Origin of the sequence: Microbulbifer mangrovi (assembly GCF_002009015.1) — a bacterium.
Taxonomy (GTDB): domain Bacteria; phylum Pseudomonadota; class Gammaproteobacteria; order Pseudomonadales; family Cellvibrionaceae; genus Microbulbifer; species Microbulbifer mangrovi.
On record NZ_LZDE01000347.1, the window covers coordinates 57672 to 115342 of the forward strand.

The 57671-nt window shown below is 55.8% G+C and carries 37 protein-coding genes and 1 pseudogene (2 of these 38 cut by a window edge); 15 read left to right on the forward strand and 23 right to left on the reverse strand.

Annotated features, from left to right (window positions below):
* Positions 1-2020 carry the 5' portion of a TonB-dependent receptor gene (locus B4U49_RS18395; protein WP_078086075.1) on the reverse strand. It extends 1118 nt beyond the left edge of the window, so the window shows 2020 of its 3138 coding nt (coding positions 1-2020); its start codon is at positions 2018-2020; its stop codon lies off the left edge, out of view.
* A 477-nt stretch (positions 2021-2497) separates the two neighbouring features.
* Between B4U49_RS18395 and B4U49_RS18400 the strand changes: the two genes are divergently transcribed.
* Complete coding sequence (locus B4U49_RS18400) at positions 2498-3304, forward strand: S1/P1 nuclease (protein ID WP_078086076.1); 807 nt, start codon at positions 2498-2500, stop codon at positions 3302-3304.
* Between the two features lie 114 nt (positions 3305-3418).
* Here the strand turns inward: B4U49_RS18400 and B4U49_RS18405 are convergent, their stop codons facing one another.
* Complete coding sequence (locus B4U49_RS18405) at positions 3419-4999, reverse strand: glycosyl hydrolase family 18 protein (RefSeq protein WP_078086077.1); 1581 nt, start codon at positions 4997-4999, stop codon at positions 3419-3421.
* 89 nt (positions 5000-5088) lie between these two features.
* Positions 5089-7953, reverse strand: coding sequence for a glycosyl hydrolase family 18 protein (locus tag B4U49_RS18410; protein WP_078086078.1), 2865 nt, complete (start codon positions 7951-7953; stop codon positions 5089-5091).
* 753 nt (positions 7954-8706) lie between these two features.
* Here B4U49_RS18410 and B4U49_RS18415 point away from each other — a divergent pair.
* Positions 8707-8973, forward strand: a complete 267-nt coding sequence (locus tag B4U49_RS18415; RefSeq protein WP_078086079.1) for a YMGG-like glycine zipper-containing protein — start codon at positions 8707-8709, stop codon at positions 8971-8973.
* Positions 8974-9024: 51 nt separating this feature from the next.
* On the opposite strand, the gene B4U49_RS18420 is transcribed toward B4U49_RS18415, so the two are convergent.
* A complete protein-coding gene (locus B4U49_RS18420) occupies positions 9025-9339 on the reverse strand; it encodes a DUF3820 family protein (protein WP_476703370.1) in 315 nt (104 codons plus the stop codon).
* Positions 9340-9570: 231 nt separating this feature from the next.
* Here B4U49_RS18420 and B4U49_RS18425 point away from each other — a divergent pair, with 231 nt between their 5' ends.
* Positions 9571-11811, forward strand: a complete 2241-nt coding sequence (locus B4U49_RS18425) for a S46 family peptidase (RefSeq protein WP_420811475.1) — start codon at positions 9571-9573, stop codon at positions 11809-11811.
* Between the two features lie 255 nt (positions 11812-12066).
* Positions 12067-12264 (forward strand): hypothetical protein, encoded by a 198-nt coding sequence (locus B4U49_RS18430; RefSeq protein ID WP_078086080.1) that lies wholly within the window; start codon positions 12067-12069, stop codon positions 12262-12264.
* Positions 12265-12343: 79 nt separating this feature from the next.
* Here the strand turns inward: B4U49_RS18430 and B4U49_RS19425 are convergent, their stop codons facing one another.
* Positions 12344-12529 carry a hypothetical protein gene (locus tag B4U49_RS19425; RefSeq protein WP_078086081.1) on the reverse strand — a complete coding sequence of 62 codons (186 nt, stop codon included), beginning with the start codon at positions 12527-12529 and terminating at the stop codon, positions 12344-12346.
* Between the two features lie 72 nt (positions 12530-12601).
* Positions 12602-13030, reverse strand: a pseudogene (locus tag B4U49_RS18440) (cytochrome b); the annotation flags it as partial.
* Positions 13031-13087: 57 nt separating this feature from the next.
* Here B4U49_RS18440 and B4U49_RS18445 point away from each other — a divergent pair.
* Positions 13088-13351 carry a MarR family winged helix-turn-helix transcriptional regulator gene (locus B4U49_RS18445; RefSeq protein WP_143735740.1) on the forward strand — a complete coding sequence of 88 codons (264 nt, stop codon included), beginning with the start codon at positions 13088-13090 and terminating at the stop codon, positions 13349-13351.
* A gap of 296 nt (positions 13352-13647) precedes the next feature.
* On the opposite strand, the gene B4U49_RS18450 is transcribed toward B4U49_RS18445, so the two are convergent.
* The 5 genes from B4U49_RS18450 to B4U49_RS18470 all read right to left on the reverse strand — a co-directional run bounded on the left by B4U49_RS18450 (position 13648) and on the right by B4U49_RS18470 (position 23768).
* The gene (locus tag B4U49_RS18450; RefSeq protein WP_078086084.1) at positions 13648-15540 is read right to left on the reverse strand and encodes a CRTAC1 family protein; all 1893 of its coding nucleotides are present in this window, start codon (positions 15538-15540) and stop codon (positions 13648-13650) included.
* Positions 15541-15634: 94 nt separating this feature from the next.
* Complete coding sequence (locus tag B4U49_RS18455; RefSeq protein ID WP_078086085.1) at positions 15635-17077, reverse strand: sulfatase-like hydrolase/transferase; 1443 nt, start codon at positions 17075-17077, stop codon at positions 15635-15637.
* Between the two features lie 27 nt (positions 17078-17104).
* A complete protein-coding gene (locus B4U49_RS18460; RefSeq protein WP_078086086.1) occupies positions 17105-18634 on the reverse strand; it encodes a sulfatase-like hydrolase/transferase in 1530 nt (509 codons plus the stop codon).
* Between the two features lie 19 nt (positions 18635-18653).
* Complete coding sequence (locus tag B4U49_RS18465) at positions 18654-20123, reverse strand: family 16 glycosylhydrolase (RefSeq protein ID WP_239692709.1); 1470 nt, start codon at positions 20121-20123, stop codon at positions 18654-18656.
* Between the two features lie 291 nt (positions 20124-20414).
* Positions 20415-23768: a TonB-dependent receptor gene (locus tag B4U49_RS18470; protein WP_078086087.1), complete on the reverse strand. Its 3354-nt coding sequence runs from the start codon at positions 23766-23768 to the stop codon at positions 20415-20417.
* Positions 23769-24263: 495 nt separating this feature from the next.
* Between B4U49_RS18470 and B4U49_RS18475 the strand changes: the two genes are divergently transcribed.
* The 4 genes from B4U49_RS18475 to B4U49_RS18490 are packed head-to-tail and all read left to right on the forward strand — an operon-like array spanning position 24264 to position 28707.
* On the forward strand, positions 24264-25358 hold the full coding sequence (locus B4U49_RS18475) for an XdhC family protein (RefSeq protein WP_143735741.1): 1095 nt from the start codon (positions 24264-24266) through the stop codon (positions 25356-25358).
* The gene (locus B4U49_RS18480; protein WP_078086089.1) at positions 25348-25968 is read left to right on the forward strand and encodes a nucleotidyltransferase family protein; all 621 of its coding nucleotides are present in this window, start codon (positions 25348-25350) and stop codon (positions 25966-25968) included. The genes B4U49_RS18475 and B4U49_RS18480 overlap by 11 nt, the downstream gene beginning before the upstream one ends.
* Entirely contained in the window at positions 25959-26429 is a 471-nt protein-coding gene (locus tag B4U49_RS18485; RefSeq protein ID WP_078086090.1) for a (2Fe-2S)-binding protein, read from the forward strand. Before B4U49_RS18480 ends, B4U49_RS18485 begins: the two co-directional genes overlap by 10 nt.
* On the forward strand, positions 26422-28707 hold the full coding sequence (locus B4U49_RS18490) for a xanthine dehydrogenase family protein molybdopterin-binding subunit (RefSeq protein WP_078086091.1): 2286 nt from the start codon (positions 26422-26424) through the stop codon (positions 28705-28707). The genes B4U49_RS18485 and B4U49_RS18490 overlap by 8 nt, the downstream gene beginning before the upstream one ends.
* Positions 28708-28798: 91 nt before the next feature.
* On the opposite strand, the gene B4U49_RS18495 is transcribed toward B4U49_RS18490, so the two are convergent.
* Both B4U49_RS18495 and B4U49_RS18500 read right to left on the reverse strand, forming a co-directional pair.
* Entirely contained in the window at positions 28799-29542 is a 744-nt protein-coding gene (locus B4U49_RS18495) for a FadR/GntR family transcriptional regulator (protein ID WP_078086092.1), read from the reverse strand.
* 76 nt (positions 29543-29618) lie between these two features.
* A complete protein-coding gene (locus B4U49_RS18500) occupies positions 29619-30356 on the reverse strand; it encodes a FadR/GntR family transcriptional regulator (protein ID WP_078086093.1) in 738 nt (245 codons plus the stop codon).
* A 293-nt stretch (positions 30357-30649) separates the two neighbouring features.
* On the opposite strand from B4U49_RS18500, the gene B4U49_RS18505 reads away from it, so the two are divergent.
* From B4U49_RS18505 to B4U49_RS18530, 6 genes are all read left to right on the forward strand, one after another.
* Positions 30650-32350: a sulfatase gene (locus B4U49_RS18505; protein ID WP_204903083.1), complete on the forward strand. Its 1701-nt coding sequence runs from the start codon at positions 30650-30652 to the stop codon at positions 32348-32350.
* Positions 32351-32356: 6 nt separating this feature from the next.
* Positions 32357-34282: an FAD-dependent oxidoreductase gene (locus tag B4U49_RS18510; protein WP_078086095.1), complete on the forward strand. Its 1926-nt coding sequence runs from the start codon at positions 32357-32359 to the stop codon at positions 34280-34282.
* The gene (locus B4U49_RS18515) at positions 34279-35484 is read left to right on the forward strand and encodes a hypothetical protein (protein ID WP_078086096.1); all 1206 of its coding nucleotides are present in this window, start codon (positions 34279-34281) and stop codon (positions 35482-35484) included. The genes B4U49_RS18510 and B4U49_RS18515 overlap by 4 nt, the downstream gene beginning before the upstream one ends.
* 160 nt (positions 35485-35644) lie before the next feature.
* Complete coding sequence (locus B4U49_RS18520) at positions 35645-39130, forward strand: LamG-like jellyroll fold domain-containing protein (RefSeq protein ID WP_078086097.1); 3486 nt, start codon at positions 35645-35647, stop codon at positions 39128-39130.
* Between the two features lie 238 nt (positions 39131-39368).
* Positions 39369-43454 carry a hypothetical protein gene (locus B4U49_RS18525; protein ID WP_143735742.1) on the forward strand — a complete coding sequence of 1362 codons (4086 nt, stop codon included), beginning with the start codon at positions 39369-39371 and terminating at the stop codon, positions 43452-43454.
* 285 nt (positions 43455-43739) lie between these two features.
* A complete protein-coding gene (locus tag B4U49_RS18530) occupies positions 43740-44585 on the forward strand; it encodes an aldo/keto reductase (protein WP_078086099.1) in 846 nt (281 codons plus the stop codon).
* 62 nt (positions 44586-44647) lie between these two features.
* On the opposite strand, the gene B4U49_RS18535 is transcribed toward B4U49_RS18530, so the two are convergent.
* The 10 genes from B4U49_RS18535 to B4U49_RS18580 all read right to left on the reverse strand — a co-directional run.
* Positions 44648-46597, reverse strand: a complete 1950-nt coding sequence (locus B4U49_RS18535) for a CRTAC1 family protein (protein ID WP_158078656.1) — start codon at positions 46595-46597, stop codon at positions 44648-44650.
* A gap of 105 nt (positions 46598-46702) precedes the next feature.
* Positions 46703-49138 (reverse strand): glycoside hydrolase family 42, encoded by a 2436-nt coding sequence (locus tag B4U49_RS18540; protein WP_078086101.1) that lies wholly within the window; start codon positions 49136-49138, stop codon positions 46703-46705.
* Between the two features lie 65 nt (positions 49139-49203).
* Positions 49204-50175, reverse strand: a complete 972-nt coding sequence (locus tag B4U49_RS18545) for a DUF4862 family protein (protein WP_078086102.1) — start codon at positions 50173-50175, stop codon at positions 49204-49206.
* A 62-nt stretch (positions 50176-50237) separates the two neighbouring features.
* Positions 50238-50870 (reverse strand): 2-dehydro-3-deoxy-6-phosphogalactonate aldolase, encoded by a 633-nt coding sequence (locus B4U49_RS18550; protein WP_078086103.1) that lies wholly within the window; start codon positions 50868-50870, stop codon positions 50238-50240.
* Positions 50871-50894: 24 nt separating this feature from the next.
* The gene (locus B4U49_RS18555; RefSeq protein ID WP_078086104.1) at positions 50895-51914 is read right to left on the reverse strand and encodes a 2-dehydro-3-deoxygalactonokinase; all 1020 of its coding nucleotides are present in this window, start codon (positions 51912-51914) and stop codon (positions 50895-50897) included.
* A 110-nt stretch (positions 51915-52024) separates the two neighbouring features.
* The gene (locus B4U49_RS18560; RefSeq protein WP_078086105.1) at positions 52025-53188 is read right to left on the reverse strand and encodes a mandelate racemase/muconate lactonizing enzyme family protein; all 1164 of its coding nucleotides are present in this window, start codon (positions 53186-53188) and stop codon (positions 52025-52027) included.
* 51 nt (positions 53189-53239) lie between these two features.
* Positions 53240-54670, reverse strand: a complete 1431-nt coding sequence (locus tag B4U49_RS18565) for an NAD-dependent succinate-semialdehyde dehydrogenase (RefSeq protein ID WP_078086106.1) — start codon at positions 54668-54670, stop codon at positions 53240-53242.
* A 332-nt stretch (positions 54671-55002) separates the two neighbouring features.
* Positions 55003-55782 (reverse strand): SDR family NAD(P)-dependent oxidoreductase, encoded by a 780-nt coding sequence (locus tag B4U49_RS18570; protein WP_078086107.1) that lies wholly within the window; start codon positions 55780-55782, stop codon positions 55003-55005.
* Between the two features lie 36 nt (positions 55783-55818).
* Complete coding sequence (locus B4U49_RS18575) at positions 55819-57438, reverse strand: sugar porter family MFS transporter (RefSeq protein ID WP_275078298.1); 1620 nt, start codon at positions 57436-57438, stop codon at positions 55819-55821.
* A gap of 88 nt (positions 57439-57526) precedes the next feature.
* Positions 57527-57671: the 3' end of an SMP-30/gluconolactonase/LRE family protein gene (locus B4U49_RS18580; protein ID WP_078086109.1), read on the reverse strand. Its footprint extends 875 nt past the window's final position; 145 of the gene's 1020 nt are visible here — the last part of the coding sequence; its start codon lies off the right edge, out of view — the gene reads right to left on this strand; the stop codon is at positions 57527-57529.

Below are 57671 nucleotides of genomic sequence, written 5' to 3' on the forward strand. Positions count from 1 at the left end.
GGGGAACACTGGTGAAGTCCACAACGCTGGGATCAAGATCAGTGAGATAGGTTGCGTCCTTGGTGGTACCGTCATTGGTGTAGGCGTTGGATACCCATACCAGCGGCATGCCGCCACTGAAACGGCCCACGCCACCGCGCAGGGTCAGATCGTCACGCAGATCCCAGGTGAAACCAACCCGTGGCAGCCAGATATCTCGGCCATCCAGGTTCTCGGTATTGGCGTAGCCGTAGGTTTCCTCAAAATTACTGTTGGCGCTGGGCGCGTTATCGATACTCAGGGTCTCGTAGCGCAGGCCAGCTACCAGTTCGAAGTTGGCAAATGGCTCCAGGGTTACGTCGCCGTACAGGGAGTATTTGGTGCTGCTAACGTCATAGGCAATATCCTGAATGTTGTTAGTGTAAGCGTTGCCATACTCCAGGCTGGAAGCGATACGGTTTTCAAAATCCTCAATGCTGTCGAAGCCCCAGGTACCGGCAGAGTCGCGGCCATACAGGTTGTAGTTCCAGGTATCCTCGAGCTCGGCACCGAAGCGATACTGGGCATTGTCGGCAAGATAGGTGCCGTGTACACCGAAATTCCATACCTCATTGGCCAGTACGTTGGCATGACGGTTTTCATCCTGGCCCGCAACTATATTGCCGCTACCGGTACGGATATTCACCTCACCCCAGTTGGAGTTGGTCAGGGAAGCCTGCTCATATTCCTTGTAAGATAGATTGACCTCGGTACTGAATACGTCACTCCAGTCGGAGAACAGGTGCGAGGTGTAATAGGTGTTGTCCTGGGCCATGGTCCACAGGTTGGAAGACAGGTTCAGGGTATCGTCGTACTGGGTGTAATTACGCGCAGAGCGAGTTTCCTGATTGCTGTAGCTGAAGTCCGCGCGGTGATAGTCGTTGATGTTCCAGTCCAGTTTGACCAGGAACTTCTCGTCGCTGTCTGGCGCTGGTGCGGCGCCCAGAGAGTCACTCACACCATAAACGTCTTCCATGATACCCAGTACACGAGACAGGTCTTCAGGGGAGACATCGTGGTTTGCCAGTGTGTCCAGGTTGTAGTCGAATGCGACTTCCTCTTCCCAGCTTTCATAGGAGGAGAAGAAAAACAGCTTGTCCTGGATCAGCGGGCCACTGAAAGTAGCACCGTAGGTTTCTTCCTCGTTGTCGACATTGTACTCGGTTACCGAGCCATCATCGGACAGCTTGTCGTCCTTTGCAGTCCCGGCCCAGGGCACGGACTCAAAGAAAGCGCTGCCATGAAATTCATTGGTACCGGACTTGGTAACAGCGTTGATATTACCACCGGAGAAGTTGCCCTTGCGCGCGTCAAACGGGGCGTACTCAATGGAGATCTGCTCCACTGCGCCCAGCGAGATCGGCGGACGGGCATTGGGGTAGCCATTGGAGGCCAGACCAAAGGTATCGTTGATACCCACGCTGTCGATGGTCAGCGAGTTGTACTTAGGGTTCGAGCCAGCGACGCTGAGCTCAACACCATCCGGGCTGACCACGGCCAACGGGTTTGAACGCACCACATCTTTCAAGTCGCGATTGAAGGTTGCTGCGTTGGCGATCTGATCTTCCCCGAAAACACCACTGGATCCACGATTGGTGTAAACCTGAGCATCGGCAACCACCACCACTTCTTCTATCGCGCTTAGCTCGACACCTGACTCACCCAGACTGATGGGCAGGGTCAGGGCTGACCCCAGGCTCAGGTAGATATCATTCAGGACCTCTTCGCCCTCTTCCGACTCCACACGAATGGTGTAGGGGCCGCCCACACGCAGGCCATTCAGACTGAAACGACCGGACTCGCTGGAAAGAATTTCACGACGGCTGTTGGAAGGGGTGTGAATAGCGATGATTTTGGCATCGTCTACCGGCTGGCCACTGACACCGGTCACTACACCGCGAATGGCGGTACTGGTTTCTTGCGCTGAGGCGAGGGGCGCCGAGCCCATCGCCGCTATCACCGCGGCAGACAAGAGCCCATGCGGAAAAAGGCTGCGTTTCATGAAGTTCTCCTCATTGTCAGATGGCCTGAAACAACGACCGTCGTTGTAATTGATGCTTATCGTTATCCGTATCCGTCATAACAGGATGCTGACGGAGGTCGATGCGCAGTGATTCTCAGGGAGAAATATGACACCGACATTAAAATCTCTCGAATGTTGACCAAAAGGACAACATAGAGAAAAAAACAGCAACTATCGTGCCAAAACCTGTCCAAGTGGTTAGGTTGAAATCGCCAATCAGAAGGATTGGTTACTCGGCCACGGTCAGACGTGGAATCAACCTGGTATTTCTCTGAATCGTCGGCCTGATGCGCGCTGTTTTCGAGGTCGCACAGCACCAATTTCGGGCAGGGTGATCAGCGGGCAAGCGGCGGTGCATCAAAAGCGTTCACTGAAAACGAAACCTGTCCTACTGTTCAACTTTCGATAGAGATATGGGTAATATAGAGATTCCGAAAATGACAACAGGGGCGCAAAGTGAAGTCCGAGAAACGTATTCTGGCCGGGTTATTCCTCTACCTTTCCCTATTTCTGGTCACCAGCAATGCCCAGGCGTGGGGGAAAGACGGCCACCAGATTGTGGGCGAAATTGCCTGGACCTACCTGCAACCGGAAGTAAAAACTGAAGTAAAAAAGCTGCTGGAAATCGCAGGTGAGCCGGGGCTTGCGGAAGCCAGTACCTGGGCCGACCTCGTTCGCCGTGAGGAGCAATACAAGTGGACCGCACCTCTGCATTACATCAACTTGCCACACGAGTGGCACGAGTATGTAGAGGCCAGGGACTGTCCGCCCGCCGGCTGTATTGTGAAAGCTCTGGAGAAGTATGAAGAGACCTTAAGCAATACCACGGCCACTCAGGACGAGCGCGCACAGGCACTGCTGTTTGTGATCCACTTTGTGGGAGATCTGCACCAGCCGATGCACACGGGGCTGCGGGATGACCGTGGCGGCAATGACATAGAGGTGCGCTTCTTCGGTTTTCCAACCAACCTGCACGCACTCTGGGATGTCTACCTGCCCGCAGGTTTTACGGAAGACTGGAGAAACTACGCCCATCAGCAGCAGGGCAACATCAGTGACGCTCAACGCACAGCCTGGCAGAGCAGTGACAAAATTATTTGGACCGCTGAGTCACACCAACTGGCACATAACCATGCTTACACCGATAAAATGAATCTCGGAGAAGATTACTACCAGAGCAACCGTAAAGTAGTCGAACAGCGCCTGCAGCAGGGCGGCGTAAGGTTGGCTGGCCTGCTCAATCGGGCATTAGGCACCCATTAGCACCAAGCGCGATCAGCTGCCAAACTGCCAGCCAAAAAAATCCCCGCACCGGGACTGCCAGTGCGGGGATTTTTTGTTTCAAAAACAACTTACAGAGTGGTTTGTGATCACCGCTCAGGGCAAGTTGTGCACATGGCTACCCACGGGTCCGGAGAAAATACCACCGTCGTTCATATCCCAGTTGATAGACCAGGTCATTACGCCGTTGAATGTCGGGTAGGCCTGTGATGGCGTCAGCGTGTCACAATTCAGCTGCTGGGTAAGGCAATCCAGCGCGCGATTGATATCCGCGGTGGTAGCAAAGCCACTGCCCGCTGAACTGGGTCCTGACGGCAGTGCCAGTCCCACCTGATCCGGACGCAGTCCCTCAAAGAAGCCTGCATCGCCGTAGCCCAGGGGGAAGCCTTCAATCAGCATCAGCGCGGAAGACACCATCATATCCACGGAGCCTGCCGGGTAAGCCGGTCCGCGATAGGGGGTGGCAAGGCCGCCGTTGTTGTATAGCTGCACATGCAACAGATCCAGCTCGTCGCGCAACTGATCGATCATCGGCAGATAGGCGCCCCAGATACCGGTATAGGACACATAGCCACCCTGTACATAGGGGTGCTCCGGAGCCATGGAGAGGTACATGCCGGGATAACGCTGCTTCAGTTGTTTTACGGCATCCACCATATTCTGGATGACCGGTGCACCGTGCATCACGCCCGCGCCAGACTCCAGGTCGATATCGATACCGTCAAAACCGTACTCATCGATCATCGCCGCGGTACTGTTGACGAAGTTGGTCACGTTTTCTTCGGTGTTCAGGGTAACGGTCCCCTTTTCACCACCATAAGAGGCAATCACGATTTTGCCCGCGGCGCGCTTGGCTGCGATGTCATCAATGAATTGCTGCTTGTCGAGGCCCGGGTCCAGGTTGAACGCGATATTGCCGTTACCTGCATCGTCCACAAATGCCACAACGATCACGTCCCATACATCGGAGACTTCGCTGATCCGGTACAGGCCGGAACCGTTGTCGAAGTTGTGCCAGTAACCCACCAGCGCATGTTTCGGCAGCAGGCCACTGTTTCCACCGGAGGAAGAACCACCGGAAGAGCTGGATGAGCCGGAACTACCGGAGGAGGAACTGGAGCCACCACTGGACGAGCTGCTGGAGGAAGAACTGCCACAGTCCCCTACCTGGCTCCAGGCATCACCCCAATGTGCACCGACACCCGGCTCATAGGCCCAGGCGGCCTCGGAAGAACACCAGCCGGCGATATTGCACTGGAATTCCAGCCCTACATTCTGCACCAGCTGTCCGGTCGCGTAGCTGGTACCCGCAACATATTGCACAGAGGTACAGGATCCGCCACCGGATCCACCGCTTGAGCTCGAGGAGCTCGAAGAAGACGAGGAACTGGAAGAAGAGCTTGAAGAGGAACTGGAGGAACTGGAAGACGAGCCAGACGATGAACCGCCGTCACAGGCACCCTCGTATTTCCAGTGCGCCCAGGTCCCGGAGTGGGTTACCGGGTCATTATTCTGCGTCCAGTAATTTGCGGTATACGCATTGCCCAGGTGCTTGACCGAGTTACCGCCCACATAGATGGCGCTGGCTTCCCAGTCCGGACGCGCGGAGCAGTCTACCGCTGCGGCCTCGAAGGAGAATAGCCCAAGCGCAAGCAGGCCAAGTAATTGCCTTTTCATATCTATTTCCTGATTTTTTGGAAGTCTGTAGAAAAGAATTTCGAAAAGAACAGAGGGCGCCGTAGCGCCCCCTGTGTACTGCTTACTGCTTAGTTGCAGGTCGCTTCGCCGATCTCTTCCCAGTCGGAAGAAACACCCGGCTCGCTCTGAGTCCACCACTTGGCGCGGTAACGCAGGCCATTGTGGTTTACCTCGTCACCACCGTTGTAAGCAGTGCTGGCATTCCATGGCACTTCCACATCGCTGATGAGTTTCCAGTCCGCAGAGCTGAAGCCCGGCTGCTGTTGAGTCCAGTACTTGGCTTCCCAAACCAGCTGGTCAAAGCTCACCTGGTCGCCACCGAGGTAGGTACTACCGGATTGCCAGGCATCGAAATTACCGGCATTCGGATCGATCATCTCGCAGCCACCGCCGCCTTCAACGTTGGTTACGCTGACGGTAACGCTAGCGCTCGCGCTGTCGATGCCGTCGCTCACGGTCACGGTAAGGGTGAAGTCGGTATCGGCGCCCACCTGCGGTGCGGTGATGGTGATGCTCTCGCCGGAGCCGCTTTCCATTCCGCTCCAGGTGTAGCTCAGTGCATCACCGTCGGCGTCGCTACCATTTGCAGCCACGGTGAAGCTTTCACCTTCATCGACAGTGATCGGGCCCGGCAGGCTGACTTGCGGCGGATTGTTTTCTGCCAGCAGGAATACACTCACCTGATCGGTGTCGGACAGGGAACCGTCACTGACGGTCAGAGCAAATACCAGTTCCTCTTCGGCACTCACCTGTGCGGCGGAGAAGGTGGGGCTGGCTGCACTGCTGTCGCTCAGCGTTACTGCGGCGCCTGAGGTCTGGCTCCAGCTGTAGGTCAGCGCATCGCCATCCGGATCACTGGAAGCGCTACCACTCAGGGCAACGGTTGCGGGAGTGACCACCATCTGGTCGGCACCGGCATCGGCACTGGGCGCGCGATTCGGCTGCTCGGCCAATACCGTCACGGAAACCTGATCGGTATCACTGGCGTTGCTGTCGTCGGTCACAGTCAGTTCAAACACGAGGGTTTCATCGGCGGTAACGGAAGGCGCGGAAAAGCTTGCGGAAGCGCTGGTGGCGCTCTGCAGGCTCACGTTGGTTCCGGAAACCTGGCTCCAGCTATAAGTCAGCGGGTCATTGTCCAGGTCACTGGAATTGCTGCCGTCCAGAGTAACGCTTGCACCGCTGTCCACAGACAGATCACCACCGGCGCGGGCAGTCGGTGTGCGGTTACCCAGACCATCACCGTGACCGAGGCTCTCGTGCATGGCGTTCATGATGTCGCCATTGTCCGCATCGATTTCCCAGGAGAACAAACCGGCCAGGTTGTTGGCCTGTACATAGGCACCCTTGGCCATCACGGAACGATGGTTGTCGTAGGTGATCAGGTCGCCGGTACTCGGCTTGAAGATATACGGCGCTTCTGCGGCTTCGTCGTAATACTCTTCCCACTCACCGGTGGCGAGTCGACCCACGATATCGCGGTAATCCACCACACCATCTTCCCAGGTGCCGGACACCATGCCGGTAGCAGTACCGGTCATGTGATCATTGCCGGTCCAGCCGGATACACCGGTCCAGCCGCGGCCGTACATGGCAGCACCAACCACCAGCTTACCGGGATCTACACCCAGGCCCAGCAGGTTCTGGATACCATTGTCGGTGGTGTAGTCGGTGTCCGGTCTCCAGTTCGGGGCGTACAGCGCAGTCTGGTGGCCCAGCACTTCGTTGCTCCAACCGCCGTAGAAGTCGTAGGTCATCACGAAGAGGTAATCCATGTACTGCTGTACATCGGTGTAGTCCACGTCTTCGATCTTGTCGGAGCCCGCACCGATTGCAGAAGTAAGCTGGTACTCACGACCGGTTTCCTGCTCGAGGCCGTCGAGCATGGCACGCAGGTCGCGCATCAGCAGGCGATAGGTTTCGCCATCGATGGAGGCATCGCCCAGGTTCGGGTTGGCACCCTGGCCACCCGGATATTCCCAGTCGATATCCACACCATCAAAGAATTTCCAGGTGCGCATGAATTCTTCGACGGAGTCGACGAAGGTTTTACGCTTGGCCGCATCGCTGAAGAAATAGAACGGATCGGACAGGGTCCAGCCGCCGATGGAAGGCAGGATCTTCAGGTCCGGATAAGCCTGCTTCAGGGCCATCAGCTGGCCGAAGTTGCCCTTGTAGGGATCGGAGAAAGTCTGGTCGGCCTGGGCTTTCTGCAATGCCGCAAACGGATCGTGCAGGGAAACCTTGAAGTCTTCACGGCCGGAGCAGGAGCGCTGCAGGGCCTGGAAGGAGCCTTCGATTTCTTTCAGGCTGTCGTTGATGCCATCGCCACCACAGATGGGGATAAACCCGTAGATCAGGTGGGTCAGGTTGTAGGAAGGCATCATGTCCACGGAGAATTTACGGCCGTATACGCCCCACTCCACAAAGTAAGTGCCCACCACGGAATTGCTGGTGTTCTGGTATGGCTGGTTGTTTTCACCGGCGGTAACGGTGATCGGGTCCAGGTGACTGCCGTCGGTGTCGGCAACCACAATGTCTTTCGCTGCAGAAGTTGCGCATCCGTCGTCGTTACATAGCGCCACTTGCAGAGCGTACTGGCCGCCTTCGGCAACCTGCAGAGTCGCGGTACCGGATTGGGTATCGCCGCCACTGATGGTCTGTTCCAGTACGACTTCGCCATTGAGCAGGTACTGTGCGGTGGTGGCCGGGTCGCCGGACCACTTGGACCAGGCTACCGGAACTTCCGCGTAGTCGTTGATGGTCACCAGCTGCTCGTAGGCAGTGGCCGCTTCGTCTACTTCAATGATGGCAAAGCTGGTTTCCATCCAGTCGATGGTGGGAGCGCCGGGCGCCGCGATGGCAGCGGAGGAACTGGCAAGTCCCAACGCGAGGAGTGCGCGACGCCAGTGGCTTGGTGTGAGCCCTTTCATTGATTTTCACCTTGTCGTTATCTTTTATGGATCAGGATCTATCAAAGGGGGCAGCGGTGTGATGTATCCGTCAAACCTCGACGGGCAGCGCTGCCCCCGATTGAACGGCATTCAAAAACATCTCTATGCCGGTACATCTAATCTGTTACTGCGAACAGGTACCTCAAATTTCCCCAACCGTGGCCGGGCCAATGACACCGCTGTCATTTTTAACGAAAATATGACAGCGGTGTCATTACTTTTTCACGATACCCTGCTCTGCCCTGATTTGACCAGCCCCGGAGAGGCAGTCTTGAGAGGTGAGTCACATCGGGAATTCAGATTCTGGCGCCGAAATCCCGCTTCAGGCTGTAGATAAGACATTTAGAAAGCACGTTTTCGGTAGGCAAAAAGAAAAGCGGCCGATGAAAATCGACCGCTTCGCCCCTATTTACCCAATCAAGCTGACTGAAACTTCCCGCTCTTTCACTCGCTGAAATCAATCAATTTCAGATCAGTGGTCACCCGCTGTGGGCCTATTTACGGTCATGTTCAGTCTCCGTTACGGACCGCTTTTTGTTGGCACTCCACCTCGTCTCGCGATGGGGGAGTCTTCCCGGGACTGTTACCAGTTTAGGATCGCGCGGCTCCACCCCAAACTTTTTTCTCATTTTTCCCCACCCGCACATTTTGTCCCGCGATCCGGATGGGGAGGGACAGGGCGCGACCATACACTCCTCCAGCGATATCCGAGAAAATGTAGATGGAGTATTTATGCAGTTGCAGACTCTCAAACATGCTGGATTGGCCTCCGCCCTGGCGCTGTCACTGACCGCTGGCGGATGTGCCAATATGAGCGATACCGACCGCCGGGTAGGTACCGGTATTGGGATTGGTGCTGTTACCGGCGCCCTGGTGACCGGTAGACCCGGAGGCGCCGCTGTCGGCGCGGCACTCGGTGGGGCAGGTGGTTACCTGTATGACCGCGAGAAAAAACGGCGCTACTACTACGACCGCTACGGTCGCCGGGTCTATCGCTGAACACAGCGTATTGCACCGTTTAAGTAAAACCATATGAGCCCCCGCCGGGGCTCATTGTTTTTTCAGGGGTTTGACCAGTCCCTCCAACCCTTCGATCTTAATCTCCAGCGTAATCGCCATCAGGTGGCCCAATCGCCCTTTGGGAAACTCCTTTTTGGCAAACCAGAGCAGATACTCCTCCGGCAAGTCGATCAAAGGCCGTCCCGCATACTTACCGAAAGGCATCTCGGTACGGGCAATATCTATCAGGTCCTGCTTTTCCAACATCGTGTTTCCTGTACTACTTTTAACCATCCGCCAGTGATTTATCCCCTGAACCTTGAGGTACTGCAGCACCCGCATCGACATCTCATCGGCTTCCGGCACACATTCTACACTGTGAGTAACTTATCCCACCGAAAGTACCACTGGCCGCAGAAGTAATTCTGACGCCAGCGGTTCTGTGGCAGCATCTGGTTACATGGCCGCCTCTGCGGCCGTTCATTTTTTAACCGTCGCACATGATCCGACGCGCCCGCATAAGGAATTCGAGTGAACGATAAAAAGCTTCCCCACCGCCTGGGCCTGCCCCTCGGGCTCTCCCTCGCTATTGCCCTGCTGTCCGCCTGTAGTAAACCTGCGCAAGACGCAGCCACCGAGACCCCAGCGCCCAGTGCGAACGACAGTGCCGCCAGCGCTTCCGATACTGTATCCACCGAAGGAATGTGGATGCCCCGCCAGTTACCGGAAATTGGCAGTAAGCTTAAAGATCTCGGCCTGGAGCTGGATCCGAAAACCATGACCGACCTGACCCAGTTCCCGATGAACGCGGTGGTCAGTCTCGGCGGTTGCTCCGCATCCTTTGTCTCCCCCAAGGGACTGGTCGCCACCAACCACCACTGCGCCTACGGCTCCATCTCCTACAACTCCACCGAAGATAATGACCTGCTGGCCAACGGTTTTCTCGCCAAGACCCTGGAAGAAGAAGTGCCCGCAGCCCCGGGCTCACGCATTTACGTTACTGTGGATATGCAGGAAGTCACCGACAAGGTGAAAAGCAAGCTCAGTGATGACATGGATGGCGCCACCCGCTTCAAGGCGATTGAAGACGCAGAAAAAGCGCTGGTGGCAGACTGTGAATCCGACCCGGGTCACCGCTGCGAGGTCTACAGCTACTACGGCGGTGCCAGCTACTACCTGATCAAACAGCTGGCCATTCGCGATGTGCGCCTGGTGCACGCTCCCGCCTCCTCCATCGGCAAGTTCGGTGGCGATATCGACAACTGGATGTGGCCGCGCCATACCGGGGATTATTCCTTCCTGCGCGCCTATGTTGGCCCGGACGGGAAGCCCGCGGACTTTTCCAAAGACAACGTCCCCTACAAGCCCAAGCACCACCTGAAGGTTTCCACCAAGGGCCCACAGGAAGGCGATTTCGTGATGGTTGCCGGTTACCCGGGACGCACCAACCGCTATCGCACTGCCGTTGAGGTGAACAACAACTTCAACTGGTATTACCCCACCATGCAGAAAGTGCTGGCGGAGTGGTCCGAAGTCATTGGCAAAGCCACCGAAAACAACAAGGATGCCGCACTCAAGTATGCGAGCCTGGTTGCCGGCCTGAACAACTACTCGAAAAACTTCACCGGCATGATGGAGGGCTACAATCGCAGCGACCTGTTACAGCGCAAGCAGCGCCTGGAAAAAGACCTGCAGGCTTGGATTGAGGCCAATCCGGAATCCAAGAAAAAATACGCCTCAGTAATTGAAGACCTGCAAAAACTGATTGCCGAGCAACAGTCCACCCAGGAACGCGATATGCTGCTGGGTTACATGAGCCGCTCCTCAATGCTGAGCTCGGCACAGCGTCTGTACCGCCTGAGCCTGGAAAAGCAGAAGCCGAATATGGAACGCGAGCCCGGCTACCAGGACCGCGACATGACCCGCTTTACCGAGAGCATGAAGCGTATTGAGCGCAACTTTGCGCCCTCGGTAGACCAGGCCATCTGGACCTACTTTATCGAGCGTTACAACGCACTGCCGAAAAACCAGCACCTGGAGAGCTTCGACAAGTTCTTTGACGGAGAGCTGAGTGGCGACGCCCTGCAGCAGAAGCTGAGTGCGATGTACGAGAAAACCGGCCTTACCGAAACCGACACCCGACTCGAGTGGATGGATAAATCCCCGGAAGATTTCCGCAACAGCGAAGATCCGTTCATCCAACTGGCGGTCGCCACTTATGATGACCGCTACGCGCTGGAGCAACACGACAAAATGATGTCTGGCAAATTTGCCGAGCTCCGCCCGCAGTACATGGACCTGCTGATCGCCTACTACAACGAACAGGGTAAGCCGGTGTATCCGGATGCCAACAGCTCCCTGCGCCTGACCTACGGTCTGGTAAAAGGCTATACCCCACCCGCCGGTACCATCAAGGGCCCGGCAGATGGTAACGACGGTAAAGACAGCTTCGTTCCCTTCACTACCCTGCGCGGCATTGAAGCCAAGTACACCGGTGAAGATCCGTTCGATGCGCCACAGGCGGAACTGGATGCGATCAAAAACAAGGACTACGGTCGCTTCTACGATGAGAAACTGGACTCGGTTCCGGTCAATTTTCTGACTACGGTGGACATCACCGGCGGCAACTCCGGCTCCGCCACCATGAACAGCAAGGGTGAACTGATCGGACTGGTATTTGACGGTACCTATGACAGCATCAATGCTGACTGGGACTTCAACGACAACACCCGCGCCATCCATGTCGATGTGGAATACATGCTGTGGGTAATGGAAAAAGTTGACCACGCAGATAATCTGCTGGAAGAGATGGGCGTTGCGGAAAAGGCCAGTAACTAATTTCTGCAAATCCAACACCTTTCGCGAAAAGCCGGCTACTGCCGGCTTTTTTATGCCCGCCCGAAAACTTCGTAGATAACCAGCACTGGTAGCCGCTCATTTTGTGACTCGATTAACGTTTCATACTCCTCGGTAAGCTTCCCACCTTTCATCCCCTTGAAATCAAAATGTGCGCACACATGTCATACACAGCAGCACATACTGCATGCTATTGCACGCAGCACAGAATCCACCCGACCTGAAAGGAGCAACCTTATGGATTTCTTGAAAAAATTGAGCGTCATCGGATTTGCCGCACTACTGGTAACGGGTATCACTGCCTGTGAAAAGGAGTCCGGCGCGGAGGAAGTAGGCGAAACCATTGACGAGACGGTCACCGACATGGGGAATGCCGTGGAAGACGCCTGTGAAGATGTGAAAGAAAAAGCCGGCGTAGAGGACCAGGACTGCTAACCGACAAGCGGGCGGGGCTGGTTCGGACTCGTTTTGGTCGAGCCCGAACCGGCTGGCCTGATATGAAAATACGATAAAATTAAAGCAATTCCGTTTTTACTTTACCGCACCGCTGGCAGCGGCATTCGGTAACCAGCTTTCCTCTCTTTACATCAAACTTCCGTTCCGTGACCACTTTCCACTTGTGGAATCCGTCGCGACACAGGCTGCTGCCCTTGTGTTTTTCCCACGCAGTTTTTCGCTTGAATGGCAGTACGTCCCCCATAAGGGTCTCCAGTATATTTTCTCGCTGGTTCGGCTAAAGTCAGTGCTGCCCCTTGCGGTAAGACAGCATTGTCTACAGCACACCATCCCTTCTCACCCAGCCATGATAAAGCGCCCCGGCAATATGCAACAGCACCAGTGCCATAAGCCCGAGTGCAAAAACGCCGTGTACCTCCCGCAGAAGGCCATAGGCATCCAGGTTAATCGGCAAAACTGTGGGCAAGGCAAATTGTCCGAAAAATGTAAGGGGGCGACCGGCTGCATTTTGCATCAGATAATCGCTGGCAGGTAGCGCAATCATTGCCGCATACAGTAGTAGATGGCTGAGCCTTGCAATAAAGCGTTGCGCGCCTGGCAAGTCACCCGGGAGGGACGGCACTGCGCTACCAAGGCACACCACAACCCGGAAAACTACTGCGATAAAGGCAATGATCCCAAATGACTTGTGCATAGAGAGCAGTGTGGGTTGCCAGGGTTCAAGGCTGCGCACCATGAGCAAACCGGCAAATAGTGCCTCGCAAAGTAGACTAAACCACCCATCTTCATTGCATCGACCTCATTGCCTGAACTGGACACCCGTTCCATGGCGCTGATCGGCCGTTTACAGCTGGTGCACAAGCATATGAGCCAAGGGATGTCGCAGACCTTCCGCCGCTACGGCCTGACCGATGCGGGGTTCGATGTCCAGGCCACACTGCTGCGCAGCGGACCACCACATACACTGACCCCGACACAGTTACTGGAGCAAATGCTGGTGACGCCCGGATCCATGACCAGCCGCCTGAACTCCCTGGAGAAACAGGGGCTCATCCGGGGGAGGTGAGTGTTGAGGATAGACGGGGCAGGCAGGTCGCCCTGACAAAAAAGGACGCGCGGTTATCAAAAAGGTGATGGCACAGCATGTGGCCACTCAGGATAGCTTGTTAAGCGTATTCAACGAACGCGAGAAAACACAGTTTATAGAACTACTGCAAAGTTATCTTGCCCGCACGTAATACGATCATTGAAGCCACTTGAACGATGCGCAGCAATCTTGATTCCCGAAGAATCTCTCACTTCCGGCCCCAATTGATGCGACCTCACCCCGGTCGCATCCACACCCCCAATATCACCGGGATATCAATTTTCGACCAATAAGGGCTGTGGCCGATCACTCACGGAATCAATACTACGCACAACTTTTGCTCCATTAGTCCAGGTCGCTTCCAGTTGCACGGGCTCTCCACAATTCCCCAAACCAAAATGGACAAAGCGGTTAAAACTGCGCTCGTAGCCCGCACCACTGGTCCCGACCCGACGGATCTGATTTTGACCGCAAGCTGAAATTTTCACTATCCCGTCCAGCGCGGTGGTACCGGACACACTGTATTCAGCAAGATCCAGCGTCAGCTGTTTTCCAGTAGTTTGAGAGTGATTCTCGAACAGGTGCCATTTGCCACGCTCATTACCAAACAGCAGGTCCATCTTGCCGTCTTTGTTGAAATCCAGCGCCACACCGCCAAGACCCCATGCGGCCAGTTCACCGGAGACAATTTTGTGCCCCCGCGTACGCTGGAACTTGCCGTTGCCACCATTCAGATAGATCACCGATTCCGTTGGAGTAACCAGATTGCCACGCTGCACCAAAAACAAATCCTGGTAACCGTCGTTATCCAGATCCGCGACCACCGCGCCAGTGCTGTTCAACGGCACATCCAATCCTGCATCCTCAGAAATATCCACAAAGGTGCCGTTACGATTTTCCAGCAGCACTACACTCAAGGCAGCCCGGGTTAACTCTGCGCCCGGTGTCGGGTTCTGTGTGAGCCCCTGCACAACACCAGATGTCGGGGACCAGACATCGCCAGCGATCCGCCACTTCTGGTTGCCGATATAGCCTGCATACAGTCCCTGCTCCGCGCGGCCATCGGGCCAGCCCAGTGAATCACTGTTCACCAGCTTCAGAGTCTTGCCACTATGGGTTTCACCGGGGAACTGATACTGGTAAGACGATTCACCAATATAGATTTTACGATGGGGCCATGGGCTCTGGTAATTGACCAAGTCCAGTACATCGCCAAGTTTCAGGTCGAATTCAAAACCTTCACGGCGCACATAGAAACCCCAGTTACCCGACTCTTCGTCATAGAAGGTCTCACCACTTTCAAACTCGTTGGCGCGGCTCAGGACGATATCAAAGTCGCCGTCATTGTCGAAATCGATTTCTACAGCACTGGTGACGCCCTTGTACTTGCGAGGCAACTGACGGCTGGTGACATCCTCAAACTGGAAATTGCCTTTACCGTGGTGCAAAGATACCGGGCCATTGCCGTACAGCAACAGGTCCTGGTTACCGTCCCGGTCGAAGTCGGTGATCAGGGTTCGCTGACCGTCTCCCCTAACTTTGGCATCGAGTCGGCCTGCCAGCTCCAGGGTCCCATCCTGGGCGCTCCGATACAGGTAATTCTCACTCTCTCCTCGCTTTTCTTTGGAGGGAAACGCGAAGTTCAGTAGGTCTGCAGCGCCATCGTGGTCAATATCGGCAAACTGTACCGTGCGCCCACGCATGTTCACCAGTGGCTCGGGAAAATCAGCCAGGCGTTCAAAGTTCCGCTTATTATCCACGCGGTATATGATCGAGTTCCGCGCGTTTGTTCCAGAGCCACCTCCGCGGGCTACGATAACTTCCAGCGCGCCATCCCGGTCAAAGTCGGCCACGGACACACCGTGGGAATCTCCCATCAACAGGTCGAATGGTGCTCCGTATTCACCCTCGTTATTCCACAGTACACGCAGTCCAAAGCCATGATCGTTAAGTATCACATCTGGCCAGCCATCCTGATCCAGGTCGGCGACTACGGGCGCGCCCCACTTGCGCAGATTTTTCTGTTGGCTGAAAAACCCACTGGTGACGGACGAAAAACTCACCGGTCCTTCATGGAGAGTCTCTCCGGCTGCTCCGGTATCGCAACCGAACAACGCCAGACCAGTCATTGCTAACAGGGCTTTTGCTATTTTTTTCTGAGTAAACATTGGCTAACACCTAAAAAAACGGCCACCGAAATCAAATTTGGGTGACCGTGGGAGTTAAGACTTACATCTATCGGGATCTTCAAATTCTGACGGGTTAATCCGTCGCGAAGGTTTTATCAAACCGCGGCATGCCATGTTGACGCCACAGCGAGCCTTCTTCGTGGATGTGGAACCAGCGTGGCTGCTGGTTATCCCAGGACCACTTCTCCATTTCGCGCACCATGTCGCGCAGCATCACCGGGTGTTTATCGGCCAGATTTTCCTCTTCGCCCTTATCCTTTTCTATATTGAACAGTCGCCAGGGGACCCCCTCACCGACTTTTACTGCCTTCCACTCATTGCGACGCACGGCGGCATCGCTGTAACTGCCTCGATGGCGCAGTGCGAAGATCAGCTCATCTTTATGTGGTGCATCCCCGGACTGCAGGAAAGGGAAGATATTTTTGCCATCCAGTCTGCTTTCCTGCTCCAACTCGGCACCGGCCAAGCCGGCAAATGTGGGGAACAGATCCAGGGCTTTGACCGGGTGCTCAAACTTGCTGCCCGCTTTGAGCTGCTTCGGCCAGTGCATGACCATCGGTGTACGGAAGCCGCCCTCATACACACTGCCCTTGCCTTCTTTCAGCGGATAGTTATTGGCACCAAACTGTAACTTGCCGCCGTTATCGCTGAAGAACACGATCAATGTGTTGTCCAGCTGACCAGTTTCTTCAAGTGTATCGACCAATTTGCCAACACCGCGGTCCATCGCGTATACCATGCCGGCATAGGTCTTGCGTTTCTTGTCTTTGATATCGGGGAACTCATCCATGTCCTCCTGCTTGGCTTGCAGGGGTACATGGGGGGCGTTATATGCTAGGTAAAGGAAGAAGGGCTTGCCAGTGTCCACTGCCTTACGTACGAAGTTAGCGCCCTCGCGAGAAAGCGCATCGGTGATGTACTCGTTCTCATCGACTTCTTTACCATTGTGCTCAAGCGGCATGATGTAATGGTCGAAGTTGGTGACCCCGTTCGCTACCTGTCTCTCATAGACTTTTTTGTACTGCTCCGGGAAGTAATTGTGCCCACCACCAAGGAAACCGTAGAACTCGTCAAAGCCACGGCGATTGGGGTGGAACTCGGGCGCTTCGCCCAGGTGCCATTTACCCACTGCACCGGTGAAATAGCCGCTCTCCTGCAGCATTTTGCTGACAAACTTTTCTTCCGTAGGAACACCCAAGAAAGAGCCGCGTACCGGTAGATTGAACTGGGAGCCAATTTTATGCGGATAGCGGCCGGTCATCAGGGCAGCACGGCTCGGCCCACAGAATGGATGCGCAGTATAGGCTTCCGAAAACATCATGCCTTGATTGGCAAGCTTGTCCAAATTAGGTGTCACAATATCTTTTGAGCCGTTAAATCCAACATCCGCGTAACCCAGGTCATCCGCAAGGATGACTACAATGTTAGGCTTTTCGATTTTCTCGGCGGTGGCAGCGAGCGCACTGCCACTGACTAGGCTCAGTAGAGCCATGGCCACTACATTCAATACTTTCATTGTTTCCCCACGTCCATCGCGCACAATTTATTTCAAAAGAGATTCCATTTGTGAATCAAACTTGGCAAGCAGCGGGTCTTCGGTTCGCTCGAGTTCAGCACGCATCAGCTTCGCCATTGCCTTGAGTTCCTTGCGATAGGCTTTGTTATCAGCGAGGTTCTCCATTTCAACGGGATCCTTTACCAAGTCATAGAGTTCGTCGCGGCTGTCACCAGGATTCCAGACAAACTTCATTTCCGGTGTGCGCAGGGCGCGAATACCAAACCATCCACCGTTGTACCATTCGTACGCATACAAAGCGGTGTCTTTACGGCCCTTGTCTGCAGCATCGCCCTTTTCCATCAGTGCGCGCAGTGAACGACCATCCTGTACCCCATCTTCCTGCAGATGCATGACCTCAGCGAGGGTCGGGGCGATATCCAGCATGGACACCTGGCGCGTTACAGACTTGGAGTTAACCTGCGGATCGCGAATCAGAAGCGGCATACGCATCAGTTCGTCGTAGGCGTAGGGCCCTTTGTCATACAGGCTGTGCTCCCCAAGCATGCTGCCCTGGTCGCCGACAAATACAATCGTCATGTTGTCGTAGAGGCCGGTCTCGCGCGCCGCTTCCAGAATTTCACCCACAGCGCGATCGATCATGGCCATGGCGCCGTAGTAGTAGGCACGCATTTTTAACCAGTCCGTAGCGGTCATATGGCTGACGTCGTGCCATGGCCACCAGGCGTCATCCTGGGACATCGGCTTGTTAACCCGTTTGCTCAAGTGGTTAGCCGGCAGTTCCAGAGAACCCGGGTCAAACATACTCGCGTAGGGTTCGGGTACGCGGTACGGAGGGTGCGGCTGATCGAAGCTGATCACTCCGAAGAAAGGTCGCTTTTCCTTCGCGGCAATCCGCAGCATTTCCTGACCGGCCTTCACCTTGTCGTAAGTGTGCGTATCCTCGTAGGTGCCAGGTAGCGTCTGGTAGTACTCTTTTTTCTCACCATCCGGTGCGACTTTCCCCTCTTTGTATCCAGCCACATCTTTGGCGATATCGTAGGGTGTAAATGGCCGCATATTGCGCGGCCATTTGGCTTCCTTGATCTCTGCCGTGTAATCAGCTCCTCGCAGCCGCACGCCCTGGGGACCCAGATGCCACTTGCCCACGTAACCAACGAAGTAGCCCGCGTCTTTTGCACGCGCGATCAAGCCACCTTCGGACAGGTCGAGCTCGGACAAACGGGAGTGATATAGACCGACGTTATCGTCCAATCCGGTTCTATGTCCCCAACGGCCGGTAAACATGGCCGCGCGCGACGGTGAACACAGACCGGTGGTGGTCATTGCGTTATCGAAACGTACGCTCTCTTCCGCGAGGGTATCGATATTCGGGGTGGAGACGGGGCCATCGCGGTAGGAAAAGGTATCGAACCGCATATCATCGAACATCAGAATCAGAACATTCTCGCGTTCGCTTGTGGCCTGATCAGACTTGGGGGGAGTGGCAGCGATTGCTGCCACTGACGCAACCCCGAAAACCACGCTAACGAGACTTCCTGCAAGTAGCTTCTTCATTATATGGGTCACCTCAACGTTATTTTTTTTCGACGGCAATATCGTCAACGTACAGAACACCTTTACCGTTCTCGGTGTCGTTCACTGCGATCTGGATAAAGTCGCTGACACTGGCGTTGGCATAGTCGAAGAGTTGCGAGACTTTCACCCACTCGCCGCGGGCCACGTCGGCCAGGTCGAATTGCGCGATCGCCGTCTCTTCGCCATTCAGGGTAAACGCGATTTGCTCTGCAGTTGCTTCTGGCGCAAGCCATACCTGAGCAGAAAATTCGTATTCGCCCGCCGGAACACGCAGGGAGCCCTCAGGAGCGACTGCCTTGGCCTTAACACCATTGCCACCTGTGTACTTCAGGCTCCAAGTGCCCTTCGCAAACTGCTCATTGCGCACGCGCTGCAAGCTCTTGGCAGATTCATCGTCGATTGCCCAGAATTTCTGGTAATTGTTGTTCTCGGAATTTTCCGGCACCAGATCCAGTGGACGCGGATTCTCTTCGTAAAGAATAGGACCTTCAAAGCCGTAGAAGGCGCGATCCAGCAAGTTGGTCTGTGGCTGCTGCCATACGCGCACATAATCGACTTCATAAGTAGCCGGCAGCTGTTCCGGCGTGGGCAGCCCGAGCCATACAAAAATCTCGGAATCCAGCCAGACTTCCATCGGGTTAGTCAGTACCCAGTGCTCGCCAACTTCCTCCTGCGTAGACTCGGAGATCAGCTCGCCATTCAGGTAAAACCTGATGTAGTCCTCACCCCACTCGGCGCCATACACGTGGAAGTCTTCAGCCACGCTGAAATCCAGCTTGGTTTTGTGCCCGAATTTACGCGTCGGACGCTGGGCCGGCGGCTGCCAATCGTGGATGGAAGCCTTGAGCGTGTCGCCTTTGATGTCCAGCGGGCCATCGCCAGTAGGACGCCCCATCTGCTCGTAAACGTCCAGCTCCTGTTGATAGCCGATAGCCCAGAAAGAGCTGGTCATCGCCGCGTTGGCAGCCTTGGTGCGCACTTCCATATAGCCATTCAGGAAGCGTTTTTTACCCACAACGGCGGCGGTGGTGACAGGCACTTTCTGTCCTTCGTGCTCGCCGTAATCTTTACCCTCGTGCCCCTCTCCGTATGCGAACGGATAATCCGGCTCCCACTGGGAAATAAGCTGCAGCTTGCCGTCTGAGACTTTTACGTTGTGCGGTGCAAACTGAGAAGGCGCGCGCCCTTTCCAGATGTAGTAATCGCCGTTTTCACCCTCGACGAACCACTTGTCTTTATCGAGAGAGTCACCGTTGAATTCGTCGCTCACCATTTCATTGAGAACCCAGCCACCCTGGTTTGTCGGGTCTGACGCGGGCAGCACTTGATTGGCGCTCTGTGTGCCAGAGGCTGCGGCACTGGGTTTGACCTCTGCGGCTCGGGACTTTGGCGCATTGTCACAACCGCTGGCCAGCAATACGCCAGCTGCGATCGCAGTCAGTGAAAGTTGATTGATGGATTTATTCACGAGATCTATTCCCTCGGTTCTTCTCACTATTGTCTTGCACTGGCGCACCAGCAACAATTGATTATTTTTTGTGCGGAACAACTGCTCGTCCTTAATGAGCATTTAATCGGCCAGCATGAAGCTGAACATAGAAATAATACAAAGATATGATGTTTGATTGCAAGGAAACGGGCGTTTGCTTAACGGTCCTTAACATCCATAAACCGGTACAAATTCAGGACACAAAAAAGCGGAGGCAAGCCTCCGCTTTTTTGTGTGGCGGCACGAATGCCGCCGGGGCTTTAAGAGGGCTTAGAAGTTGTAGCGCAGGCCCAAGCGATAGATAGGACCGGTGTTCGCCAGTCGGATGGTGCGAGCGCTCGGGGCATCCCCAAGGTCCACACTCTCGCCCGGCAGGTTTTCGTCACCGTTCAGGCCAGTGTATACCGCGTAGTCACGAGTCACGGTATCCAACAGGTTCACACCCTGGAAGTTCACCTGCAGCTTGCTGGTAATATTCCAGGCAGCAGACAGGTCCAGCGTATCGAAACCTTCGCGGTAGTGCGCGTAGCCACCGAGGACGTTGGCATTCAACAGGTAGTCGGTGCGCTTGTTATAAGCGAGACGTACCAGGTAGTCCTCGTCCTCGTAGAACACGGTGGCGTTGTATGTGTGCAGCGAAGTTTCCGGGAACGGCGTAGCCAGCTGAGTCACACTGACAGTGCCATCTTCACCCACTTCGGTCTCTTCCGTAGTTTCGGAATCGGAGTAGGTGTAGTTCGCCATGACACCGAAGTTGCTCCAGATACCCGGCAGAGTGGTGAAGTTGTGCTGGAAGCCCAGCTCCACACCGCGCACGTAGCCACCGTCACCGTTCACGAAAGTGTTGAAGGCCACAACGTCACAGCCGTAAGGGATCTGGCCGACCGGCGAGCCCATATCGAACTCTCGGTTCGGCATGCAGTTTTCCGGCTGGTTGTTTTCATCGAACGGCAGCAGGTCATCGAAGGACAGCGCAAAGTTATCTTCGCCGGTCCGCGAACCAAAGTCGTCCGGATTCAGTGCTACACCGTTTTCATCGTACAGCGTTTCGCGCAGGTCACGAATAAAGTACAGCTCGGAAACCCGGCGGGTAAAGTTGCTGAGATCCTTGTTAAACAGGGCCACAGACATCAGAGACTCGTCCGCGAAGTACCACTCGTACGACAGATCCAGGTTAAAGGATTCGAACGGCTCCAGCTTCGGGTTACCTGCACTTGCAAACGACTGCGCGTTGAATGCGTTTTCCGCATAACGGAAGCGTGGGTTCAGCTGATCAATTGGCGGACGCGCCATGGTCTTGGACGCGGCAAAGCGCAGGATCATGTCGTCGTTCAATGCGTAGTTAAGGTTCAATGAAGGCAGCAGGTTATCGTAGCTGTGCTGGTCAGAGGTTGGCACCGCTTCTAGTTCACGATAATCCGGGTTAGCCCCACCGTTGTTGGGCAGATTTGGCCCTTGCAGGTCCGGCCCCAGGGCGTCTTGTGCCGCTTCCTGGCTGCCGTAATACTCAAGGTTGGCTTCCGCCTCGCTAAAATCTGCCGTCAGCAGCTGTACGCTTGCACCGCCGGAAACATCGACGTTGGTGTGCACATAACGGGCACCGATATCACCAGACAGCTGGCCGTCCATAAATTCAAAGTTGGCTTTGATATAACCGCCAAATACTTCATTGTTCAGTACGCGGCTATTTACCAGGTCAGGCAATACCCGGGGAACGTTATCCGGATCGGACAACTCTGCAGCATTTAGAGCCAGGAACGGATCGAAAGCGGCCCAGCCGTCGCTGAGGGTATCGCGACCAATACCCAGCTCACTACCAAAGTCCGAAGGCGTGGAGCCACTGGAGAAATCAGACAGCTGCGCGCCAAACAGACTCATCACACCAAAACGGTTGTAGTTGGTGTTGGTCTGGCGCTGGTCCTTTGTGCGGTCACTCCACTTCAGGCCGGACTCAATCATGGTCACAGGACCAAACTGGCGATCCCACTGCACATCGAAGAACACACTGCTAGAGGTATCTTCAATTTCGCGGTCACGGAAGTTAAAGCTACCGAAAGAATAATCAGTGGCCGCGTCGGAGACCGGACCCAGAGAGGGGTCACGATTCAGCACATTGTCCGCGCTAACAATAATGTTACAGGCACTACTGATGCCGTTGGGGCACTCGTATCCACTGTAAAAACCGGGGTTGGTCATCCCGTTAAAGCTGTTTTCACGCGGGTTGTTCGGGAAATCAGGCTGGTTTTCGATCTGGAAAGTAGACTGGATCACGCGATCATCTACCGCGGTAGTCTCGGAGTGGCCGCCACTCAGATTGAAGGTAAAGTCACCCATCACGTGCTCGATATCGAAGCTCACCACTTTGTTTTCTTCGGTGAAGTCTTCGATGTTGGCCTGCGGGCGAACATAGCCGGGGTTGCGCCAGGGACCAGTTCCCGGGCCAAAGATTGCATTCGCGGTACGGCGATAGCCAACCAGAGTGTAGGTATCCGGATCGAATACGTTGTAATCCCCTTCCGGGCTACCGTTTTGCGGGCGAATATTGAACCGCTGAGATTCGTTCTCCGACTGCAACTTGGAGTAGGTAAGGTTCAGCAGTACGTCGGTCTGTTCGGTCGGACGGAACTGAATGGCACCGTTAACAGTATCGCGGTCGCGATTGAAGGTGTCGTATGCATAGAACATCTCAAACGGCACGTGGGCGTAGAGGTCGGACGGGCCATCACCGTAGTCAAACTCGGTCATGTGCTCGCCGGTTTCCGCATTTATGTAGCCGCCGGGCAGAGTCACACCATTGTTGCCAACCAGCTCGCCACCGGCTCTGTGTACGGTATATCGAGGAATCTGGTAGGCGTCGGTGCGGCCGCTCTGGGACTCTGTGGAAGCAACTAGGGACAGGCCCAGCTTGTCATCCAGCAGTTTTTCTGAGAGGGCAACGTTCACACGAGAATCGCCACCGTCGAAGCTGGAATCGGCGAAAGGCGCATAGCGGCCCTGCACTTCCACCAGGCGACGATCGCGGGATACGTTCAGTGGCTTGAAGGAAGAAAGATTGATCGCAGCGCCCAGGCTGCCCTCATCGTGGTTGGCACTCGGGGTTTTCACAACCTCGATCTTGGCCAGGATATCAGAGGAGAACTGACTCAGGTTAACCGCGTTACTACCGCCATCATTATTCAGGTCGCCGCCAGTAGCGGTCAGGGCGACTCCGTTCATGCTGATATTGTTCAGGTCGGCACTCACGCCGCGCACGGTGACGGTAGTACCTTCTCCATTCTCACGGGCGATGGAGATACCGGTCACACGCTGCAGCGCTTCGGCGATATTCGCATCAGTGGACTTGCCCACGTCTTCCGCAGAAATCACGTCGGTGATGTTATCGGAGTCGCGCTTGGCGCTGATGGCGTCAGCCAGGGACTTACGGAAGCCGGTTACTTCGACTTCTTCAAGGGTGGTGGACTCAGAGGCCTGCTCGGCAACCACCTTCTTCTCTTCTTGCTCCGCCGACTCCTGTGCGACGGCCATCATCGGTGCCGAGGCAACGGTAGCGAGGGTAGCGGTAGCAAGGAAAAGTGAACGGAACAGGTGCTCGCGCCCGTTGGCATGGTTCGGTTTGCCAGTCATTGGTTTCCCCTTTTTATTATCAGGATTTGGTTTTCTCTCTTATCAACTCTCCGCATCCTGGCAGGCATGAGCGAACACATTATGTGCAATTGCGCGCCAAACCGCCAGATATGCTGGCCGCTACCGCCTCAACGGATACATCACGCTGAAACACGCATGGCCAAACCCGGCGACGGACTGGATCCGCAACCGGGGGAGCACAAATAAGTACCAACTTGCACTCCATGAAACGTATATAAACATATGATGTTTGTGGTTACAACTGTTATTATCTCTCCCGCAGAGCTGCGAGCCTGGCGCTGACATGAGGCCTGAGCTGTAGTCGTTGAGCTGCCCACCTGACGGGCCGAGCGGACACCATTGCCTGACAGGCAAGACAGTTGGCGTGATAGGGTATTAGTGAGGATTGAGGGCCTTGCGAAAGCCCCGCTGGCAGGGTGTTACCCCGACGCGCTGGAAAATAAAAACAAGCAACCGTTGAGCACTGTGATCATCATGGAAAGTATCAATACCCGGGCCGCAAACCATCTATCGACCCTGCTTGAGACCTGGCACACCCAGCGGGATGAGCGGCAGTGGGTGCTGGGCACCGTTTACCAGACTGCGGGCTCCAGTTACCGCAAGCCCGGATCGATGATGTTGTGCGACGACCTGGGAAGGTATTTCGGCCTGCTCAGCGGTGGTTGCCTCGAGTCCGATATCCAGCGCCATGCACGCAAAGTGCTCGCCTCAGGCAAGACTGCAACCGTTCGTTACGACGGCAACGATGAAGATGACATTTCCTTCCAGCTGGGTATCGGCTGTGGTGGGGAAGTGGATATCCTGCTGCAGCCCATACACGCGGGGAACAATTACCTGCAACTCGACGCGCTGAAAAGACAACTGGAACGAAGGCAGCCCGTGGTTTTCCGCCAGAAAATCCCCACTGACGGCGAGTCAGAAACGGAGTTGCACCCCCTCACCCTCGGTGACCATGAAGCTGGTATTCCCCTCAAGCGACCGATGCTCACCGCGCGCGGTGGCACGCAATGGCTGAATACCCCCATCCTCCCCGCGCCACACATACTGATTATTGGGGGCGGTGTAGACGCCAGGCCGATGGCACAACAGTTCAGCAACCAGGGCTGGCAGGTAAGCCTGTGCGACCCCCGCCCGGCCAACGCGCGCCCGGCATATTTCCCTCACTGCAAAACCTATCGCTGCCATCCAGACGAGCTGCCACAGCATTTGGACCTCAACAGCATCGATGCCGCGGTTGCCATGAGCCACAACCTGAACCTGGACGCCGCGGCCGTACGACTTTTGCACCAGCGCCCAATGCAATACCTGGGATTACTTGGCCCCACCAGCCGGAGGGATCGCGTGCTCTCACTGAGCGGGATTTCCGGCAACGAACAAGAATCCCTTCTGAACGGCATTTTGCGAGCCCCCATCGGTCTCGACCTCGGCGGCGAACTGCCGGAAAGCATCGCGCTGGCCACCTGCGCTGAAATCCACAGTGTGCTGCACGGAAAGAACGGCCGCGCACTCAGCAGCCAAGTAGCGCAAACCAGCCCGCACCAGGTATCGCAGGTGCGCCATGACAGGTGATACAAACCAATTCGCCACCATTATTCTTGCCGCGGGCGCCGCGCGCCGATTTGGTCGCTGCAAGCACTTGCTCACCTGGGAGGGAAGATCCCTGCTCGAGCACCGGATCGCTGCCGTGCTTGAAGCCGGCCTACCGAGCCCACTGGTCATTACTGGCGCATGGCACTCGGAAATCCAGCGCGCCCACCCCCACCTCTCACTGCGTCACCACCAAAACTGGGAACAGGGCCTGGGAACCAGCATTGCCTTCGCAATGCACTGCCTTCCGGACGATACAACAGCCGCTTTACTGCTACTCGGCGACCAGGTTGCGGTGAACAGCGAAGATATACAGGCGCTTTACCAGCACTGGCGGCAAGAGAAAGCGCTCACCAGTGCACTGTATCGTGGGGCACCGGGCGCTCCCGCCATATTCCCCCAATCGCTGTTCCCCGAGTTACGCAGACTGGATGGCGATAGGGGTGCAAAAGCCCTACTCGCGACTCACGCAAAACCCGCAAATACCATTCCCATGAACCACGCGGCTATTGATATCGACACCCCCGATGAATGGCAGCAGTGGCAAAACAGTAATAACGAATTCAGCAATGGAGAAGCACTATGGAACTGACCATCAATGGCAAAGTTCACCAGGTGGATCTGGACGAAGACACACCACTCCTGTGGGCCCTGAGGGATGAACTGAAAATGACCGGAACCAAGTTCGGTTGCGGCGCCGGCCTGTGCGGGGCCTGCACGATTCATATCAATGGCAACCCGGCGCGCGCATGCCTCACCCCAATTTCTGTCGCCAAGGGCGCGCAGATCACCACCATTGAGGGGCTCAGTGAACAGGGGGATCACCCGCTGCAAAAGGCGTGGGTTAAACACAATGTTCCGCAGTGCGGTTACTGCCAGAGCGGACAACTGATGACCGCTGCCGCCTTTATCGCCGCCAACCCGAAGCCCTCCGAGAAAGAAATCGACAACGCAATGAGCGGCAACCTGTGCCGCTGCGGTACCTACCCACGCATCAAGGCGGCCATTCAGGATGTTGTGCAATTCCACGAGGGAGGCAACAGCAATGACTGATCAAGCCACGCACGAAACCAATGCAATCTCACTGGTAAGCCGTCGTCGATTTCTTAAACTCGCCGGCGTCAGCAGTAGCGGACTGATCCTGGGCGCCACCCTGCCAAATTTCCAGCTGGCCTGGGCGGACACAACCAAAGAAACCGGGAACGCCACCCTGAACCTGTTTGTGAGTATTGCCCCGGACAATACTGTATCCATCGTGTGCCACCGCTCGGAAATGGGCCAGGGCATCCGCACCGGCCTGCCCGCTGTGGTGGCCGATGAGATGGAAGCGGACTGGAACCTGGTGAAAGTGGTTCAGGGGCTAGGTGACAAACGCTACGGCAGCCAGAATACCGACGGCTCCCGCAGTGTCCGCCAGTTCTACGACACCATGCGCACCATGGGCGCAAGCGCACGTACCATGCTCGAACAGGCCGCAGCCCAATTGTGGTCGGTACCCGCCGCAGAATGTAATGCAAGCAATCACCAGGTACACCACGTCGCCAGCAAGCGGGCCGCCAGCTTCGGCGACCTGGCGGAACTCGCCGCCACCCAGAAAGTGCCGACGGAGGAAACCCTGGTACTGAAAAGCTCAGAGAACTTCAACTATATTGGCAAGCCGGTCGCCACCTACGACACCCCCGATATCGTTACCGGCAACACCACCTTCGGTCAGGATGTCATCCTGGACGATATGCTAATTGCCAGTATCGAGCGCGCGCCAGTGCTCGGCGCCAGGCTAGCATCGCTCGATGACACAGAAGCCCGCAAAGTTTCCGGCGTGGTTGCGGTAGAGCGCATGGATGGCGGTATCGAGCCACCGCTGTTCCACCCACTCTCTGGTGTGGCCGTGCTCGCCACCAATACCTGGGCCGCGCTCAAAGCGCGCAGGGCACTGAAAATTCAGTGGAGCGGAAGCGCACACGAGCAGCATAACAGTGACACTTATCTTGAGACACTGAAAAAGCGCGTGCAGCAGCCCGGAAAAGTACTGACCCAACACGGGGATGTGAACACCACCCTGGCGAGCGCCGCGGATAAACACAGCGCAGTGTACTCCCTACCCTATTTGGCCCATGCCACCATGGAGCCACCCAGTGCGACGGCTGTGATCAAAGAGAATCAGTGTGAAATCTGGTCCTGCGTTCAGGATCCGCAATCCGTTCAGCAACACGTGAGCAATGCCCTCGGTCTCGAGGCCGAGCAGGTGAAAGTCAATGTGACCCTGCTGGGCGGCGGCTTTGGCCGCAAGTCCCAGATAGATTTTGCCGTCGAGGCCGCGGTGCTCGCGCACAAACTGCAGCGCCCGGTAAAAGTAGTTTGGAGCCGCGAAGACGATATTCGCCACGATTACTACCACGCGGCGGCCGCTTCTTATTTCGAAGCGGCAATAGATGACGATGGCCAGGTAACCGGCTGGCGCCAGCGCACCGCTTTTCCATCAATCACCGGCACTTTCAAGAACGGCGTAAAGCATCCAAACAACGGAGAAATGAGCCTTGGCTTTGCGGACGTGCCCTACGATATACCCAACCGCCAATGTGAAACTGCCCCGGCGGAGTACGAAACACGGATCGGCTGGCTGCGCTCGGTAGCAAACATCCAGAACGCCTTCGGCATATGCAGCTTTGCCGACGAACTGGCGCGTTTGCGCGGTCGCCAACCCGACGAATTCCTGCTGGAACTGATCGGCGAGGATCGCCAGTTCAACCCCAGCCAGGGCAAATTCAAATATGCCAACCACGGTGCCAACTGGAAAAAATACCCCCTAGATACCGGTCGCCTGAAACAGGTGCTCAAGGCCACTGCAGAAAAAGCGGACCTGTCAAAGTTGGGGGATCATGAACGCAAATCCGGCGAGGGCTGGGGTATCGCCGTGCACCGCAGTTTCCTGTCTTACGTGGGCATTGCCACCAAGGTGCGCGTTGAAGATGAAAAGGTGCGCATTCTGGAAATGCACTGCGTCGCCGACGTGGGGTTGGCGGTGAATCCTGACCGGGTTGAGGCACAGATGGAAGGAGCCATGATTTTCGGCATGAGTCTGGCCCTGATGGGAGAAATTCGCATGAAAAATGGTGCCGTAGTGAATAGCAACTTCCACGACTACCCGCTACTGCGCATGCAGCAGTGCCCCACCATGAGCGTGACACTGATGGGATCAGAGCACCCGCCAGCCGGCGTGGGTGAGCCCGGTGTACCACCGGTTGCTCCCAGCATCACCAATGCCATTTTCACTGCGTGCGGCGAACGTATCCGCGACCTACCCATCAACAAGCATATGCAGCTGGCATAAAAAAACGCCTGTTTACTTGCGCGGCCATCATCAGGGTGGCTCGCAGTAAACAGGCGCTTTCAGCGCGCTGTGTTTGCCGCAGATTTCGAGGCTAGTGTTTGCCCGCCTCGATTTCCTTGCGCAGTCGCTCGGCAGCATCTTCCAGCAAATCACCGGCCATTTTCTCAGCCTTATCCCCTTTGCCGTCCGCAATCGCCTGATACAAGCTGCGGTGGAACGGAATGGACTTCAGGTTACTCTCTTCGGTCTGATTGGTGATTTTGATACTCACCAGCAGCGCAGAATAGATGACGCCCTCGATTGCGGTGAGGATGTCGTTATTGGCTGCATGTAGAATGGCCTTGTGGAACAGGGCATCTTCCACCACAAAGTTTTCCGAGGAACCAACCGCGGCTTCCATACGGTCGCAGGCATCTTTGATCGCTGCAATATCTTCTTCGGTACCGCGCTCCGCAGCCCAGCGTGCCGCCTTTGGCTCGAACGCCAGGCGAATCTCCAGTAACTGCATCAGGAATTCACGGCTGGGCGGTGCAGAAAGATGCCATGCCAGCACATCGTCATCCAGCAGGTTCCAGTCGTTACGCGGGCGCACGCGAGTACCGATACCGCGGCGCACATCCAACATGCCTTTACTGACGAGAATCTTTACCGCATCGCGGATCACAACCCGGCTGACCTTGAAGCGCTCAGCCAGGGTATTTTCTTCATCCAACAGGGTATCCGGCTCGATGGCACCGGCAACGATACGGCGACCCAGCTCGCGGGCCACCTGAACGGAGAGGCTCGGAGACATAGACACCGAGCGTTTCAGATCGTAATAGACTAGTTCACTCATGCGATGCATATAAACATAGCATGTAGAACTTGCCAACTAATTTATTGGAGCCAAGGGGAGCCTCGGCTCCTGGAGTTCAGGACACACTCTTTTCCAGCTTCAACCTGCGGCTGGTATCCTGCAGCAGGTTTTCGGTAAGCATTTCCGCTTTGTCGCCATCACCTGCCGCGATCGCCTCGTACACTTCCCGGTGGAAAGGTACCGATGCACCATTCTCTCGTGGATCTTTATTGGTCACACGGATACTCACCAGCAACGCAGAGTAAATCACCCCTTCCATCGCAGTGAGGATACTGTTGCGCGCTGCCTTGATAATGGCGCGGTGAAACATGGAATCCGCGATCACAAAGTCTTCTGCTGAACCGCGCTCTTCGGCCATACGATTGCAGGCTGCCTCGATCTCGGCGAGATCTTCCGGGGTTGCGCGCTCCGCTGCCCAGCGCGAGGCCTTAGGTTCAAAGGCGAGGCGAATTTCCATCAACTGCTTGAGGAAAGCCGGGTTGGGCGGTGCAGACAGGTGCCAGGCGAGCACGTCGTCATCCAACAGAATCCACTGACTGCGAGGGCGCACCTTGGTGCCAATACCGCGGCGCACGTCCAGCAGCCCCTTGCCCACCAGAATCTTCACCGCGTCGCGTACCACCACCCGACTTACCTGATAGCGCTCCGCCAGGGCGGATTCATCGTCAATCAGACTGCCCGGCTCAAAGGCACCGGATACCACTCTGCGGCCGAGCTCACGGGCCACCTGCACAGACAGGCTGGGTGACATGGTCGGGGCGCGCTTCAGGTCGTAATAGATTAATTCGCTCATACAACCTATTTAAACATTATACCTTTGAGCGAACAACAAATTATTCCCAATCGGCACAAATCCTGACGATAAAAGAAATTTCAACCCCGGTTGCTGCCATTCGCCGCAATGAAATTCCCATAGCTGCGCTCCATGGCAAAACCCCGGCCTCACTGCAAGACCGCCCGACATATCAAACATATTGCCAAGTTAAACATCATATGTTTAACTTTGTCCAAACATTACCGGGTCGAAGTGTGCCTCCAGAGCGCGCAGTTGCCCAGACTATAAAAACGAATAAGAGGAGAAAACGGGTGCGTATACCCAGGAGCGCGGTCAGGTTCGTTGTTTGTTGCATTGCCGCCCTGGCGAACCCGCTAGTCAGTGCTGCCGAAGTATCAGCAGAATCCCCGGCCGATAAGCCGAACATCCTGTTTATTTCCATCGACGACCTGCGTCCGGAAATCGGGCCCTATGGCGCCGAAATCGCGGTCACCCCCAATCTCGACAAGCTCGCCCGGGACGGTGTGACCTTCAACAAGGCCTATGCGCAACAGGCAATCTGTGGCCCCTCCCGCGCCAGCGCACTGACAGGTATGCGCCCAGACACCCTCGGCGTCACCCACAACTACGTGAAGTTTCGCGATCAGAAGCCCGATGTGGTTACCCTGCCCCAGCACTTCATCAACAACGGCTACGACGCCACCTACGTGGGAAAAATTTTCCACCATGGTGACAAGGATGATGACCACTCCTGGAATATAAAGGCCGCTACCAAATTGATGCCCGAGGGCTCCAAGGCACCTGGCCATTACGCGATTGCCGAAAACTCCGAGGTTCAACACAAGAACCGCCAGGCCATGTTCGAAAAATACGGCGAGCAGGCCAAGTTTGGCCTCGGCCGCGGGCCGGCGACGGAAGGCGCGGACGTTCCCGACAATGCGTATATCGATGGTTACAACACGGACCTCGCCATCGTCACCCTGAAAGACCTGCTCAAAAAATCCGACAAGCCGATCTTCTTCGGTTTCGGGATGAACAAGCCGCACCTGCCGTGGATCGCGCCGAAAAAATACTGGGATCTTTACGATCCCAAAGACATAGCGATGACGACACAGACGGACGCGCCCGAAAATAGCGCGGCCATGGGCCTGCATGCGTCGTTTGAGCTCAGAACCTTCTTCGACATTCCTAAAGACACACCCATTTCTCCGGAGATGGCATTAACCCTGCGCCATGCCTATCTGGCCTGTATCAGCTATGTGGATGCACAGATCGGTCGCATGCTGGATGCCATGAAAGCGGAACGCGTACTCGACAATACCGTCGTCATTTTGTGGAGCGACCACGGTTTCCACCTCGGTGAAATGGGGATTTGGGGCAAGGCCACCAATTATGAAATCGCTGCTCGCGTACCACTGATTATTTCCACCCCGGCAACCAGAGCCAATCCGCAAAGCGCCAAGACGGACGCGCTGGTGGAGCTGATCGACATGTATCCCACCTTGTCCGATCTGGCCGGTATTCCGCGTCCGTCCCACATCGAGGGCCGAAGCCTTGTGCCGCTACTGGACAATCCCGACCAGGACTGGTGGAGCACCGCTGCCTACAGCCAGTTCCCCAACCCGGCACTTCGGGAATGGGGTGCCTACCCGCTGCGCCCGGGTATGCGCGAAACCTACTTCAAAACCCTGATTGTGCGGGTGGAAGAAAAAATTCAGCAACAACAGAAATCCACCTGGGATCGCGAGCTGTTTGAACAGCATTTGATGGGCTACTCCATGCGTACCCAGCGCTATCGCATGATCGCCTGGATGGATACCCGCGATATCGATACAGCGCCACTATTTGTGGAGCTTTATGACCACGAAACCGACCCGAAAGAAACCCGCAACGTTGCCGATAACAACGAGTCCGTAGTGGCGAGGCTGTTAAAGCAAATGCGCGCAGACCTGAACCTGACGGCCATGACTGCTGAGAACACGGCCAGCACCGAAGAGATTGCCAAGAGGTAAATAACAGTGAAAAGAAGAAACTTTTTCAAAGTCGGTGCTGCCGCAGTTGCAGGTACTACTCTGGTATCCCAGTCGGCTGCCGCCGCCGGCAGCCCCAATGCCCTAATCAGCGACCGCAAGGAAGATCAATGGCTGCATCTCGGAACCGGTAAGTCCGAGACACCCGTCCGCCACCGGGAAGAAAGCTACGATGTTGCCGTCATCGGCGGCGGCGCTGCCGGTATCTGTGCCGCCGTATCCGCTGCGCGTCTCGGTCGCAAAGTCGTGCTGATTCAGGATCGTCCGGTGCTCGGCGGCAACGCATCCAGTGAAATGCGTGTGCACCTGAACGGGGTAAACCGCCTGAAGACCGGCCTCGCCGAACGTGAGACCGGCATCATCGAAGAGATGCTGCTGCACAACCGGTTTGAAAATCCGCAGGAGTCCTTCCCGGTTTGGGACCACGTACTGTATGACTTCGTGATTCGCGAGCCCAACATTACTCTCATGCTCAACACACAGGGCATCGAGGCGATTATGCAAGGCGACCGCATCGCCAAAATCCGCTGCTGGCAGCTGACCACCGAAACCGAGTACCTGATTTCTGCACCCTACTTTATTGACTGCTCCGGTGACGGCCTGATTGCCGCTACCGCCGGTGCCGAGTACCGCACCGGCCGCGAAGGCAAAAAAGAATTCGACGAGACCTTCGCCCCGGACGAGCCCGATGGCTGGCAGATGGGTGCATCCCTGCTGATGTCTGCAAAAGATATGGGCAAACCCGTACCCTACCGTGCCCCCAGCTGGGCCATCAAATTCGATGCCGAGAACGCGCACAAGCGCCGCAAGTTCGACGCCTACCACGAGGGCATCTGGTGGGTGGAAGTGGGCAGCGACGACGACATCATCGCTGACCAGGAAATCAACCGTCACAAGCTGATGGGATACCTGCACGGGGTGTGGGACTACATCAAGAACTCCGGAAAATTCCCGGAAAGTGCAAACCTCGCACTGGACTGGGTGGGCTCCCTCCCCTCACGTCGCGAGTCCCGCCGCTTTATCGGTGACTACATCCATTCAGAAAAAGACCTGACGGAAAACCGTCACTTCAAGGATGCCGTTGCCTTCGGCGGCTGGGGTATCGACGAGCACAATCCGGGTGGTATGGAAAACATCCATATGGCACCCACGATTTTCCACGCGCACTTTGACGAGGTGTACCAGGTGCCTTTCCGCAGCCTGTACTCCCGCAACGTGCCCAACCTGCTGTTCGCCGGGCGCAACGTCAGCCAGACCCATATTGCACTGGCGTCCTCCCGTATCATGGCGACCTGCGCACTGATGGGCCAGGCAGTAGGCACCGCAGCACATCTGTGCCTGGAACAAAACGTCACACCGCGGGAAATTGCCCACAAACATATCGATGCCTTGCAGGAACAGCTGCTGCGGGATGATGTGTATATTCCCAAACGCCCGGCAAAAGACCCGCTGGACCTCGCCAAACAATCCGCCGAGATCATTGCCTCGAGCACCAAGTCTGGCAAGCCGGCACTGCTGACCGACGGCATTGCACGGGATGTCAACGAGGATATCCACCATTGGCAATCCGCGGAGCTCCCGGCCGAGGTTCAGCTGGAATGGGCGGATCCGGTGACCCTGTCCACCTTTGAGATCAAGTGCGATACCAACGTGAAGCGCAACATCATGATGCGCAAGGACTCACTGAACGACGAACTGTTCAACAACAGCGTGCCGGAAGAGATGGTCAAATTCCTGTCAATTTCTGCCCGGGTAAGCGGCAAGTGGCAGGAACTGGGTACCATCAGCGAGAACCGCACTCGCCTGATTCGCTTCGACTTCCCGCCTGTAAAAACCACCGCATTGCGGGTACGGGTCACCGAAACCTACGGCAAGCCCACCGTAAAACTGTTCGAAGTACGCGCCTACGCATGATGGACTGCAAGCGCACCCTAATCGCGACCACCGCAACCCTGCTGCTCATCCTGCAGGGTTGCGGCGTGGAAACAGCGGAGTTCATCACACCCGGGGAAAGACCAGCGGCTGCCGCCTTCAGTCACTCGTCGGAGGCGGGCGAAAGCGAGAAGACCAGCGCACACAAAGTGCGCTTCTACCACCCGGCCAACAAATCGGGGGGCGAGGAGACGCGGACGCTGTATCAGAAGTTTGAGGATGCCGATGCACCCTACCGCGGTGATTACTACATGGATGTACCCTCCGTGTACTGCGGCGAAGGTATCTGCAAGATCGATATAGTGCGTCTGCACTGGGACTGGCTCGGGCGCTACACACATTTCTCCTTGGAAGCACCCACGGACCTTGAAAAAGGCAACGAGGAAGATTTCACCGAGGCGGATTACCAGAAACTCCAGACCGTTCTCTCCAATCGCGATTCCGGGCTAGCGGATCTCACCAAGGACGAGCTGATCCTCCCCAATGCCGGCGGTGAACGCGTGGACGGCCTTACCGGCGCAACCGTTTCCCTGCGCAAGTCAGACTATGTAGAAGGGGCCATCTGGACCTGCTACACCCTGTGGCATTTTGCCAATGGCGAGCTCGAAGGGCTGATTCGCAACCTGAGCGGTGACGCCGCTCCAGCAGAAACGCTGTCAGCACTGCTCGCCACTGGCAGCGATGCGGAAGCCGCTTTCGCGCTACAGCAGTTCGCACGACGGGGGCTGGACAGCGACCAGGTGACCAACCTGATCACCCGAAAGCTGGAGCAAGGTAATACCACCCTGTACAGAGACATATTCAACTATCTGCAGCAGCTGCCAACCGAGAAAGGCCTCCGGGTACTGCAAACGTTTGCCGCGACAGACGACTCCCATTTGCGCCTCATGGTACTCGCTTACCTGCAGCAGCTACATGAGCTCCCGGACAAAAAATTGCTGGCAGAGCTTTCACACGACGCCGCTCGCTGGAACTCCTTCAACGAAATTCACCGTCTACTCGCCCTATTGCAGAGTCACGCGCTGGACGACGCGGAGATCAACCGCGCCATCAGCGCGCTGCTTCATCATGACAATTTTGTTATCGCCAGAAAAGCCTACTGGTATCTGAAAGAAGCACCGGCAAGCGCGACCGATCACGAGCGGCTGACAGAGTTCGGCGAAAAGAACCGCGCTCGTCTCTAGGCCACCATCGACAATCGTTTCTTACATATGAAGTGCAACCGTAATCTTTGCACGAGGAGGAAGATGACCTGACTAAAAACCACATCTATGCGTGGGCTTAATAGCGGCCCATTGCTGTAACTGGATGACTCTTAAAAAAATAATATGAGAGAAAACAATAATGAAATCCAATATAGCAGCAGTACTCCTCGCCCTCACGGCGGGGCAAGTAGTTGCGCTCCCCGAGCGCCCTTCTATCGACCGCGATGTGCATATGACTACCGAAACGGGCAGCACATCCAGCTTTCAAAATCGTCTGTTGCCGGAATACACCCGGCCTACCATTCCCGCATTGCAGACCAGTGCCGATGGCAGGATCAGTATTTCTCACAAGCCCCAGCGTAACGGGCGCTTGGCGATTCGCTTGCAAGTTCCGGAGAAGTTCGAGGATCCCGGTCACCCGAATTACGCCCGTGCATTCGTCGACCACATTCCCGGAACAGATATTCTGGGCAGGCCCGATGCGCTTGTGCCAAATGTGACCAACGCTAACACTACGTACAACGCGGATGGTTCAATCACCCTGAGCGGTGCGTCCATTACCAACAATATCCTGAACAACAACTACGGCGGCGGCTCCACAGCGCACCATGGACTGTGTGACCCGACGTTTGACCCGCATGATACGCGCAAGAATCCCTACGCATGTGGCACAAACAGCGATCGCGACTGCTACGATCTGGTTTTGATCCGGGCAGACGAGCCCTCAGGCGGTGTCAACGTTCCCGACGAAAATGGCCAGAGTATCAATGTTGAGGCCCGGCGTATTTACGGTATTCCCTTCACCGTAGAGGTCACCAACCCGAAAACCGCCAATGCAGAAATCACGGAAATCCGTCTTCCCCCGGTGGTGAGTGATCCCAGTGCTGCCAACAACCCCTATGCGGGCCCAACTGTACCGGCTCAGGGTTTTCTGGAGCCCAATGTAGCCGGAAATGGCAAGCTGTTATTTCTCCGCGTCAATGGTGGCACCACGGTCTATTACAACGACAGCAGCGGTAACCGGGTCAAGACGCAATCCGACAACGTGTATTTCTTTAATGAGGCGAACGCGTCATCCAATCCTGGCAATCACTTTGCCGCCTGTGATGTGAATCAATGGACTGCCGACAGTATTCGTCCGCTGAGCCACGCACCCTACGACGACTCGATCAATACGCGCTACGGCTTTGCCATGCAGCTATTCCGGGATACAGAAAATGATGTAATCCCGGAGAATCAGCCGATGTCCACCTACCCATGGATCGACAAAAACGCGGACAATATCTCGTTTACCGCGGTGGGCTACGACCTCCTGGATGAATCCAATGAGAATAATAAAACAGCGTCTGCCGACCCCGTCGTTAGCTATATCGAATGCGTGACGTCGTCACCCGACTGTCTGGCACCGGCGGATAGCCAGTCCGGCGGCATCCTCAATGGCCGCATCATTATGGGACTGTGGACTCGCGGAAAAATGGTGTTGCTGGACAATCTGGTCAACAACATCGATTACAGTCTCGGTGGGCTGGATGCCGCGCAACGCCGGATACAACTGTATGAGCCCGGCCTGGGCAGCGATGGCTTTGTCCGAGTAGGCAACGGGCGCGACAATCAGGAAGATGAACATCCTCTGGCAAGCTCCGGAAATACCACCTTCTTTGATTCGAATGAGCATCGCTTCAACTACTTCCGTAATACCCTGCGCCCGGTCAGCCCCGCCGACGTCAGCTGGCTCGTCAGCTCCGGACGCGGAACCACCGAATTGCCGTTTGACGACTACCTGAATCCGGACAGCTTTATCGTCGCGAATATGGTCCAGGTGATTAACATGCGCGCCAGTGGGAATCGCGAGATCATTCCCGGGCAAATCCAGAATGCGGCCACTGGTGGCCGTCGGCTTCTGGCAGACCAGGGTGGTTCTCCGGCAGATACCGAGTGGCGTATTCCCACCTCTGGCGAGCTGATTTCGAACGATAGCCTGCTGCCGAGAGTAGAACCCGTCGCCAACGGTGGTATCCACGGCAAGGGGCTCTGGCTGCAAAACGACGGTGATGGTGTCCGCTTCCAGATTCCCGTACAAAGCGGTCACTCGAGCACCAACGTCAGTACACAATCCTGGTACTACGGCCTGTTCTTCGATCAGCGCAACAAATCTACCGGCGGTGACAAGCGCCTGATTACCTTTCCGGACAATACAAGTATCAGCATCCGGGCCGGTAACCGGGTAATTTTCAAGCGCGCCGATGGAACCGTCGCCGAAAATTACTTGATTGATGAGCCGATTCTGCAACAAACCGATGGCACTACCGTCACCAACGGCAATGGTTGGGTGCACCTCGGATTGCAAGTATCCGCCAACGGCACCAGCACAACCGTCCTCCTGTACCTGGACGGCTACCCGGTGCACCAGTTTTCAGAAAACCAGGTCCTGTTCCAGCTACAGGAAGGCAGCGGAGCCTACCTGACCCTCGGCGGGGGCTCCGGTAACACCCAGTTCATGGGCTGGATCGACGAGTTCAAGGTTTTCGCCCAGGCCCTGAACCCGGAAGTCGCGTGCAATATGGCCAACGGCACTATTGCCGGTGTCAGTGGATCTCCAGCTCCGCTCTGGGCCGGCTGGGCGAGTACGGTTCCGTCCACCATGCACAACCTGGTGAATACGGCCGTCGCCCAGGACACTGATCCCAATACCCCGACTTACGCGCAGTATGTCTGTTACCACAATTTCACTGCCGACTTTGCCGCACACCTGGGAAATATCCCGAGCGGGCTCAGCGGGGTACGGGACAACATCAACTTTCCCGAAGGGCCAATCTATTTCGATAGGGAACGACCGGATTCAAGTACCAACACCTTCTGCCTCAGCTGCCATACCAGCGATGGCAGAGACGGGCTGACCATCGCCGCCCTGGCACGTAACCCGGGTGTACTGGCCATCAACGATCCCAGAAGGCAACCCATGCAACCAGACCCGTTTGCCTACGGCGTTATTCCTGCGTCATGGGTAGCAAGCTTTGAGACCCCCAACCCTGCACTGGTCGGAGATGAAAGCAATCCGGTCTGCATCGATGAGTTTGACCTGCCCCGCTTCGACGGTTCGAGCAGTTACACCTGCGTCGCCCACGCCACTTCAGGTGGAAGTTCAAGCGGAGGAAGCTCCGGTGGTTCAAGCAGCTCTGGAGGGTCAGGAAGCTCCGGTGGTGGACAGGGTCAGGGACTGTTTTCCACAGCAACTTTCGCAGAGGCCAGTGGCAACTGGAACACCGGATTTGAGGTCGCATTTGACGATGATTCTTCGGGCACGGAAGCAACCGCCAACGCCCGCGGAGACTCCTCAGAGCGCGTTTACCTGGAGTTCGATTTCGGCGGGAGCTACAACAATCTTCAGTTCACGCTATTTGAAGACGACAGCAACCCTTACCAGATTCTCAGCTGGCGAATTCGACGCGTCAACGCAACCAATATCACCAACATGACAGGGTTCGAACAATCCTCGGGGGTTGGCCCTCAGGTAATCACTCTGGATCCCACTATTAGCGCTTCAAGAATTCGAATTGAACTGCTCGCGCCAAGTGGCCAGGAGGTCGGGCTGGTGGAGGTTGAAGCAACCGGGCTGCCCGAATAAGCACTTTAGAGAAAAGCCACCGTGAAGTGTCGGCATCGGCACTTCACGATTTTGCGATCACCTTAAATCAGCATGCGTATCTATTAAAAGGAGGAGATTTAGCGCACGAAACCTATGCATAAAATTCCAACTCGGGCAACACCAGTGCCCAATACCCAATCAGAATAAATTCCAAAAAAACATGGTGACCAGGAGAAAAGAAACTATGAAAAATCAGCAATTATGCAGACGAATATTATTGTCTGCCTTGCTAGCCGGGGGCATGATCTCGAGTAGTGCAGTACTCGCGCAACTCGATAGCGCCGCCGATAACCCGGAGCTGAACGGCGACCCATCTTGCCGCCCAAATCATGACAAGAACACCGGCAACGGCAATGCCGGAGGCAAGGATTTCGACTGCGACGGCATCAAGAACAAGGACGATGCCGACGATGACAATGATGGCGTTACCGACGTCGATGAAATCGCCAACGGAACCGAGCCGAGAAATTCAGATACGGATGGTGACGGTACGAATGACGGCGAAGATGTATTCCCTCTCGATTCATCAGAGTGGATGGATACCGACAGAGATGGCGTCGGTAACAATGCGGATACCGATGATGACGACGACGGCGTCAGTGACAGCGAGGAAGCCGAAAAAGGCACCGACCCGCTGAATCCAGACACCGACGGTGACGGCATAAACGATGCGGTGGATGTATTCCCGCTGGATCCTTCTGAGACCGAAGACGCCGATGGCGATGGCATCGGCAATAACGCAGATACCGACAACGACAATGACGGTGTCAGCGACGAAAACGAACTAATCAACGGTACCGATCGTTTCAATCCGGATACGGATGGCGACGGTGTAAACGACGCTGAAGACGCATTTCCTTTAGACGCTCAGAGGAGTGTTGACGACGGCACTGTCGTGTTCAATTACGATTTCAACATCAACGAAATCCAGACAGAAAACAACAACTGGGAAGGCTGGGTGTACCCCACGCAAAATCGCGGTGTTATGGCATTTGAGGAGGGCGCGGGCATCAATGCCTCTGCAGCCTACTCCTACGAAGATACCAGCCCCAATACCAACATCACCCAGAATGGCCTGCGCTTTAACAACAGAACCAATAAAGACAACATCAATCCATGGACGGTTGCCCTCGGTGAATCGCAAGGCCTCACCGTTCAGGGCGTTTCCCTTTGGGTGAAGGTTGAAAAAGCGGTACCCGGCGATGTCACGGTTCAACATCACCTGATCCCCTATCCGCTTATCAATGATAAGAAAGGCCCCACCTTGAGCGCCGGTCTCGACGTAGGTCCGCAATACAATGCGACGATTCCCGCATCTGATAACGGTACCTGGGTACAGGTAAATCTGGTGGATAGTAAAACCGGCTTCAGTGCCTTCACTATCCCAGATACCTGGAAACACTACGATGGTGAATCTCCGATCCAGGTGTATCCGGATATCCTTTTCGGCGGTCTCGACGTCGGTGACAAGGTGTATGTGGACAACTACCAGCTTATTCTCGGTGAAGACGCTGGTGACCAGGATGGTGGTGATTCTGGTGGATCAGACGGCGGGGATGACGGCAGTTCGGATGGTACATCCACCTTCACCCATAACTTCGACACCAACGAAGTGGCGGAAAGCCAGGGCAAACAAGGCTGGATCGAAACCATCAAAGACCGCGGTATTATCGGCTTTGCAGATGGCCAGGGTCGCAACGGTTCGTCCGCTTTGTCGTGGACAGACAACAGCACCAATATCAATCCCGAGCAAACCGGCACCCTGTATCAGGACTGGACTGGCAACCCGTTTAGCGCGGCATTCGGTAACACCGAAATTCTTGGTGATACCCTGACAGCGGCGTCGGTATGGGTGCGCACCGAACTGGTCACTGAGAAAGATATCCAGCTAATCCACTACTTACTGCCTTACGGCGTGGTCGACGGTACCAAGGCGACCAAAATCAGCGCGGCCACCGAAATGTCTCCGCGTCTGGTAGGCACCATTCCGGCCGGTAGCAGCGAATGGGTGAAGGTCGACTTCGTACTCGAAGGCAGTGAGGCCATCGACTTCAAGTTCCCCGCCACCTGGATACCCACCGCTGGCAGCGAACTGGAAATCTATCCCGAGTTCAAGTTCGGCAACACCGAGGTGGGCGACAAGATCTTTTTCGATGACTACGAAGCAACCACCGTTGCCGGCGAAGCGCCACCAGCGCCAACAGGCTTTAGCATCGATTACGACTTTGAGGAAGCCACTGTCGCGCAAAATGGCGGCTGGGGTTATGTTCTCGCGGGATACGGCTCCATTGGACTGGAAAGCGGCCTTGGCTACCAGGGTTCCAATGCCCTCTCGTATGTGGATGAGAATGAGCAGACCAGTATCGCCAACCAGTCCATGCTTTGGCACCGTTGGGGTGCTGCCAACCCGTGGAGCAATGCGTTTGGTGGTGATTCCATCGGTAAAGAAATCGAGACAGTCACATTGCGTGTTCGCGTGGAAAAAGCGGCGGGCAATGTAGGTACCGAAGATGTAACCATCAAGCATCACCTGCTGCCCTGGAACGTCACCCTGGACGGAGGCAAGTACGGTAAGGTCACCGCAGCGCAGGGCGTTACCGCAGACTACACCGCAACCGTAAGCTCTGCGGACTTCGGCCAGTGGGTAGACATTACCTTTGTGGATGCGATCACCGACCAGCAGTCCTTCACCATTCCCAGCACCTGGAAACTGACAGACGGCGGCGACATCGTTGATGTCCTGCCCTCGTTCTTCTTCGGCGGCCTGGAAGTTGGCGACAAGGTGATCATCGATGATTACCGCCTCACCGGCAATGAGGGCTCCGGCGATAGCGGTGGCGACGATGGCGGTGAATACGAGGGCCCAGACTACGGTTATCACGACGGTAGTGGCACTTACACCAGTAACCCGCGCCCGGAACCGCTGGCGGTGGCCGACAGTGACTTCTACACCGAACCCACCTCTTTCGCGGTAACCCGCAATGCGGTAACCGACTACGGTGTAAACAACCTGGATGCCGGTGACGATACCGCGTCAATGCAGGCCGCTCTGGATGACATCAGCAGTAACCTGGGCGGCGGCAAGCTGACGGTACCGGCCGGTGACTACTACTTCCGCAGCCTGCACCTGCGCTCAAACGTGCACCTGGAAATGGAGGAAGGTGTGACCTTCCACATGGCCGAGGGAGGCGGGTACAACGTCTGGATGTTTGAGATGGGTAATGGCAACCAGGGCAAAGCAGAAAACTTTAGCTTTGTGGGCCTGGGTGACGGATTCACCATTGACCTGCGCAATGCACCGAACGAGAGAACCGCGGTGTTCAAGATGGGGGATATTGAAAACTTCAAGTTCTCCAACTTTACCATCGAAGATAACAAGACGGTATTTGCTTCTTTCCTCGTGGGTATCACCCAGAGGGGCAACGATATCTTCTGGCCGGTGAACGGTATTATCGAGAAGGTAGACCAGCGAAACTCCCTGTTTGGCTACGGCGTTATCCAGACCTACGCGGCGGACAATATCCTGTTCCGCGACCTGCACAGCGAAGGCGGTATCACGCTGCGCATGGAGACGGACAACCTCACCATGAAGGACTTCGGCAAGGGTGGCATCCGCAATATCTTCGCAGAGAACATCAGCGGCACCGATTGTCTGGCGCCGGTCATGTTTGGCCCGCATTTCCAGGAGAACGGATCCGTGCAGGTAGATGGTGTGACCTCCAACGGCTGCGGCTTCGCAGTGCGGGTGGACGACGGCTACGTTGAGCTGTTTAGCCCCGCTGGCCAGGCATATACCCGCGAACAGTGGCGTGCCGAAATCGATGCTACCTACGGTGCAGGTTGCTCTGCGCAGCCCTACGCCCGCGGCGTCAACCAGTGGGCGGCGCGTATCAACCCGATTGGCAGCTGTCTGGATAATGTGCACCAGAGAACCGGGCTGAAGCCAGGCTGGTTCGAAGAGTCGCATATTTACAATGTGACGGTGAACAACGGCATGGATGCACACCTGAAGCAGGACCAGCTGGACTACTTCGCCAACACTAATCCCATGTGCGAAAACGTCTGTCTGCCTTCGACTGATCAGTGGTCTCGTCAGGGGCAGATCTATATCGGCCCGTCCATCGGCGGCGTAATTGATGGCAACGAGCCGGGTATTGATTACAACTTCAATATCAATATCTATAGCCTCGAAATGATTGGCTTCCCGGAGCCGAAGCTGGAGTCTATTGACGACAACACCTACTCGGCGCGCGTGTGCAACTACTATGGCATGCAGGCGTGTCCGGTAGAGCGCTGGGATTAACCACAACCTTTTAAACGGATAGAAGGTAATTTAAAGGGTCAGTTGTGAAAGCAACTGGCCCTTTCTAATTAGGGAACTTCTGAATAATGTAGCGAGCGGGTGTCTGGTGGTAGCCGCCCGCGCGGAACAAGCGGAGCGTACTTGCAGTACGTGAGCATTGAGAGCACAGCCGGATGCCGCCAGACGCACGCGCAGTAATTATTCAGAGGTTCCTTAGTACTATTGGCCAAGCAAACCTGAGCCAGGGTCAATACAAGGATTAATACAAGAGCTATGAGAGAAAACATGCAACCCACAACTCCGTCATCGCAAAGTGTGACCTTGAACAACGGACTCCAAATGCCACTACTCGGCTTTGGTGTCTGGTCTTCTGCCCCAGGACAGGAAACGCAAGATGCCGTGCTGAGCGCTCTCGACACGGGCTATCGGCACATCGATACCGCGGAGGTCTACGAGAACGAGCAGGACGTGGGTTCAGCCTTGCAGAAATGGGCGCAGAAGAGTGGCGATAGCGATATTTTCGTCACCACGAAACTTACCCCGGAAGCCAAAGGGCATGCAGACACGCTGGAGGCCTTTGATCGGAGTCTGGATAAACTACAGCGAGACGCGATCGATCTTTACCTGATGCACTGGCCCAGCCCGGGTAGCCGCATGGAAAACTGGCAGGCAATAGAAGATATATACGCGAGTGGAAGGTGCCGCGCGATCGGCGTGAGTAACTTTACTGTACGACATCTGGATGAGCTGCAGGATTACGCCAGGGTGACACCGGCGGTCAATCAGGTTGAGTACAATGTATACCTGTACCAGAAAGAACTGCGCGATTACTGCACCAGCAAAGGTATCCAGCTGACGGCGTACAGCCCTCTCGCGCGGATGCAGGTCTCTGAGGAAGACCGTGTTCTTGAGATTGCGCAAAAATATGGAAAATCCAAAGCACAGGTGTGTATCCGCTGGATTCTACAGCAGGGAATTCCCACCTTCCCGAAATCCGTGCGTTTGGCGCGGATACAGGAAAATTTTAACGTGTTTGATTTCGAGCTGGACCGAGAGGACATGGCAGCGTTGAGTTCGCTCAACCGGGACTATCGCTGTAATTCAGACTGGAACCCGGAAAACGTCAGCTAGCGCTTAAGACTGGCGGCACAGGGTGTGCCGCCTTTTCGAGCTCAGCGAGCCACCTGAATCGTTCAGTGACGCGTATCGTTGTACCGATTCACCTCATATCCCTTAACGACTTGGGTCTCACCATTGGACCAGCGGATACTGACGGTATCCACCTTATCGCACTGGCCCAATCCAAACAGAAGATCATTATTCACTGGCACGCCATAGGAAGAGGCGGAATCCCCCACGACCTGACGCCAAGTATTCCCACAGGCGCGCACCTCTGCCGCGGCCCCCAATACCGATGCCTTACCGGAGGGCGACGCTCCCAGGGTAAAGCCGATAAAATAATGGCCATTGAGGCTCTCTGTGTTGTTTTTAAACAGGTGCCACAGTCCTCGCTCGTTGGCGGTAAGAATGTCGTAGTCGCCATCTTTATCGAAGTCTATCTTGGCCGCACCACTGCCGGTAGCGCCGCGCTCTGTAGCGACCACTCCGTGAGACTCCAGGCGCTGGAAAGTCTGCCCTTGCTGGTTCAAATACACAATCTGCTGGTTCTCCATCGCCATATTGCCGTAACGATTGAAATAGAGATCGTCCCAGCCGTCGTTATTTAAATCCACCACCAGCGCGACGGTGGTTTGCTCGCCGATACGGATTCCCATGGCTTCCGTTACGTCCACAAACTTTCCATCGCGGTTTTCCAGCAGTTTTGCGGGTAGCGCTTCGTCACTGGTGGTGGAAGGGTTCGAGCGCACATTGTGGATTACCGCAGCCGTGGGGGACAGGGTCTGGTTACAAATACGCCATACCCCCTCCCCCATGTAACCTACATACAGACCGGGCGGGGAGTCCTCCGGCAGGTCCTTGATTTTCACCCCGGGTGCACAGGCGTTATCGGGAAAACCCGCGGCCTCTTGCGCTGACACAACAACATCCAATAACCCGTAACTGTCGGCATCCCAGGAGCGCTGTGACTGCTCTCTGGATTCAATCTTCAGACGCTTCCTGGCCTTGCCGGCGAATACGTCGAAGTGTGGATACGCCATTTGCAGGTTTTCCAGTGTCAGATCGCCATCAATCTTCAGGTCATCCAGCTGTAACGAGGAAAACCGGGAAAAGAACGCATAGCGCTGGTTTTCCTGGTCAAGATAAGTCTCGTTCTCAAACTGATGTTCAGAGCGACTGAGCACCAGGTCCAGGTCCCCATCCCGATCAAAGTCGATGGAAGAGATTGCACTGATGTCATTGATACTTTTCAGGTTTCCGAAACGCGCTTCGGTGACCTCGGTAAAGGTGAGCCCTTCACCACCCTCCAGAGCAACGAGGCGGTTGCCGCCAAACACCAGGATATCGGCATCGCCGTCCCCGTTAAAATCGGTGGTGGTCGAGAGATAGCTGAGGCGGTCACTGAATGGCAAGTGCTGGACGAATTCAAGGTTGCCTTTGCCATCGTTACGGTACAGGTGATTTGCCCCCTTGAACTTCTGCTCCGGGGTAAAAAAGCCAGTCAGGAACAAGTCGAGGTCACCGTCGTTATCACCATCAAAGGGCTTGATGGATCGCCCACGCCCCTTTTCGAAATGAGACAGTATGCTGGCCTTGCTGACGGAGCGGTCCCTGCCAACCTCGAAATGCACAGGCTTTCTCGGATTGCTGCCATTACCACCACCCTGGGCAACGATAATTTCCAGCTGACCGTCATTGTCGAAATCCCCGAGCCCCTGCCCGTGCATATCGCCGCTAATCAAATCCTGTGGACCGGAAAATGTACCGCCTTCGTTCCAGAAAATCTGTACTTTGTGGGCGTGCTCGGTCAATACAATATCCTGAAAGCCGTTGCCATCCAGATCGGCAATCATGGGGCTATCCCACTTACGGCGCTCGCGCTTTTCGATGGGAATCAGATCCGAGACTTCAGTGAAAAGACTGGTCGATTTTTCGCTTTCGGCAGTCGCTGCCAGTGCGAGACTGGAGGAAAAGCAGGCCATCAGCAGTGCAGACTTGCAGGGTCTCTTAAAAAACCTATACATACGTTTCTTCATTTTTGTTCAGTTTTTCGCGCTTGCCGGACAGAATCTGAAATCGATTTATCGGCAAAAAAAAGGCCGCGGGGAGCGGCCACAAAACAGGAAAATTTATAGAGTCGTTACTCTCAGCAACATGACACCTTTTGGATCAAGCTCAAACTGGCTCTCCACACTCTTCTCGGTAAACAGATCGGTAATGGCCACCGCGTCAGCGCCCTTCAGGCTCAGATCCAGCTTGGCAGTGTGCTTGCCGATATTGAGAATACTGACCAGGTAGGCGCCGTCATCCTGCTGTACGGCACGCCAGGTAGTGCCTTTGTGCGCGGTACCATTGTCTTCGACGAGATTGACTGCCGGCAGGCTAGGCGCCGCAGCTTCCAGAGCCGCTTCGCGCAGGGCCGCCACGTCGCTCTCTTTGTTAAGGACAATCAGCTTGCCTTTGCCCTGAGACAACCTTTTTTTGTGCGGTTTGCCGTATTCGTCCATGCTCAGGCTTTGCGCGGTATCCACCACAACGGTTCCACCCTTGTTCAGGTAGTCCTGCAGTGCCGCCAGCTCCGATGCGGTGACATACTGGGTGCTATACACGGCAATCACATCCCACTGGCTGTGATCCTGCTTGTTGATGATGTTTTCGGTGGCGAAACCCACCGGGAATCCATCGAAGAACAGGCTCTCGTAGGCTTTCCACTGCTCGCTCATATGACGCGGCTTGTTGATGGCGGAGGTTTCCGAGTGGAACAGGCGGATGGGACGGCTTTGTTCACGCAGGGCAACAATCTCTTCCGAGAAGCTGTTCAGGTCGTACATCACCTGGGTATAGGCATTGGCAATATGTGGCTGCTGGTTGACCGAGCCAGCAAAGGAACCCGCCAGTGCCGGGTCAAAGAAATTCATTTCCCCTTCAAGTCGATCTTCCGGGGATCCGTCCGGGTCGCGGGCCCAGAACCAGGCCATGTTGGCGTCCATACCCTGCAGGGTTGCTAGCCAGTAGACGCTATTCACGTAATCCACACTGGTGTCGAGGTCGCGCCACCAGGAAGAGGACAGGAAATGGCTTTCACTGTTTACATGAATCTTGTTGGGTGAGACCGACTCCATAAAGTCGTAGCTCATACTCATCTCTTCCCAGAACCAGCTATAGTGGGCTTCCCAGGCTTCCGGTTGCTTGTAATTGAGGTGGCGGGTCTCCCGGGTCTTGGCATCGTTGCCAATCATGGAGGTCAGGTCGGTTAACGCTTCCACGTCGATACCGTGAGAGCGATTATTCTCGCTGTACATATTGGGCATGATCTTGATGCTGGTATCCGCATCCGGGTTGCCCTTGTGCAGCTCACCCTGGAGGAAGGTAAACCAGTTGATGGCGCGGTCCATGTTGTAGCGGGACCAGTCGTACCACATCGGGGTGCCGCGGGTGGCGGGGTCGATGGGGATTTCGATCTGCACACTGTCGAAGCTGGAGAAATCGCTATCCCAGTTGGTGTTCAGACGCTTGACGTCGCCTTGATATTTCCCGTCGAGCCAGTTGCGGAATGCATCCAGGGTGTAGGAGCTGATCGCATTCATTTCCTGGAAGTTCTGGCTCCAGTGGCCTTTCTCACTGTACCAGTGCGGCTCGTTGGCCAGAATGTAGCCCAGCTGTGTCACTTTCTTGCCGCGCGTCAGCTCGCCTGTGTGGCTGGCAATCTTGCCCCACACGTCACGCACCAGCGGGTTGTCGATGTCATAGCCGGTAAACAGGGAGCGACCGAGGCGCACTTCCGGCTCTTTCTTTTCAACCCACTCGGGAATACCCATATTCCAGTAGATCAGAAAACCGACATTGTTCGGGTCAATGTCGGTGACTTCTTTCATCAATGCATCATCAAAGGTGCCGTCTTCTTTCAGCAGGAAGGAGTTGATGGCGCGGTCGTGGTCCACCGGATAGAGGTTCTCCCCACCGTGGAAAATAGCACCCAGGTGGTCGTTGTATACCGCGGTGTCAGTCAGAGGCCGACCTACCGATTTGGAAAAGTAGTCGTAGAGGAAGGCGGGCTTACCATTGCTGAGCAGCATGTTGTCCCCGACTTCGATGTTCTCCCAGTCAATTTTGGGCACCGGGCGACGCTTGATTTCGCCACTTATCACCTTGCCCAACTCCTCGATACTCGCATCGAGGATTTCGATCACTTTGCTGCGCTCGAAATCTGGCAACTCGTCAGCCAGCTCGTCTTTCTTGTCTTTGTAAGGTGCGTAAGCTTCGAACATGTAGGCCACGGCATCGCGGTTCTGCTCGTCCCAGTTGGCAAATTTGAGGAATTCCCGGGCGAACCACAGAGTGGTTTCTTCACGGGTAACGTCCAGGCCTTTGGCTTGCGCTGCTTTTACCTGAAGTTCGAGTGCATCGATTTTACTCAGCGCGGAAGCTTCCAGCGGATTGGCGCTGGCAGTACTCTCTTTGGCGGGCTTCTCCAGCGCAGCGGCTTCAGATCTCTGCTCGGAGCAAGCGCCAAGCCCGAGCGGTAAAAGTGCGGCAATAGCAGCACACAGCATTGTCTTTTTCATATTATTCTCTCGCAAACAATCTTTTATCTATTCTTAGGTGATGATCGGGTAGCCCGCAGTCGGTGTCAGTTCCCTGCGGTGAGAGTGATCAGGTCAATGGCTGCCAATGTGTCCCGGTTGTAGGCCACGCGGGTCTCGACACTGGCATCCATTGGGCGCAGGCCGATTTTCACCCCGAGAAAGTCCAACTGCTGCCAGTTGGCGAGTTCCAGGCTGAGCGCCATTTGCTCCTTGGTGAGCAGTGAGGCGGGTTCAAAGTTGCCGCCTTTGAATATTTCTGTCGGTGGCATATGAGAGTCGCGCCATACGCCGTAAGGCGTCTCCTTATCGGAAATTCCAGAGAACATAAAACCACGCAACATGCCGGCCGCACGTGCCTGACGCAAGTGCTCCAACGGCCCCTCTGTACTACGGGCTTCCAGTGCGGAACGGCCCCAGTTGATGGAGATTCCCAGGTCGGTGCCAAGCTCCTTGTTTACCTCTGAAATTGCGGTGATTTCATCAGCCAGGGACAGAAAGCCTTTTTCAGACTCCATCCGTTCAGAGAAGGCATCGCAATGCTCGATGACCAGCTCCGCCCCATCCCAATCCCAGGACAGAATTTCCCGCAGTGACGCTTTCAGAGATTCTGTGGAGGCAGACGCTCGCGTGCGATTCGGGCTGGTGTGCAGCTGGATAAAGTCAACGGCTTTTCGATTCAGGTGGGCGTTGAGTTTTTTCACCGCGGTACACATCTGGCGGTAAAACTCGAGGCCGGCTTCGCGCCCACTTGGGTCGTCGGATGCAATACCAAATGCGGCATTCTCACCCAGGCGTGCCATGATGCCCGGCACGCCGGTGAAGACGAAGTCCCAGTTTGGATCGATGTGCGCGAGAAACCAGTCATCGTCGTGCGGATGCAACTGCCCGGTGAACGGGTGCTCGATACCGCGAATATTGTGCAATTGCCGGATTTCGTCCAGATAGCTGGCCTGGAGCTCCGGCTGCCAGGTGTCGGTCACGGGGGCGGTCGCATAGGCGGCGAGAATATATTTCATGGTTCTAATGCGCGTTTATCGATTCGAAGGAGTTGAATATTCAGCGGCAAGAGCCGAGCGTGTTACGGCTGGTTCTCGCGGTACAGGTTGACGTAAGCGTCGGCATTTTCGCGCACCTGCTCCACGGTCATACCGGCGCGGTATAGCCCTGAGCCCAGACCAAAGCCAGAGAAACCCGCGGCGAGGTATTCCGGCATATCCTGCGGCGACACCCCACCTACCGCCAGCACCGGCAGGTCCGGAAACACAGCGGAGGCGACCTTGAAGCCTTCCGGCCCAAGGGCGGTAGCCGGGAAGAGTTTCAGGGCGTCGGCACCGGCCGCCGCAGCTGCAAGCGCCTCGGTAGGGGTACAGAATCCCGGCATGGAAATCAGGCCCAGGCGTTTGGTCTCGCGAATAACGTCTTCGTTGGTATTTGGGGAAATAATTACCTTGCCACCGGCATCGGCTACGGCTCGTACTTGCTCCACCGTCAGCACGGTGCCGGCGCCGACCAGTACCTCGTCACCCATCACTTCCGCCAGTGCCTGAATACTCGCGTAGGGCTCAGGAGAGTTGAGGGGAACCTCGATAATACGGAATCCGGATTCGCGGATAGTGTCGGCGATTGCAACCACCTCGGTAGGCTGCACACCGCGGAGTATTGCCACCAGTGGCAACGCTTCAAGATAACGGGTTACTGGGTTATTGCTCATGTCTATGCTCCAAAATCGAATGGGTTACAGCAGGCCGGCGTTACCGGCAATGGCAACGAGGCCGCGGCGCACTGCGCGATCGCCTTCGATGCTCTCGGACGGAATGTCGTGCAGTTCGAGCGCGCGCTGGTACAGGGAAGTGAGGTTGCCGCCGCCCACCAGGGTGACATGGGAGGGGCGGCCAATTTCTGCGGTGACAGTGTGCATTTCCGCCCCGATCAATACCCCGGACAGATAGCTGTGCACTTCGTCTTCGGTCAACTGGAACGTATCTGGTATGGCCCCGGCTACAACGGCGCTGCGCGCACTGAACAGGGTATGCAGCAGGCTGGGATGCTCCGCCGCCATGGCGACACCGCGGTCAAACGCAGCGTCATTGAACGGGCTGGCTATCTTGCCTTCGGAATCTACGGGAATCAGTCGGCCCAGAATACTGTGCTGACACAGGACATTGAACAGCTCACCGGTCATGCAGGTGGCAAAATCCATAATGCCCTGTTCGGGCCCGGCGCTCGCCACAGAGCACAAGTCCACCCTCGCCCACTTGGCGTGGGTACCGGGCAAGCACATCAAGCGCAAACCCGCCGTGCCGCCGCTGGCGTTTGTGTTTTCTGCCTGAAGTAACACAGCGCCGAGGATCTGCACTTCTTCCCCACGCATCACATCGGCGAAGCCACTGAAGGAGCGGCCGCGCACACCGGGAACAATCGCCATGGAAAGCCCAGCGCTGCTTTCAATTTGGCAGAGTTTCTGCCCCATGGCCGACAGCGGCAGCGGGCAATCCACATAGCCCGCATCTTTCCAGCCCTGGGCGCTGCCCACCATGCCGGTCATCAACACCGGAAGCTTGCCACCTTCCAACCAGGGCGCGATTTGCTCCAGCAGAAAAGGTTCAAACCCGTTCTGATCGATGGTTAGCATGCCTTTGGGGCTGGTGATTTCCTGCACCAGCTCGCCGTTGCGATCCATGAGGAATGCGCGGAAGTTGGAGCTACCCCAGTCAACGCCGATCAGGGCTGGTGAAGCGCTTGAGTGTTCTGTCATGGAGCTATCCGTCAGATAATAAAAACCCCGGTCGACTACTTACATTCGGTAGACCGCCGGGGCTTCAGATATGGAGTTTGCGACTTGCGGTTTAAAACCGTCAGCTGACGTCAGGCGTCAACTTCAAAGTGTTTGATAAAGTCGCGGTCCGGTTCGATACCGAGACCCGGGCCCTTCGGCAGGGCTACCGTGCCGCCACTCTCCGCCACCTGCTCCTGGATGCGCAGGGGCTCGGTAAGCAGCTCTTCGCGGAAGCGGTTTGGAGTGGTGTCGTATTCCAGCATTGGCTGCACCGGGTGCGCGGCGCCGGGCAGGTCCGGCAGTGCGGCCAGCAGATGCAAGTTGGTACCCACTGCCACGGCGGAGCCCCAGACATGGTTCACTACCGGAATAAAGTTGGCAGTCGCCAGTGCCAGCACTTTCTGGTACTCGGTAATGCCACCCAGAGCACAAACTTCCGGCTGCAGGATATCCACACAGCGGTTCTGGATGAGTTCGCGGTGACCCCAGCGAGTGAACTCGCACTCACCACCAGAGATATTCAGATCTAACGCTTCGCACAGGTCGCGATAGCCGCGGTAGTCTTCCGGTGCGACCGGCTCTTCAAACCAGTCAACCCCCAGCTTTTCAAACTCGCGGCCCATAGGGATGGCTTCGCGGGTGGTGTACGCATGGTTGGCATCCACCATCAGCCCCACGTCGTCGCCGATGGCGTTGCGCACCGCTTCCACCAGCTCTACGTCTTTCTTGTGACCCAGGCCGGTTTTCATTTTCATCGCCTTGAAACCCTTCTCGCGGATGGCGACGGCTTCGGCGGCAAAGCGCTCTTTCAGGTCGGGTACACGCTGCAGCATCATGCCGTAACCGTATGCGGGAATACGCTCGCGGAAGGCGCCGCCGAGCAGCTGGTACACCGGCTGATTCAATGCCTTGCCGGCAATATCCCACAGGGCAATATCCACACCGGACAGGGACTGCATGGGCATGCCCTTCTGGCCGTGGTCGCGCAACAGGTTGTACACCGTGTGCCAGATCACTTCCCGATCCATTGGGTTCATACCCAGGATCATCGGCTGGATCACTTTTTCCACAATGGCCTTGTTGGCAAAGGCCACATTGCCGCCACCGAAACATTCACCCCAGCCGGTGATGCCCACGTCGGTTTGCACTTCCACCAGGTGGGTGGTGCGCTTCAAATAATACTGCTGTGAATACCCCAACTCTTCTTCGAGATCGTATTGCAGTACGTGGCTGATGATTTTTGTTATTTTCATGGAGCTATTCCCAAATCTGTCCCCAAAATTTTTCCCAATACAATCCGAGTTTTATTTTTTAATCGCCCGCGTTACCCGTTTCGGCGCCAGGTAATCATCCAGTGCCAGGTGCGAGCAATCCACCCCGATACCGGATTGCTTCACGCCGCAGTGCGGCAGATCAATGGCGTACTTGATGCCGTTAATTTGCACTTCGCCAAATTGCAGCTGGGCCGCACAGCGCTCGGCTTTTTCAATATCCGCCGTAAAGATGTACGACGACAGGCCCGCATCCGTGTCATTGGCCTGAGCCAGTACTTCATCCTCATCGGTAAAGGTCAGCAAGCTGATCACCGGGCCAAACACTTCCTCATCGTAAAGGCGCATAGTATTGTTTACGCCGTCCAGCACGGTGGGTGCGTAGTAAGCGCCCTTTGCAAGACCTTCCGGTTTATTGCCGCCGTGCAGCAGGGTCGCACCCTTCTCCACCGCATCTTTTACCAACCCATCAATGCGCTGCCAGGAACCTTGGTCAATAACCGGCCCCATATCGATATCCGCATCGCGGTCGTAACCCACTTTTACCGCTGCCGCGCGCTCCAGTACTTTCTCCCGGAAGGCATCGGCGACACCCGCTTCCACAAATACCCGGTTTGGGGTTACACAGATCTGGCCGGAGTTACCGTATTTGACGCCACAGATAACATCCGCGGCCTGGTCAAGGTCCGCATCGGCAAATACCAGCGCCGGCGCATTACCGCCCAGCTCCATGGAATACCGTTTGATGGAAGTGGCACCGGTGCGCATCACATGCATACCGGTTTGCGTGGAACCAATTAAAGTCAGCAGCGCGGGAATGGTGGAGGCCGAAATGGCATCGCCAATCTCGTGATCCACACCGGCGATGATATTCACCACACCCGCCGGCAGGCCGATCTCAGCGCAGAGTTCGCCAACCGCGTAAGCGGAAAGTGGTGTCTTGGAAGAGGGCTTGATCACAATCGGGCAGCCAGCGGCCAGTGCAGGGCCAAGCTTGTAAGCCAGATTCAACAGCGGGAAGTTCCAGGCCAGGAAGGCGGCAGCCACGCCGACGGGCTGACGCGACAGGGTATGCACATGGGTGCCTTCCCGGTCCACCAGGGACTCCGCGTGCAGTCGGGTAATTTCTTCCGCGTAGAACTCGAGACTGTGCACGAGCATCTGGTAATCGTCTTTGGTGGCCGCCCAGGGCTTGGCCATTTCCAGGTGGATGCACTCGCGCAGGTGAGCTTCATTAGCAAGGACCGCATCACGCAGCTTGTGCATCCAGCTGACGCGCTCGGCGACGCTGGTGGTAGACCAGGAAGGAAATGCAGCTTGTGCGGCTTCCAGTGCGCTGTGGGCGTCTGCAATGCTCGCCTCTGCAACACTGGCGACAACTTCTTCAGTCGCCGGATTGACGACATCCAGGTAAGAGTCGCCTTGTAGCGCGCCCCCGATGTACATGCGCTTGGCCATTGCCATAGTGAGTCCCCTGTTGCTAGCTCAGGTGGCGACCGCGCGAAAGAAGCCCGCAACCACCTACCTCAAGCTTATTGATTCGTTCCAGTTACGAACAATTTAAACATATGATGTTTACACTAACAATACGTTTGTGAAGATTCACAGCCATTTGGCCCGGCGGATCGGCAACAAGACAGACGAAAGAGAACAGCAGGAGAGCAGCAGCAAATAGCGGGAGCATATGCAGCGGCCAGAAATAAAAAAGCCGGCGCCCGTGAGGACGCCGGCAAGACAACACTTTGTGCGCAACACGCATAACCAAAGTGGGAGTGTGGCGAGATGAGAAACCACACTCAATCGTGGTAGAGCACCGAGCGCCCTCCGTCCACAACAAGACTGTGCCCAGTCATGAAACTTGATTCACTACTTGCCAGAAACAGTGCCGGATAGGCGATTTCTTCTGTGCTGGCGTTGCGGCGCAACGGATGCACATCGCCGATGGCCTTACGTATCGCCTCGGGATCTTCGGTTTGCTCCCAGGCCTTGAATGCGTTGGGGGTTTCGACCATCCCCGGACACAATGCATTCACACGGATATTGTCGGGGCCAAACTCCACCGCCAGGGTCCGCGTCAGCCCCACCACCGCGTGCTTGGTCACCGCGTATGGGAAACTGTCCGGCACTATTTTGAAAGAGTGCACAGAACCAATATTAATAATGCTGCCACCGCCGGCCGCTTGCATCATCGGCAGCACCGCGCGACAGCAGTGCCACATTCCGTCCACGTTCACGGCAAAGTTCTTCTGCCACTGCTCCCGCGACACATCCAACACACTTTTGCCCATCGGAGTCAGGGCGGCGTTGTTTACCAGAATGTCCGGGCTTCCCAGCTGCTCGCGGGTGGCCTCCACCATGGCGTTGACCGATGCCTCATCGGCAATATCGGTATTGGCAAAAATAGCCTGCTGCCCTGCGGCCCTCAGCTCTTCAACCAATGCCAGGCCGCGCTCAACATCAATATCCGCCACACAAACTTTTGCGCCTTCGGCAGCAAACAGACGGGCGATGGCACTGCCAATGCCATCCGATGCACCGGTGACAATGGCGACCTTACCTTGCAGACGTGCACTCATAACTACCGCTCTCTATACATCCGCCACACTGGTGACTCAGGTCGCCAGTTCCGGCTTTGCAGCTGTATCGGGACGAACCAGGTCTTTTTCGATCTGCTCGATAGACTTATTTTTCGTCTCCGGCAGGATCATCAGCATGACCAGCATACCGATAAACGCAATCACACCGTAATTCAGGAAAGTATTGGCCGCTCCGAGGTGCTCCAGCTGCCATGGGAAGAACTGCTGGATCAGATAGCTGGAAATACTCTGCACCAGCGCGGCAAATGGCAGTGCCACACTGCGCACCCGGTTGGAGAAAATCTCCGAGAAAATCACCCACATCACCGGCCCGATAGACATATTGAATGCGGCAAGGAAAGCGAAAATCCCGAAGAGCACAAAGCCCGCACTGATTTCAATGGTGGAATTGATGATGGGCCCGCTCACCAGCGGCACATCCTTCTTCGAGTAAACTGCGGCGATATCGTTCTTCAGCTCAACATCGTTCTCGTAAGTCTTGCCGATATAGGGAGCCAGCGGCGTTGCATCGACCTGCTGCGCCTCCAGGGTCGCGATCGCATTTTCATCCAGGGTATAGCGGGCAGACTCAAAGCCGTACCAAGTAGATGCATGAGCAACCACAATCAGCGCAAGGCCCGCAAGCGTCAGCACACGGCGGCCGAGCTTCTCCACGGTAGTGATGGCAACCAGAGTAAACACCACGGCCACCAGGCCCAGAACAATGGTCTGCATAAAGCTGTCTTCCACGCTCATGCCCACCTGCTCAAACACAGTCGGCGCGTAGAAAAGCACTGCGTTCATGCCGGTCGCGCCCTGCACTACCGCATAGCAAACTGCGATGAGCACCACGAGGCGCATGGGCTTGCTGAACAGGGTTTTAAGCTGTTCCAAGGTGCTGTTGCTGCGCTCATCATCAATACTGCCACGCACTTCGTTGACCAGGCTGCTCACCTGGGACTCAGGCGCAACACGGGCAAATACTTCACGCGCTTCCTGTTCGCGGCCCCGGGTTACCAGCCAGCGTGGAGATTCGGGAATAGTCAGTAGCAGGGAGAACCAGATGACATTCGGCACCAGCTCGAAACCCAGCATCAGCCGCCACACGTTTTCGTTGTGAATCCAGCTGATATCCGCCATGGATTTGACGAGGAAATAATTGACGATAAACGCCAGCAGGCTGCCCAGGGTAATCAGCAACTGATTCACCGAGACAAACTTGCCGCGCTTGTCCGCCGGCGCCACTTCACCGATATACATGGCCGAAACCGTGATCGAGGCGAAGGCGACACCACCAATAAAACGGCCGAGGACCAACATGTTGTAGTCCACGGCGAAGGCCGAAATAAGTGTGGAGAGAGAGTAAGTACCTGCAATGGCAAGCAGTACTTTCTTGCGGCCAAAACGCTCACACAGGGTACCAGTGAAAAACAGCGCAATAATCACACCGACGATGGCACAACCCACCAGGGTGCCCACCTGCATACTGCTCAGCTCAAACTGGGAGCTGACGAAGCGCACCGCGCCGGAAATATTTGCAGCATCCAGTCCGAACACAAAACCGCCGAAGGCGGCGATCAGTGCAAACTTGGTGACATTACTGGCGGCACTATTGTTATTCATTGTTGGTACCTTGTTGAATTCTTCATCGCTGATCGCCGGTAGGAGACCCCCAGCGACCTATAGGACTTATTTAAACATATGATGTTTGGAGTGGCAACGCATTCCTTTTGCTCAACCCGTGTCAGCCGGCCACAACACCATCCAGTATCACCGCGGGTTCTGGCTGTCCCTGCACCGCATTGCGGTACACCAGTGTCACGCCGTTGGCGACGGGGGCATCGGTTGCATCTTCCAACCCCACCGCGGCGGTGGTCACATACATATCG

What these genes read in the sequence shown, in the direction of transcription:
- B4U49_RS18450 (WP_078086084.1), bottom strand. Translation starts at nt 15,540, where the DNA reads ATGTTTACTCAGAAAAAAATAGCAAAAGCCCTGTTAGCAATGACTGGT.
- B4U49_RS18490 (WP_078086091.1), top strand. Translation starts at nt 26,422, where the DNA reads ATGACTGATCAAGCCACGCACGAAACCAATGCAATCTCACTGGTAAGC.
- B4U49_RS18485 (WP_078086090.1), top strand. Translation starts at nt 25,959, where the DNA reads ATGGAACTGACCATCAATGGCAAAGTTCACCAGGTGGATCTGGACGAA.
- B4U49_RS18545 (WP_078086102.1), bottom strand. Translation starts at nt 50,175, where the DNA reads ATGAAATATATTCTCGCCGCCTATGCGACCGCCCCCGTGACCGACACC.
- B4U49_RS18475 (WP_143735741.1), top strand. Translation starts at nt 24,264, where the DNA reads ATGGAAAGTATCAATACCCGGGCCGCAAACCATCTATCGACCCTGCTT.
- B4U49_RS18460 (WP_078086086.1), bottom strand. Translation starts at nt 18,634, where the DNA reads ATGAAGAAGCTACTTGCAGGAAGTCTCGTTAGCGTGGTTTTCGGGGTT.
- B4U49_RS18560 (WP_078086105.1), bottom strand. Translation starts at nt 53,188, where the DNA reads ATGAAAATAACAAAAATCATCAGCCACGTACTGCAATACGATCTCGAA.
- B4U49_RS19425 (WP_078086081.1), bottom strand. Translation starts at nt 12,529, where the DNA reads ATGGGGGACGTACTGCCATTCAAGCGAAAAACTGCGTGGGAAAAACAC.
- B4U49_RS18495 (WP_078086092.1), bottom strand. Translation starts at nt 29,542, where the DNA reads ATGAGTGAACTAGTCTATTACGATCTGAAACGCTCGGTGTCTATGTCT.
- B4U49_RS18535 (WP_158078656.1), bottom strand. Translation starts at nt 46,597, where the DNA reads ATGTATAGGTTTTTTAAGAGACCCTGCAAGTCTGCACTGCTGATGGCC.
- B4U49_RS18540 (WP_078086101.1), bottom strand. Translation starts at nt 49,138, where the DNA reads ATGAAAAAGACAATGCTGTGTGCTGCTATTGCCGCACTTTTACCGCTC.
- B4U49_RS18480 (WP_078086089.1), top strand. Translation starts at nt 25,348, where the DNA reads ATGACAGGTGATACAAACCAATTCGCCACCATTATTCTTGCCGCGGGC.
- B4U49_RS18550 (WP_078086103.1), bottom strand. Translation starts at nt 50,870, where the DNA reads ATGAGCAATAACCCAGTAACCCGTTATCTTGAAGCGTTGCCACTGGTG.
- B4U49_RS18565 (WP_078086106.1), bottom strand. Translation starts at nt 54,670, where the DNA reads ATGGCAATGGCCAAGCGCATGTACATCGGGGGCGCGCTACAAGGCGAC.
- B4U49_RS18410 (WP_078086078.1), bottom strand. Translation starts at nt 7,953, where the DNA reads ATGAAAGGGCTCACACCAAGCCACTGGCGTCGCGCACTCCTCGCGTTG.
- B4U49_RS18415 (WP_078086079.1), top strand. Translation starts at nt 8,707, where the DNA reads ATGCAGTTGCAGACTCTCAAACATGCTGGATTGGCCTCCGCCCTGGCG.
- B4U49_RS18515 (WP_078086096.1), top strand. Translation starts at nt 34,279, where the DNA reads ATGATGGACTGCAAGCGCACCCTAATCGCGACCACCGCAACCCTGCTG.
- B4U49_RS18405 (WP_078086077.1), bottom strand. Translation starts at nt 4,999, where the DNA reads ATGAAAAGGCAATTACTTGGCCTGCTTGCGCTTGGGCTATTCTCCTTC.
- B4U49_RS18530 (WP_078086099.1), top strand. Translation starts at nt 43,740, where the DNA reads ATGCAACCCACAACTCCGTCATCGCAAAGTGTGACCTTGAACAACGGA.
- B4U49_RS18555 (WP_078086104.1), bottom strand. Translation starts at nt 51,914, where the DNA reads ATGACAGAACACTCAAGCGCTTCACCAGCCCTGATCGGCGTTGACTGG.
- B4U49_RS18455 (WP_078086085.1), bottom strand. Translation starts at nt 17,077, where the DNA reads ATGAAAGTATTGAATGTAGTGGCCATGGCTCTACTGAGCCTAGTCAGT.
- B4U49_RS18470 (WP_078086087.1), bottom strand. Translation starts at nt 23,768, where the DNA reads ATGACTGGCAAACCGAACCATGCCAACGGGCGCGAGCACCTGTTCCGT.
- B4U49_RS18570 (WP_078086107.1), bottom strand. Translation starts at nt 55,782, where the DNA reads ATGAGTGCACGTCTGCAAGGTAAGGTCGCCATTGTCACCGGTGCATCG.
- B4U49_RS18520 (WP_078086097.1), top strand. Translation starts at nt 35,645, where the DNA reads ATGAAATCCAATATAGCAGCAGTACTCCTCGCCCTCACGGCGGGGCAA.
- B4U49_RS18430 (WP_078086080.1), top strand. Translation starts at nt 12,067, where the DNA reads ATGGATTTCTTGAAAAAATTGAGCGTCATCGGATTTGCCGCACTACTG.
- B4U49_RS18500 (WP_078086093.1), bottom strand. Translation starts at nt 30,356, where the DNA reads ATGAGCGAATTAATCTATTACGACCTGAAGCGCGCCCCGACCATGTCA.